This is a genomic window from Vicinamibacterales bacterium (assembly GCA_035699745.1).
GTDB lineage: Bacteria > Acidobacteriota > Vicinamibacteria > Vicinamibacterales > 2-12-FULL-66-21 > JAICSD01.
On the sequence record DASSPH010000091.1, the window covers coordinates 1 to 40,392 of the forward strand.

Consider the following 40,392-nt stretch of genomic DNA (forward strand, 5'->3'; position numbering starts at 1 on the left):
CGATCGCGTCAAGCGGTCGGAGAGCGGGATGATCGTCAACCCGATCACCCTCTCCCCCACCAACCGCATCTACGAAGCGCTCGAGCTGATGAAGAAGTACCGCATCTCGGGCGTGCCGATCACGCAGGACGGCAGCAAGGAAGGCCGGCTGGTGGGGATTCTCACCAACCGCGATCTGCGGTTCGAGAGCAACGTCGATCGGCCGATCTCGGACATCATGACGCGCGATCCGCTGTTCACCGTGCCGGTGGGCACGACGCTCGACGCGGCGCGCGACATCCTGCACCGCCACAAGGTCGAGAAGCTGCTCGTCGTCGACGACCAGTACCGGCTGAAGGGCCTGATCACCGTCAAGGACATCCAGAAGGCGATCAAGTACCCCAACGCCTGCAAGGACTCACTCGGCCGGCTCCGCGTCGGCGCCGCCATCGGCACCGGCAAGGACGCGATGACGCGCGCCGAGGCGCTCGTCGCCGCGAACGTCGACGTGCTGGTGATCGACACCGCGCACGGCCACTCGCAGGGCGTGCTCGACATGGTGCGGCGCGTCCGGCGCCAGTTCCCGAAGGTCGATCTGATCGCCGGCAACGTCGCCACCGCCGAGGCCACCGAAGCGCTGATCGATCTCGGCGTCGATGCGGTCAAGGTCGGCATCGGCGCCGGCTCGATCTGCACCACCCGCGTCGTCGCCGGCATCGGCGTGCCGATGATCACCGCGATCGCCCAGTGCGCGCGCGCCGCGGCGCCGCACGGCGTGCCGATCGTCGCCGATGGCGGCATCCGCTACTCCGGCGACATCACCAAGGCGCTGGCGGTCGGCGCCGGCGCGGTGATGATCGGCAGCCTGTTCGCGGGCACCGACGAAAGCCCCGGCGAGCTGATCCTGTTCCAGGGGCGCAGTTTCAAGGAGTACCGCGGCATGGGATCGCTCGGCGCGATGCGCCGCGGCAGCCGCGATCGCTACTTCCAGGACGAATTCGATCTCGACGCCAATCCCGACGCCGGCGAGAAGCTGGTGCCGGAGGGAATCGAGGGACGGGTGGCCCACAAGGGATCGGTCGCCGCGATGATCCATCAATTGATGGGCGGCCTGCGCGCCGGGATGGGCTACACCGGCTGCAGGAACGTCGCGACGCTGCAGCGCGAAGCCAGGATGATCCGCGTCAGCCCCGCCGGCCTGCGCGAGGGGCACGTGCACGACGTGATCATCACCAAGGAAGCGCCGAACTACCGCGTCGAGTAGGGCGCCGGGGCCAGCGAGCGCGCGACCGGGCGATCGCGCGAATCCCGATCGCCGGCCGCCGCTTCCGGCGCGCCGCCGCGAAAGAGGATCACCGGGTCTTCCCCGCTGGGGCCCCGCGTCTTGATGCGGCGCCTCGCAATCACGATCGCCGCCGCCAGTGCGACTCCGCCGGCGATTCCGGCCGCCATCATCCAGCCGATCGCGGGGAAGAACACGGAGACGACCCCCGCCATCGCGACCAGGCCCAGGCCCCCGATGCCCGCGACCGGAATCGCGCTGATGTTGATCGAGACCTGACGTTCATCCTGTCTCATAGCGCCTCCAGCCCCCTGAGCATACGCCCGTCCCTCGCGGTTAACAAATCCGCCGGGGCGTCGTCTTACTCGGGCATGAAGACGACATGCCTCGGGCTCGTCACCGCGTTCGTCACCACCGCCTCCCTCTCGGCGCAGGACCCGCAGTGGCTGCGGCAGTGGGAGACCGCACAGAAACAGAAGCCCGCGCGCATCGCCAGCGTCGCGCGCATCGCGCCGGCATCGGAGCCGGGTATCCCGTTCGTCGTCCGCGCCGTGGTCCTCGACTCCGCCGGCAAGCCGCTGCCCGGCGTCGAGGTCTTCGCCTATCAGACCGATCAGCACGGCATCTACGCGGCGCCGGGGGCCGAGGATCCGTGGCGGCTGAAAGGCTGGGCGGTCACCGACGCGCAGGGGCGATTCGAGTTCCGCACCATCCGCCCCGCGGCCTATCCGAGCCGTGACATTCCCGGCCACATTCACCTGAGCTTCGCGACGACGTGCTGCGGGCGGCAGATCAGCGAGGTGATGTTCGACGACGATCCGCTGGCGACACGAGAGTACCGGCAGCGGCAGGCGGCGGACGTGATGTTCGGAAAGGTGACGAGGCGCGCGGATGGATCGCAGGAGACGAGCTACACCTTCAGACTGAAGGCGCGCGGAGACTTCTGACGGCCGGGCGGAGCCGATGAGCGACGGGCTCGGGCGCCCGTCGTTCATCGTCATTCGAACGACCAGCTAGTTGCAGCTGGACGCGATCTGGCGGACCGACGTCACACGCAGCTGCGGCTGATCGTGCGACATGCCGGACATCGACGCGCCGGTGCCCGACGCCGTCGCGCCCGTCCCGGCCGCGGTGCTGCCGGTGCCGGTTGCCGTGCTGCCGGTGCCCGTGGCGCCAGCGCCGCTGCCCGAGCTGCGGGCCGCGTTCTCATCGAGGACGCCGCGGATCTCGACCTTCGAGTTCACGTAGCCCTGCAGTTCGGTCGGCTGCCCGCCGACGAGGCTGTAGGTCTTGCCCGCCTCGCTGGCGGCGCCGGTCGCCGCAGGCGCCGTGCCGCTGGTCCCCGTCGTCGCGCCTGTGCCCGTTGCCGCGCCCGTCGTTGCCGTGCCCGTCGTTGCCGTGCCCGTGGCGCCCGCCGTGCTGCCCGAGCCGCTGCTCAGCGAGGCGTCGGTCAGGATGAAGGCGCCGCGCGCCGCCGACGATGCGGTCGAGCCGGTCGTGCCTGCCGTGCCCGTGGTTGCCGTTCCGGCGGTGCCGGTGGCCATCGACGAGCCGCTCTTCAGGCAGCCGGTCACGACGACCGTCTTGCCTTCACGATCGCTCTGCGACGTGGTGGGGCGATCCTGCGCCCCGACGCTCACCGCCGCGGCGAGAGTACAGGCCGTCATCGTTCCGAAAAGGTGGGTTCTTTTCATCAGTGTGATCTCCTGGCGCGATCCCTTCGCAAGAATGCCGCCGAGGAAACATCGGGCGGCGATCGCGCGGCAGGGCCGCGTCTTTGCCGGTTGAGCTGCGACGCGCGGAAGATTCGCGCGTAGCGCGGCCCTACGCGCTGGAAAAATCTTCGCGGTGCATTGGCGCGGGAGGAGCAGCGGCTCGACCGCAGCGTCGCGCGCCGCCACTCATCATTACCGGAGGGGCGCTCGCTGCCCCGGATCAGCCCTTCACGTGGATCCGCCGGCGGTCTTCCCCGGCGTCCTCGATCCTGACTTCCGTCACGTCGTCGGGCCGGCCGCGCCAGCGTTCCGCCCACTCGATCGCGACCACGCCGTCGCCGGCCACCAGATCCTCGAGGCCGAGATCGTCGATCTCGGCCGGCTCGAGGCGATACAGATCGACGTGAAACAGCGTCAGCGACGGACCGGCATATTCCTGTACGAGAGTGAATGTCGGGCTCGATACCTCGTCGGCGCTGGCGCCGATGCCGCGGGCGAGCCCGCGGACGAACGCGGTCTTGCCGGCGCCGAGGTCGCCGTAGAGCAGGACGACATCGCCGGCCGCGAGCGTCTGTCCGAGCGCTTCGCCGACTGCGGCAGTCTCGGACTCGCTGCCGGTGGTGAAGACGCGCGAGGCCGGGCCTCCTGGTGGAGCGCTCACTGCGCTTCGCGCCGCACCTTGCGGCGCGCGGTCAGCTCGAGGACGGCGTCGCCGAGCCGATCCGCGATATCCGTCGGCAGCAGCGCGACGTCACCTTCGTCCGCCTCGGCGAGATCGCCGGCGGTGCCGTGAAGGTACACGGCGAGCTTGCAGGCCCCTTCCGCGTCGAGCAGCTGTGCGAACCAGGCGCCGATCATGCCGGTGAGCAGGTCGCCGGTGCCGCCGGTCGCCATCCCGGCGTTCCCCGTGAGATTCACGAACGAGCGCCCTTCGGGTCCGGCGATCACCGTCCGGTGTCCCTTCAGCACGACGTGCAGGCGCCGGGCCGCGGCGAACTCACGCGCGTGCGCCAGCCGATCGCTCTGAACCTGCTCGATGCTGACGCCGAGCAGGCGCGCCATCTCGCCGGGATGCGGCGTGACGATCATGTCCACGCCGTCGCGCCCCGTGAGCCGCTCGGGATCTCCGGCGAAGGCGTTCAAGCCGTCGGCGTCGATCACCAGCGGAACGCCGGAACGCTCGACGACCGCCTGCACGAAGGCCGCGGTGGACGGATCCTGTCCGAGCCCCGGACCGATGCAGATGATGTCCGCCTTGATGTCGAGCACGCGCTCCACCGCCGTGAAGTCGATCGCGCCGGCAGAGGTCTCCTCCAGCGGCTCGGTCATGTACTCCGGCATCATCATCGCGATCGTCGACACGCACGATCGCGGCGTCGCGATCGTCACCAGGCCGGCGCCGGAGCGCAGCGCGCCGAGCGCGGCGAGATGGGCCGCGCCGGTCCGTCCCACCGACCCGGCGATCACCAGGACGCGGCCGAAGTCCCCCTTGTGCGAGTCGGCCGCGCGAGCCGGGACCAGCTCGCGCATGCGCTCGCGGGTCAGGATCTCGAGCCACGGGCCGTCCAGTTCCTCGATCACCGCCGCCGGAATGCCGATGTCGGCAATCACCAGATCGCCGCCGTACGCGTCGGCCGGCGGCAGGATCAGCGGCAGCTTCGGCGCCGCGAGCGTCACGGTCATCGAGGCCTCGATCGCCTCGCCGTCGATCTCGTGCGAGTCCGCCGAGACCCCGGTGGGCAGATCGATCGCCACGGTCGGCACACCGAGCCCGTTGACGTCCGCGACCACGGTCTCGAGCAGGCCGGTCAGCGGCCCGTGGAACCCGGTTCCGACAATGGCGTCGACGATGAGATCGCATTCGGAGATCTCGGTGAAGTGGAGCTCCCACTCCTGCGCGGTGCTGATCTCGACCACGGTGACGCCGACGCGCCCGAGGATCTCGAGGTTGGTGCGCGCGTCGCCGCGCACCTCGCTGACGCTGCCGAGCAGATACACCACCGCCTCGATGCCGCGCTGCGCCAGCGTCCGCGCCACCACGAAGCCGTCCCCGCCGTTGCTGCCGCGGCCGCACAGCACGCCGACCTTGCTCGACGCCAGATCGTCGAACGCCGCTTCCATCGCCGCCACCGCCTGGCGTCCGGCGTTCTCCATCAGCACGATCGACGGCAGCCCCACGTCGTCGATGGTCTGCCGATCGGCGTCGCGCATCTGCTGCGTGTTCAGAACTCGCATCGGATCGTAGGCAGTATAATCCGTCGATCATGCGCGGAGCGGTTTACGTCAACGGAAGAATCACCCCCGCCGCTCAGGCGGTGGTGCCGGTCTACGATCACGGATTCGTCTACGGCGAAGGCGTGTACGAGGTGCTCCGCACCTACAACCGCATCCCCTTCCTCTACGATCGCCACATGCGCCGGCTGCGGCAGTCCGCCGAGCGGCTGATGCTCGACCTCCCGTTCGACGACGCGACGCTGCTGCAGTGGATCGAGCAGACGATGGCCGCCGCCGGCGAGCTGACGGAGGCCTACATCCGCGTGCTGGTCACGCGCGGGGTCGGAGAACTGACCTACGACCTGTCCGCGACGCCGACGCCGACCGTGGTCGTCATCGCCAAGCCGTTCGAGCCGCTGCCCGCGGAGCACTATCAGAACGGCATGCGCCTGGCGCTGGTCGACACGCTCCGCAACCATCCGCGGTCGGTGAACCCGCTGATCAAGGCGAACAACCTGCTGAACAACGCCCTGGCGATCCGCGCCGCGCAGCGCGTCGGCGGCGAAGAAGCGCTGATGTGCAACTACCGCGGCGAGATCACCGAGTGCGCGATGTCGAACTTCTTCCTCGTGCGCGGCGGCGCCGTGCTCACGCCCCCGTCGGACGCCGGAATGCTCGAAGGGGTCACCCGCGCGTTCATCTTCGAGCTCGCCCGCGAACTCGGCGTCGAGGTCCGCGAAGAGACGCTGCTGCCGATCGATCTGGAAAGCGCCGACGAGATGTTCATCACCTCGACGACGCGCGGCGTCTCGCCGGTGGTGAACGTGGACGGCCGTCCGGTCGGATCGGGGAAACCGGGCCCGATCACCAGCCGGCTGATCGAGCGCTACGAGCGCCGCGCCCGGGAGATGAGCTTCGGCGAGCAGGAGCCGGTGAAGTCTCCCGCCTGACAGGAGAATCCGTCAGGCGGACGCCTCCCAGTCCTCCATCGGCGGGCACGCACAAATCAGATTGCGATCGCCGTACGGGTTGTCGATGCGCGACACCGACGGCCACACCTTGTTGGCGCGCACCCACGGCAGCGGATACGCCGCCTGCTCGCGCGGATAGGGGTGCGTCCAGCTGTCCGCCGTGACGGCGTCGGCGGTGTGCGGCGCGTTCTTCAGCACGTTGTCCTTCGCGTCGGCCTGACCGTCGAGGACCGCCTGGATCTCCTTGCGGATGGCGATCAGCGCGTCGCAGAACCGATCCAGCTCCGCCTTCGGCTCGCTCTCCGTCGGCTCGATCATCATCGTCCCGGGGACCGGGAACGAGACGGTCGGCGCGTGGAACCCGTAGTCCATCAGCCGCTTGGCCACGTCCTGCTCGTCGACCGATCGCGCCGCGGCATGCTTGAACGGACGCAGGTCGAAGATCATCTCGTGCGCCACGCGGCCGCTGTGGTTCGCGTAGAGCACGTCGTAGTGCGCCTCGAGCCGCGCCTTGATGTAGTTGGCGTTGAGGATGGCGATGCGGGTCGCCTCCGTCATTCCCTCGGCGCCGAGCATGCGCACGTAGCCGTACGAGATCAGCAGGATGCTGGCGCTGCCCCAGGGGGCCGCGGAGACGGCGGGAATCGCCTTGGCGCCGCCGACCGGGACCACGGGGTGGCCGGGCAGGTACGGCACGAGGTGCTTCGCCACGCCGATCGGCCCCATGCCGGGGCCGCCGCCGCCGTGTGGAATCGCGAAGGTCTTGTGCAGGTTCAGGTGGCACACGTCCGCGCCGATCGACGCCGGACTGGTGAGCCCCACCTGCGCGTTCATGTTCGCGCCGTCCATGTAGACCTGTCCGCCGAACTCGTGGACGATCGCGCACATCTCGCGGATCCGCTCCTCGAAGATGCCGTAGGTGGACGGGTAGGTCACCATGAGGGCGGCGAGCGCGTCCTTGTGCTGCTGGGCTTTCGCACGCAGGTCGTCGACTTCGATGTAGCCGCGGCTGTCGCACGCGACCACGACGACGCGCAGACCAGCCATCGAGGCGCTCGCCGGATTGGTGCCGTGCGCCGACGCCGGGATCAGCACCACGTCGCGGCGCCCCTCGCCGCGGTCGCGGTGATAGGCGCGGATGGTCATCAGCCCGGCAAACTCCCCTTGCGCGCCGGAGTTGGGTTGGAGCGACATCCCCGCGAAGCCGGTGATCTCGCAGAGCGCCGCCTCCAGATCGCGGAACACCTCGGCATAGCCGCGCGCCTGGTCCGCCGGCGCGAACGGGTGCATCCGGCTGAACTCCGGCCAGGTGACCGGCAGCATCTCTGCCGCCGCGTTCAGCTTCATGGTGCACGAGCCGAGGGGAATCATCGAGGTGTCGAGGCCGACGTCCTTGCGCTCCAGGCTGCGGATGTAGCGCATCATCTCGGTCTCCGAGTGATGCGTGTTGAACACCGGATGCGTCAGGTACTCGCTCTGCCGGCGCAGGTGGATCGGCGCCTTGATGGTCGGCGGCGCGCCGTCCTTGTACACCGGCGTCCCACCCGTGAACGCCTTGACGATGTCGGCGACGTCGTCGATCGTCGTCGTCTCGTCGACGGAAATGCCGATGGCGCCGTCGGCGAAGTAGCGGAAGTTCATCCCCGCCGCCACGGCGGCGCGGCTCACCGAGGCCGCATTCGCCCCTTCGACGCGCAAGGTGTCGAAGTACGCCGCGTTGGTCTGGCGCAGTCCGGCCGCGACCAGCGCGTCCTCGACCGCGCGGGCCATTCCGTGGATGCGCTCGCCGATGGCGCGCAGCCCCTTCGGGCCGTGGAACACCGCGTACATCGCCGCGATGTTCGCGAGCAGCGCCTGCGCGGTGCAGATGTTCGAGGTCGCTTTCTCGCGCCGGATGTGCTGCTCGCGCGTCTGCAGCGCCATGCGATAGGCGCGGCGTCCGCGGGCATCCACGGAGACGCCGATGATCCGTCCCGGCGCCTGCCGGACGTACGCTTCGCGCGTCGCGAAGAAGGCGGCGTGCGGGCCGCCGTAGCCGAGCGGCACGCCGAAGCGCTGTGAGTTGCCGACCACGGCGTCCGCCCCCATCTCCCCGGGCGGGACGAGCAGCGTCAGCGCCATCAAGTCGCTGGCGACGGCGACGAGCAGCCCGGCCTGATGGGCCCGCTCGATGATCGGCCGCAGGTCGCCGATCTCGCCGTGATCGTCGGGATACTGCAGCAGGATGCCGAACGCGCCGTCCATGCTCATCGTCTCGGGGTCGCCGATCCCGAGCCGGATGTCCAGCGGCTCCGCGCGCCCGCGCAGCACGTCGATGGTCTGCGGAAACGTCCGCGACGACACCAGGAACACCGAGGGCTGACCGGCCGGCGCGCTCTTCGTATTCAGACGATGGAACATCGTCATCGCCTCGGCCGCGGCGGTGCCCTCGTCGAGCAGCGACGCCGAGGCGATCTCCATGCCGGTGAGATCGCGCACCATCGTCTGGAAGTTCAGCAGCGACTCGAGCCGCCCCTGCGCGATCTCCGCCTGGTACGGCGTGTAAGGCGTATACCAGCCGGGGTTCTCGAACACGTTGCGGAGAATGACCGCGGGGGTGACGGTGTCGTAGTAGCCCATCCCGATGTACGAGCGGACCACGTGATTCTTCGCCGCGACCAGGCGCAGGCGGCGCAGGTACTCGGCTTCGGTCTCGGCGGGCGGCAGCTCGAGCCCCTTGGAGAACCGGATGCCCGAGGGAATCGTCTGCTCGATGAGCGCGTCGAGGCTGGGTACGCCGATGGTGCGCAGCATCGCGTCCTGCGCGGCGGCACTGGGGCCGATGTGGCGGTGCTGAAACGCGTCCGGGTTGGCGGCGCGCGGCGGCGCGGGGGTCTTCGTCGTCATTTCGTGAGATCGGTGTAGGCCGCGGCGTCGAGCAGACCCTCCTGGCCTCCCGTTACCTTCAGGGCAATCATCCACGAGCCGTGCGGATCCTTGTTGACCGCTTCGGGTTTCTGGACGAGCGCGGAATGGACCTCGGTGACTTCGCCGTCGACGGGACTGTACAGCTCCGACACCGCCTTGACCGACTCGATGGTGCCGAAGACCTCGCCCTTTCGCAGCGTCCGGCCGACCTGGGGCAGCTCGAGGTAGACGACGTCGCCGAGCTGCTTCTGCGCGTAATCGGTGATGCCGACGCGGGCGCTGGCGCCGTCGATCTTCACCCACTCATGATCCTTGGTGTACTTCAGGTCTGCCGGGTAGCTCATTTGGGCCTCTTGTAAAAGGGCATCGCCACGACGGCGGCCCTGGCGCGGCGTCCGCGGATGTCGATCTCGAATTCCGTTCCCGGGGCGGTGCGGTCGGCCGGCAGATATGCCATCCCGATCGCTTTCTTCAAAAACGGCGTCTGCGTGCCGCTGGTCACCACACCGGCCTTGTCCCCGCCGATGTAGATCTCGTAGCCGTGCCGCCCGATGGCGCGCTCGAGCATCTCGAACCCGACGAGCTTGCGCGGCGCCCCTTCGGCCTTCTGCCGCCTGAGCACGTCGTGGCCGAGGAACTCCTCTTTCTTCCAGCCGACAATCCAGTTCAGGTCCGCCTCGACGACCGTCGTGGTGTCGTCCATGTCGTTGCCGTAGAGTCGCATCGACGCTTCGAGACGCAGCGTATCGCGCGCACCCAGTCCCGCCGGGACGACGCCGGCGGGCCTGCCGGCCTGGAGGATCGCGTCCCAGACGCGCTCGGCCGCGCTCGGCGCCGCGAACACTTCGAAGCCGTCCTCGCCGGTGTAACCGGTGCGGGAGATGGTCACCCGCACCCCCGCCACTTCGCCGGTGCTGAACCAGTAGTACTTGATTGCCGACAGGTCGACACCGGTCAGCGACTGGAGCACGCCGGCGGCTGCCGGCCCCTGCAGCGCGACCAGGGCATACCGCGAGCTGGCGTTCACCGCGACCGCATCACCGCCCACGTCCTTGATGTGCTCCGCAATCCAGTGAAAGTCCTTGACGATATTGGAGGCGTTGACGACCAGCATGAAGTGGTCGTCGGCAATCCGGTACGTCAGGACGTCGTCTACGAAGGTGCCCTGGGGGGTGGTCAGCGCGGAATACTGGATCTGGTTGACGGCGAGCCGGGAGGCGTCGTTCGAGGTGATGTGCTGGACGGCGCGGAGCGCGTCCTTGCCGGCAATCTCGATCTCGCCCATGTGGGAGACGTCGAAGAGGCCGGCGCGGGTCCGCACCGCCATGTGCTCGTCCGCGATGCCGCTGTACTCCACCGGCATGTCCCACCCGCCGAATTCCACCATCCGTGCGCCGAGGGCGCGATGCTTCGCGTGCAGGGGGGTCTTTTTCAGCGTGCCGGGGACAGGTTGTGTCATGAGCGATCGCGGGGGCGGATAACCAATAAACGGTACTATGCCGCGGCCATGTCCGGCAAGCGGACGCCGGCCGGCACCTACCGCCGGATCGCCACCGTCCCCGGCCGCGCCCGCGGGCGGCTCCTGCGGGCGGCGATCATGTCTGGAGGGGACGCGGAGTCGCCGGCCATCCCGTTCACCGTCCAGCCGTCGCAATCCATCTCCGGCGCCAACGGCACACCGCACGCGTTCACGCTCATCCTCCTGCAGTCAGTCTCGGCCGTCGCGCGATGCGCCCGGGCCGCCGCTGTACGTCAACGGACAGTCAGCCGCACTTCCTTTCCCGAATCCGCCGCCGCAATCTGCACGAGCGTCGGGGAGACGGAGAACGCCTGCTCACGGCAGCTCAGACTGATCTCCCACCAGCCGGGCTCGGGAAACGACAGCGTGAATACCCCGCTGCTCGCCCGCACTGCGGTCACGACCTGGAGCCCCGTACGCCCCACCGGGCCGGCGGCACGGAGGCCGCACCCCGGATCGCGGTCGAGCACGATGACGAGTTCGATCGCGAGGCCGAGATCAACGTCTCCTGCATCGAACACGCCGCGGGGCGAGCGCGGCAGCGCCACACGCTTCACCGGACGTGCTCCGCCGCCAATCCGCAGCTCTCCCCCACCCCCCGGCGCCATCGTCACGGCGAAGCGCCCCGCGGCATCCGTCGTGGCGTCGCCGCCCTTCACCTCCGTGATGTCGCTCGCGCCGCTGAACGCGGCCGGGTCCGGCACGTTGATTACCGCCACGCCTTCGAGCGGACGCCCGCCGGCGAGCACGCGGCCGCGCGCGATGCCGCTGCTGCGCAAGCGGACCACCGTGTCGATGCTGCCCGGCCGCAACGGCTCGGACGCGCGGCCGTGCTGGGCGTGCCAGGCGACGATCTCGTACTCCGCATCCCCTAAGGCCGGCAGCTCGAAGCCGCCGCCCTCATCGCTGCTCGATTCGGCGGCCAGGACGCGACGCGGCGGGGACTGATCCCCTGCCGTCGGCGGAGGATCGATCAGTCGGAAAACCGTGATCAGCGCCCCGGCCGCCGGCGCGCCGCTGGCAGCGACGACGCGGCCATGGATGGAGCGTCCCTCAGTGACTGCGACCTGCACGGGAAGCGATGCAGGACCGGCGACGAGATCCTCCAGCGGCAGAAAGATCGGCGCTGTGACCGTGCTGGTGACCTCGAGCCAGGATTTCGGCGGCGGCGCATGACCGGCGATCCAGACGGCGTCCGGCGCAACGAAGGCCGCACGCGCATCGCGGACCGTGGCCGTATCGAGGCGAATGCTGCGGAGCCGCCCCGCCGGCGGCGCGACGGGATATTTGAAGCTGACGCGCAGCTTCGCCGAACGCGTCGCCGTCCCGTAGAACTGCAGGAGCCTGCCCCATCGCGCGCGCTGCAGCGCCGGTGCGGCATCCCGCTCGCTGAGCCCCCACCAGATTTCACCGCCGGCATGGATGACGACAACGCCGCTGCTCTCGGTGCGCGCCATCACGCACGCCCAGGTACGCGCCTCGGTCACCGCACATTCTGGCCCTGGTCCCCCGTGCGCCTGAGCCCGGATCCACTCGATGCCATCCACTGCACCCGTTGGCGGCAGCGGACCGCCGAGGATCCGGTATCCGCGCAACAGCTGCAGCAGCTCGAGGATGACGAGCAGGAGGATCATGCGCGCTCCACGACCCGCACAGCCTGCGCGAGTTGCTCTGCGCGCGGCCGATCGTCGCGATCGGTAATCGCTCTGCACCGGCCGCCTTCGAGCAGCAGGAAGCGCGAGCAGACCTCCACCAGATCGTGCAGCCGATGCGACGAGACGAGCAGCGCCGCACCCATGTCACGCCGCCGCTGAAGGGCGTCGGTCAGCCACGCCGCACCCGACGGATCGAGCCCCTCCCACGGCTCGTCGAGAATCAGCAGGTCGGTGTAGGTGGCGAGCGCGATCCGCAGGCCGTAGAGCTGCCGGCTGCCGCGCGACAGGGCACCGAGCCGCCGCCGCTCCTGACTGCTCACGCCAAACAGCCCCGCCCATCGTCTTCCCCGCACCTCACGCGGCAGCGTCGATTCGCCGCCGAAATAGCAGGTGCCCGCGGGAGACTCGAGGGTTCGCACGACGCCGCCGTCGGGGATCACCAGGCCGGCGGCGATCCGCAGCAGCGTGGTCTTCCCCGCGCCGTTGGCGCCGACCAGTCCGACCGCCTCGCCGGCGCGGACCTGCAGCCACGCCTGCGCGAGCACCGGGAGCGCGCCGAACCGCTTCGTCACCGCCGCCAGCTCCAGTCGCGTCTTCATGATCGATCCAGCAGATACACGTCCAACACCGCTGCGCGCCGCCACACCGCACACATCGCCGCGATCGACAACACGAGCGACCCCGCCAGCGCGCCTGGCGCGAGAGGCGGATGCTGCCCGAGAAGCAGAAACGGACACGCGGCGAGTGAGACGATGTGAAGGATGAGCGTCGAAACCGATCCGGCGCCGGTTGGCGCCGCGAGAAGCTCGGGGCGCTGCACGACCAGCCCCATGAGCAGCGCCATCCAGAGCATTCCCGCGGCGCCGCGCGGCAGCCAGAATCCCGCGGCCCACGACAGCGCCGATACGATCAGCAGCGCGGCTGCGCGAGCGCCGCCAATCGCCGAGAGCGCATCAGGCGCGCCGGCGGCTGCCCCGATGCCGGCGAGAATCGCCCATGCGATCGCCCCCGGTGCGATGGATGCCGCCCAGTGGGCCGCCGCTATCCGCGCGCGTGTTGTTCCGCCGGCCAACAGCGGATCGAAATGTCCCCGCCGCGCCCGCGCGACGAAACCCGTCGACGCCAGGAACATCTGCGTGAAGAGCACCATCCCCAACCCGCCGTCGAGCTCTTTGCGGTCCAGCACGGTGGTGGTGACGCCGATGGCGACGACCGCGGCCAGAACGAGGAGCGCATACGGCGGATGCAAAGACAGTACGAGGAAGTAGCGGAGCGGGCCGGGACGAGACCGCTTCACCACGACGCGACCTCGCTGACATCCCCCGATCCCGCGAGAAGGATCACGCGGCTCCGGTCGATCCTGAGAATCAGCCGCGCCGGCTCGGCGAGCCGCGTCTGCCCGTCTGGCATGCCGTCGGGCGCGTAACGCGCCAGGAGCCAGCCGCCAGGCACGTCCGCCGCCCCGGCGCCAGGCTCGCCGCTGCTCAGCACCCAGATGCGGCGCTCGTCGTCTATGTAGACGTCGCGAATGGGACGTCGAGGGTTCTCGGCGGTGAGCAGGACCTCTGGCGCAATGGCGTCGAGCCCGGTCAGGGCGACACGCCGCGTGCGCCCATCCGCGTCGACCAGGGCGACGGCAGCCTCGTCCGGGAACCAGCAGGCGCGCTCCACCGTACGACTGCGGCCGCACGCGACCAGATTCAATGCCGACGCCTGCGCCCGATCGATACCGGGGAACCTCCGCGCCCGCAGGTCGCTCCACGTCGTCCAATCGCCTCCCGGCGGCGCGGCGCGCAGCACCGGCTCACCCGCCGTGGAGACCGCCTTCTGATAGATCAATCGAGCGCCGGCCGCGAAGAGACCGGCGTGCGGTTCGCTCAGCTCGATGGCGCGCGATGGCCGGCCGCGGGCGTCGATGCTGACCGCGGAGAACCGGCCCCGCAGCGTCCAGAGAGAGCCGTCTGCGAGCCGGCCGAGCCCCCAGCACATCTGCCCTGAGTCGAGCCCGATCGGCGTACTCGTCGCGCGGCGTTCGTCGACGTCGACGCGCACGAGCATGTTGTCGACGAGCAGCACGATCACCCCGTCGCCTTCTTCGCGGCCCCTGATCGGCTGTTGCCCGATGACGGGACCGAAAAGCCGTGTGAGCGGCGCCGGGGACGAGGCCGGGTGGGGCGCTGCGGCGCATGCCGGAGCCACGAGCGCCAGAAACGACAACGCAATGACGAGATGCGCTTCCATGGATCGTCTCCACACGGCCGGACCACCATGGTCCGGCCGTGCATCCGAGAGTTGTCTGCGCTATGTGCCGATCAGCTTCACGCGCACGCACTCGACGTAATCGAGTTCGCAGTCGAGGCCCGCCGCCCAGCGGTACCAGAAGCTGTCGATCTTCGCGGCGGCGGTGTAGCAGTCCGCGAGCGTGGTGGTGCACCCGGCCAGGGCGGGCTGCGGTGTGGCAACCGAGCCGGCCAGCACCAGTGCGGCAAACAGAACCTTCTTCACCATGGCACTCCTTCCGATCGAGACTCTGGCGCGCACCTCTGCGGAGCACCCGCCCTGCCTGCGCCGGTCTTTTTTGCCGGAGGCGACCCGGCCCCGAGTTCCGGTGTGAACCGCAGATATGCCTGCAGCGTGTGATACGAGATGCCCAGCTCGCGGCAGGCCTGACGCTTGTTCTGCTGACAGCGCTCCAGCACCAGCCGCGCGTACCGGCTCCCCCACGCACGCATCGAGTCGTAGCGCTGAAACGAGGGAATCAGCGCAGGCACGTAGCCGTCGAGCAGCGCGGGCGGCAGATCGTCGAGCTGCAACTGATCCGAATCGGCCAGCGCCACGGCACGCTCGATCACGCGCTCCAGCTCGCGAACGTTGCCCGGCCAGCGGTACGCGAGCAGCGCGTCTGACGCGGCTTGAGACAGACGCAGACGGCGGAAGTCGCGGTGCCGCTCGAGGAAGTAGTCCGCCAGCTCCAGGATGTCTCCCGGACGCTGGCGCAACGGCGGCACGTCGATCTCGACACCGTTCAACCGGTAGAACAGATCCATCCGGAAGCGGCCGCGGGCGACCAGGTCGGACAGCCCGCTGTTGGTCGCCGCGATGATCCGCGTATCGACCTGGCGGGGCTCCGCCCCGCCCACGCGCTCGACCGACATTTCCTGGATCGCGCGCAGCAGCTTGGCCTGCGCCGACTGCGAGAGGTCGGCCACTTCGTCCAGGAACAAGGTGCCGCCGTGCGCGGCCTCGAACTTCCCCCGGCGCCCGCGGACGCCGGTCGCCGTCCGATCCTCGATCCCGAACAGCTCCGCCTCGAGCAGGGTCTCGACGATCGCGGCGCAGTTGACCGGAATGAAGGGACCGCCGCGCCGCGGCGAGAGATCGTGGATCTGGCGCGCGACCAGCTCCTTGCCGACGCCGCTCTCGCCCTGAATCAGGATGGTGAATCCGGTCGGCGCCACACGCTCGATGCGAGCGCGCACGGCACGGATGCCGGCGGACGACCCGACGATCGGCGCCGCGCCGTCGGCTCGCGATGCGGAGGTGACGACACCAAGGGTGCCGGCGCGCTGTACGCGATCGATGATCAGCACCAGCGCGGCGAGCTCGCGCGCCGATTCGATCAGTTCGCGCTCCCACTCGTCGAAGGCGCGCCCAGGCTCGAATTCGGCGTCGATCGCGCCGAGCGTGAAATCCCCCGCCGTGACGTCGATCGACAGCGTCGAGTCCGGAGGCCGTGCCATCGCGCAGCCGTCGCGCAGCTCGACCTCCCTGGCCTGCAGCAGATCGCGCAGCTCCCACTCGAATCGCTGGCGCAGGTGGCGCGCTTCGCTGCAGCCCGGCAGCGCGGCGGCCACCGCCGACAGAATCGTCCAGATTCCGCGCCGCCGCTCGGAAGACCGACACCACCCGCGCACCATGACACCTCCGTTCTGCGTGGAGGCGGCCGGCCGCTCCAAACTCGATGCCATCGATCGATTGCGAAATGTCGGAATCATTTCCTCACCTTGTCTGCTGCCGCTGCTGCCGCGCCGCGCCGGCCGGGTAGGCAGGTCCCGTGGATCGGCGGGGCGCGCGGGCAACGACTACCCTTCCCGAGTCAGAGATTCCCGCACCCAGTCGCACCGCTCCGTGAAGCACAGTGCCGCCCGATAAAGAACGCCTTCGACGGCATCGATCGCCGACACGCTGCAGCGTGAGACCATTGCCGCCACCGTTCGGCGCCCGTCGTCCCGCTCCAGGTGCACGTCGACTCGCGATCCGGGGCGAAGCTGACAGGCGGCTTCCACCAGGGCGCCGCCGGCGCTGACGTCGACGATCGCGAGGGTGTGTCCGGGCCGAACGCGGGCGCGCAGCCCGTCGGGCGCGACTCTCGCCTCACGGCGGCGTTCGTGCGGCGTCGTATGGCCGGCTCCACTCATATGGCCACCCAGCGGCTGCGGACGGCATCGAAGCGCAGGACCCGGACGCGGCCGGTGACGCCGAGCACGCGCACGGCGTACTGCGAGCGGCTGGGGCCGCGCAGATACAACGTGCCTGACGTGGCGGTGCCGTCGACGTTCACGATCAGCAGCCGCGCCGTGCCGATGCGCACACCGTCGAGCGTTCCTGCGGGCCCTCCGTCCGCATCCGGCACACCTTCATGAAGGCCGAACGACACGCCGGGGAAATGCCCGTCGATGCGCTCGGGCTCGCCGAGCACCCGATCGACGCCGCTGGCGAGTTCGGATGTCCGCACGCCGTTGCGATTCCCGTCGGCGACGACGGTGATGGTGTAGTCGGCCGCGGACGCCGCGAACCGCAGACCGTGGGCGCACCCGCGGCGGATGGCGTCGACGCGCGCCGCGGCGATCCGCTGCGCCAGATACCGTGCGGCGCTGCGCGTGTGAAAGTCGTCGAGGGCACGCAGGCTGCGCGGGACGGCGATGGCCGTCAGAGTGCCCGCGATCGCCGCCACGAACAGCAGCTCGAGGAGCGTGAAGCCGGGGTGACCGTGAAGCCGGCGTGCCATCGACGTGGGCGATTCAGTGGCGGCCGTCGCCGGATGTGTCGGGCTTCGTCGCGACCGTGAGCAGCGGCTTCAGCTTGAGGAACGCCTTCTCGCCGAACCCCTTCACGTTCATGAGGTCCTCGATCTGTTTGCAACAGAAACTTGGCGCAATCCGGATAGAGCCCTGTACCGGGTGCGCCCACCGAGTGCGCCCACCGTCAGGCGCACCAACCGCATGCGATGTGTTGCGCACCGGATGTACAGCGCGGGATTATTAGGGTGCTGAGCGTCTTTCTTGTCGGTATTCGGACGGGGTGTGGTTACTGCGAACCCGGCCACGGACGTGGCCGTGACCCTCGGGGCAAAATCAGCAGTCCGCAGGGTCGCTCATCACGTTGCCGCAAGCGTCACAGCGACGTCGCAGCGCGAGCAGGGGGGCTTCCACGGAGGCGACGGCGCTACGAGTCGCGGCGCCGTGGTGGACGAGGCCTCGTGGGGAACGAGCATCTGGCGCGATACGAGAACAACGGCGCTCTCCTGGCAGTAACTGCGAAACTCCGGGGTCGCAAAGGATCCCGTGACGTCGACACCGTGGAGTTCACATTCCATCCCTAGCGGAACGATCCATAGGCATGGGTGCGCGTGCGCAGTGCGGACTCACCATCAGCGGCACGCATCGCGCGAGCAGGTCCTCGAACGCGGCTTCGTCCAGTTCCTTTACCCGTGACGGCGTGAGACCGGTGTACACCCTTACCCGCGCGTAGAACTTGTTTTCACTCTGGTAGCCCACCGCCTGCGCCGCCGTTGCGACGCTGTCGCCGCGGTGTCGAAGCCGACGAAGCCCTTCGCGCACCCGCACGCGCGCGAGATAGTCCGATGGCGTCAGACCGAACGTTCGCGTGAACTGCTGTCCGAGTATCGTTCGACTGGCCCCGGCCGCCTGTCCCAGGGTGTCGATCGTCAGCGGTTCGGCGAATTGCGCTTCGAGGATCCGCGCAGCGCGCAGCACCGGCGGCAGCGTGTGGTGCCGATCGAACCATGCCGTGTAAACGCTCTGCCACTCATCCAGCAGCTCATCGATCGATCGCGTATTCACCCACGCGGCTTCCGATTGCGGTGGGGGCGAGGCGACGCAGATCGGACGCGGGAAGTTCGCATGAAACCGTTCGTGCACCGCGCGTGCGCTGCGCTCCGTGAAAATGGCGAGCGACTGCCGAAGATGGTCCGCCTCCACGCCGTTCGCCGGCGGAGGGAGATTTCTTTTCAGACGTTGCACCGCCGGATCGACGCGCGTCGGATCGCCGCACGACAACTCCCCGACCACGGCTTGATAGATGTTCCTGACCGAAGAAGCCCAGGCGAGACGGAGCCCATGCCGGCTATCCACTGAACCTTCCATGACGACGTCCTGTGTGTTCGTGTTCCGGCGCGAAAAACGGGCGTATGGGAATTGCGCGACTCGCGACGCGCAACGAGAATGCCGCACGTCCAGTTTACAGCGTACGCCGCTTTCGGCAGACGACGAAACGTTCCGATTGTGCGGCTGAGGTGAGCGTGCCAGTCCTGCGGACGACCGACCGCGTGATGGCACGGGGTCGCACATACCCGCGACGCTCCCCTGCCGGCGCCGAACCGCACGGTTCCGCGTTCTTCCGAGAAGGTCCGACATCATGACGCGACGCTCTTCTCCGTCAGTGACAACGATGATGCAGGCGCGGATCGCTCTCACGCTCGTGCTCGTTCTTGGATGCGCCGCCCACGCTTTCGCCCAGACGACCTATCACCTGCACAGTGAAGCGTCGTCCACCGCGGGGCACGCGCAATTGAAAACAGCCGACCCCCATGCCCCGACGGTGGCGATTCAGTCGATCGAGCTGAAGAACCTCTCGCCGACTGCCGTTGTGATCAAGCAGTTCGACACGCAGGCGGGCGTTCCGGGAACCGCCGGATCGCTGGCGTCCGGTTCGATCGTGACGTTCACCATCTGGATGAAGAAGACCGCCAACCCCGGCGCGATGTACCCGCAGGCCCGTCTGCGCCTGAACAACGACAGCGGCCCGCTGATCTGCACCGCCACCGGCACGAGTCCGCTCACCACCACGCTGACGAAGTTCATCTTCTCCTGCGAGGCGAGTGCCGTGCAGCTCACCGCGACGGATCGCTTCTGGGTCTCGGCCGGCATCGACATGACCGGGGGTCCGGGGAACAAGTCCGTCAAGGCGGAAGTGCACCTCGAGGGCACTCTCAACGGCAACTACGATTCGTACGTCGCGATTCCCGCGATTACGCCGCCACAGCCCGTGCTGACCGACCTGTCTCCGGTCGTAGGCGTGGCGGCGACGTCAGTGACGCTGACCGGCGAGTTCTTCGGCGCGACCGGAACGGTGACGTTCAACGGCGTCCCCGGCACGCCATCCAACTGGAACGCGACGAGCATCACCGTGCCCGTTCCTTCCACGGCGACGACAGGGCTCGTGAGAGTCGCGACCACCGGCGGCACGAGCAACGGCCTGACGTTCACGGTCGTGACGTCCGGTGCGCTGTCGGGCACCGTCACGCGCGCGACGACGGGCGTGCCGATTGCCGGCGCGACCGTGGACGTGCTGCAGTCGGGTGTCGTGGTGGCGTCACGCACCACGGCCGCCAACGGCACGTATAGTGTGGCGGCCCTGAGCTCCGGCAGCTACGACGTGCGGGTTGCGGCGGCCGGCCTGCTGACACAGGTCTACACGAACGTGGCTGTGGGTGCCGGCGCGACGGTGCGGAATGCCGCGCTGGACGCGGCCGGAACGGTGACCGGCCGGATCACGGAGCCGGACGGGCTGACGGGAATCGCGGGCGCGTCGGTGACCGCGACGGGCAGCGGCGGAGCGGCCATGAGCACGACGGCGGACGGCACCGGCGCCTACACGATCGGCGGGCTGGCGCCCGGCACGTACTCGGTCGAAGCGTCGGCCCCCGCATTTGCCTCGCAGGCTCAGAGCGGCGTCGCGGTTGCGGACGCCGGGAATGCGACGGTGAACCTGAGTCTCCCGACTGCGGCGCCGCCGACTGTCAGGTACGTTTACGACGAGGTCGGCCGCCTCGTCGCGGTCGTGGACACCACCGGCGAGACGGCGCGATACGCCTACGACGCCGTAGGCAACGTCACGTCGATCAGCCGGCACGCCTCGAGCACTCTGGCGGTGCTGGAGATCTCGCCGAATCGAGGTCCGGTGTCGACGGTCGTGACGATTACCGGGAGCGGGTTCAGTCCGACGCTCTCGCAGAACGCGGTGACATTCGCGGGGACCCCGGCCACGGTGACCTCCGCGACGGCGACATCGATCGTGACCACGGTGCCTTCCGGCGCCGTCACCGGGCCGATCGCGGTCACCGTTGGATCCGGGTCCGATACGAGCGCGACGAACTTCGAAGTGACGGCGAGTTCCGGGGCGCCGACCATCACCTCGTTCACACCGGCGATCGGAACCACCAGCACGCTGGTCACGGTGAACGGAACGAACTTCGCGGCGTCGACGGCCAGCAACCTGGTGGATTTCAACATCAGGCGCGGCGGGTTGAACAGCGCGACGCCGGCGCAGGTGATCGCCTCGGTTCCGCAGCTGGGCACGTCGGGACGCATCCGCGTCACGACCGCCTTCGGCGCCGCCATCAGCGCCGCGGACTTCTACGTCGCTCCACCGGCGCATTCGCCCGCCAACGTCGACCTCACTGCCCGCGTGTCATTCGGGCAGCCGACGGTGGTCACGAACACGAACACGACGAAGCTGCAACTGCTGATCTATGACGCACAGGCCGGACAGCCTGTCAGCCTGCAGTTCACGAACATCACGGACGGCACCCGCAGTTTCGCGTGGCGCAGAGCGGACGGCACGTATTTCATCAACGGGCAGTCCGGGGGCACGTTCGTGGACGCGACGATCATGCCGGCGGCGGGCACCTACACGGTGGAACTGCTGCCCGGTACCACAGGCAATCGGACGGTCATCGTTCACGACGCGACCGAGTTCACCGGCACGATCGCTCCCGGCGGCGACGCCGTCCTGGTCCCGATCGGGGCACCGGGCCAGAACGCGCGCTTGACGTTTACCGGGGTCGCCGAACGGCAGGTCAGCGCGACGCTGTCCTCCGTCACGATTCCTCAGAGCGATGTGTCGGTGCTCAATCCCGACGGCACGACACTTGGCCCGGCGCTGGTTCTGAGCCCGTCCGAGGATTTCATGGATGCCAGGACGCTCCCGGTCAACGGCAGCTACACGGTGCTGCTCAACCCGCGTCAGACCCACATCGGGAACGCCAGCGTCACCCTGCACGACGCCACGGACACCACCGGCCCGATCGCGCCGGATGGGAATGCCGTGGTGGTCGCGACATCTATTCCCGGGCAGAACGGACGGCGGACGTTCACCGCCGCCGCGGGCGAACGGGTGATCCTGAAGATCTCCGGCAGCACGTACGCGACCGGGTTCACGTGCGGCGTCGGCGTGTCGATCCGCGATCCGCAGGATGTGGTGCTCGCCGCGGACAATTGCGTCGCGCAGGGCGAGCAGTGGATCGATGCGGTCCTGGCGCCGGTCGCAGGCACCTACAGCGTGTACGTGAACCCGATGTCCACCAACATCGGACAACTCACCGTCACCCTCTTCGCCGTCGCGGCGGATCTGACGGGAACGATCCTCGACGAGACGGCGATCGCCGACAGCCTGAGCAAGGGCCAGAACGCCCGGTACACGTATAGCGGCACCGCGGGGACGAGGATCAGCCTGAACGTGCCGGCGACGTCGATCTCGTCCTGCTCGACTCTCGCGATCCTGAATCCGGATTCCAGCGTGCTCTCGTCCGGCCTCATTTGTCCGACCGGGTTCCGCGAGCCGGTGACCTTGCCCACCACGGGGACCTACACCGTCGTCCTGGATCCGAGCGGCCCGGCGGAAGGCACCTTCACGCTGGTGCTCTACGTCGTGTCTGCGGATCTGTCCGGCACGATTACACCCGGCACGCCGCTCCCGCTGACCATCGAGGATCCCGGGCAGAATGCCCGTTATACGTTCAGCGGCACGACCGGTCAGCGTGTCGCGCTGGAGATCGCCAATAGCGCGCTCGGCTGCTCCGCCGTGGCGATTCGGAACCCCGACGAGACCGTCGTCTGGAACACGACGGTGTGTCCCACCGGTTTCAGCGACGTGAAGATCCTGGGCGTCAACGGCACGTTCAGCGTGACGTTGAATCCGAACGGTGCGGCGGAGGGCTCGGCAACGCTGAAGTTGACCAACGTTCCCGCTGACGACGTGCAGTCCACCACGATTGGCGCGCCTGGCGGCGCCACGGTCAACACCACGGGCCCCGGCCAGAATGCCGCGGTGACGTTCAGCGCGACGGCCGGGCAGGTGGTCGACATCATCGGCTCGAACAGCAACCTCGGCTGCACGACGTTCAAGCTGCTGCGTCCGGACGGATCGCAGCAGGCCTCTACCTTCTCGTGCGGCGGCTTCACGTTCAACGATCAGACGCTCGCCACGGCCGGCACCTACAGGGTCAGCATCGATCCGAGCGGCACCACTGTCGGCCACGTCACGATCGTGGTGCAGTTCTGATGTCGGTCAGTCAGCGGAGAACGAGCATGAACACGCGAGTCGATCTGCATCGGCGCCTCCTCATCTGGCTCTGTGCGACCTGTGCACTGCTCCTGAATCCCGGCGCCGGCCTCCGCAGCGCATCCAGCCAGCAGCCGCCGCCGGCGGTCATTGTGGCGGCGGGGCAAACTGCGACGCTCCTGCCCGATGGACGGTGGCTCGTCGTGGGTGGATGGCAGCGGGACGGCTCGCCGATTCCCCCGGCTTTGGTGGACGCCGAGCACAACCTGCGCACCGCCGTGCCCGGCAGTCTTCTGCAGCCGCGTGCCGGGCACACGGGTACGGTGCTCGCCGACGGCTCTGTCGTCATCGTCGGCGGGATCAGCCGGAACGGCCAGGTCATCTCGTTGATCGAACGCTTCGATCCAGCCACCGGCTGGTTCGCTCCGATGGCGGTGTCCCCTGATCCGGCCCTGCACCGGGCGTGGCACAGCGCGACTCTGTTGACCGACGGTCGCGTGCTGATCACGGGTGGCACGTCGCCGGCCGGCGACGCGCTGAGCGACGCACTGATTTGGGATCCCTCGGGTACGCCGGATGCGGCGGCCGGCAGCGCGCCGCAGGCCATCGCGCTGCTCGCCCCGCGCGGCCGGCATCACGCGGAGTTGCTGCCCGACGGCCGCGTACGGCTATCCGGAGGCACTGCCGCATCGGGCGGAGATCGCCGGAGCGACGAGATCATCGATCCGGACACGCGCATCTCGCTGCCTGCAGGTCCACTCGACACCCGGGCCGGTCTCCACCTGTCCGCATCGGATCCGCACGCCGGCGCGAGCGGCGTTGCCGCGGATGTGCGCGTCAGCCTGCGCTTCTCGACCGCCGTGCAGGTGCGATCCGTGAACGACGGAACCGTCCGTCTCCAGGACGAGACCGGCGGGATCGTGGCGATCGAACGCGTTGCTGCGGAGGCGGGGATGCTCCTGTTCCTCCGGCCGTTCGCGCCGCTCGACCGCGGCCGCACCTACACGCTGACGCTGGATGGCCTGACGGCACCCGGCGCGCGCCGGCTGGCGCCGACCGTACTCACGTTCACGATCGCGGGCGAGCGCGCCGACAGCGGCGGCACCGTGGACGACGAGCTGTGGACGCCGGACCCGGGCGCGATCCATGGCTGGAGAACAGGCCGGGAACCCTCGCCGTGGCAGCGCCTGCCACCGCTGAGAGCCGCCGCGGGTGTGACCGCCGTCTCGGGGCAGCTGCTTCGCCTCAATGGACAACCGCTCCCCGGTGCCACGGTGAGAGTGGGCGAGGCGAGAGGGATATCGGACCGAACGGGGCGGTTCCTGGTCGAGTCCGTCGCAGCCGGACGGCAGGAGCTCGTCATCGACGCCCGCACCGCGAGCACGCAGGGACGATCGTATGGCGTCTTCCGTGTCGGCATCGAGGTGAAAGAGGGAGACACGCACGTCCTTCCCTACACGAGCTGGATGCCGCGCATCGACAAGCAGAACGCCGTCACGATCGCATCGCCGACGACGGCGGATGTCGTCCTGCGGACGCCGAGCATTCCAGGGCTCGAGGTGACGCTGCCGGCCGGTACCGTGATCAAAGACATCGATCACAAGGCCGCGCGCGAAGTCAGCATCACGCCGATTCCGGTCGACCGGCCGCCGTTCCCGCTGCCCCTCGGCGTGGACGTGCCGATCTACTTCACCATCCAGCCCGGCGGCGCGTATCTCGAGTCCGTCAGCTCCGGCTGGCCCGCGGGCGCGCGCATCGTCTATCCGAACTACCGCTCCCGGCGGCCCGGCACTGACGTCGACTTCTGGCACTACGATCCGGAACATCGCGGATGGTTCGTGTATGGCCTCGGGACCGTCACTCCCGACGCGAAGCGTATCGAGCCAGGACCCGGCGTCTCAATCTACGAGTTCACCGGGGCCATGGTCGGCGATCCGAACTTCGGGCCCGCCGAAGGTCCGCCGCCCTGCAACGAGTGCGAGGATGGCGATCCCGTGGATCTCGCCACCGGCCTGTTCGTCTACAGCAAGACCGACCTGGCGCTGCCCGACGTGCTCCCGGTCCAGTTGACCCGGACCTACCGGCCGCGCGACTTTCGGTCGCGGCCGTTCGGCATGGGATCCACACACCCCTACGAGATGTTCATCGTGGGCGACACCAATCCGTGGACCTACGTACAGATCGTCCTGCCGGATGGCGCCAGGATTCATTTCCCGCGCATCTCGGCAGGCACCGGCTTTTCGAACGCCATCTACGAGCACACCGCGACACCGAGCCGCTTCTATAAGTCGCGCGTCTCATGGAACGGATCGAAGGTGCAATGGGATCTCCGTTTCACCGACGGCACGGTTTACGAGTTCCCCGAAGCGGAGTTCGCGGCGACCCCGGCCGAGGCGGCGATCGTCGGCATCCGAGACCGATTCGGCAATCAGCTGACGTTCACGCGTGACAGCAGCTCGCGCCTGACTCGGATCACGTCGCCGAACGGCCGCTGGATCGAGTTCACCTACGACCCGTCGAGCCGCATCAGCCAGGCCCGTGACAACGTGAACAGAACAGTCGGCTACGAGTACGACGCCAGCGGGCGGTTGTGGAAGGTGACGGACGCGGAATCGGGCGTCACTGAATATACCTATGACAGCTCGCACCGGATGAAGACGATCAAAGATCCGCGGGGAATCGTCTATCTTACGAACGAGTACGACCTGAATAGCCGCGTGATCCGGCAGACGCAGGCCGATGGCTCCGCGTACCAGTTCGCGTACACCACCAATGCGTCGGGGGTCGTCACCCAGACCGACGTGACCGATCCGCGCGGGATCCTGCGTCGCGTGACCTTCAACTCGAGCGGTTACTGGCTGGCCGACACGCGTGCGGTCGGGCGCCCCGAGCAGCAGGCGACCGTAGTGGAGCGGCAGGCCGGTACCAACCTGATCGAGAAGGAGACGGACGGGCTGCTGCGGCGCACGGACTACACCTACGACGACAAGGGCAATCTCACGAGCATCAAGCGGCTCGCACATACGGCCACGCCGATCGAGACGACAGCGACATACGAACCGGATTTCAACCAGCTCGCCACGTTCACGGATCCGCTCGATCACACGACCACCTACGATTACACGGTCAACGGAACGCTCGAGCGCGTCACCGATCATCTCGGCCACTCGGTGACATTCGGTAGCAACGCCGCCGGCCAGATCACGTCCGCCACCGACCCGGCCGGGACGATCACGTTCCTGTACGACAAGGGCGATCTTAGCGGCTTCATCGATGGTGCGGGACACACCACCCGGATTCTGACGGACAGCGCCGGGCGTACGCTGACCCGTACGGATCCACTGGGCAACGTGACGCGCTACGACTACACCCTGCTGAACCAGGTGCGACAGATTGTCGACCCTCAGAACGGCGGCACAACGCTCACCTACGATGGCAATGGAAACCTTCGTATGGTCACGGATGCGCGAAGCAAGGTGACCGAATACACCTACGACGCGATGGACCGCGTCGAAACGCGCAAGGATCCGCTTCTCAAGATGGAGCGTTTCGTCTACGACCGCTCGGGCAATCTGTTTCAGCACATCGATCGGCGGGGTCTCGCCAGCACCTACCGCTACGATGGGCTGAACCGTATGACCAGCGCCGCATACGCCGACGGCGCGACGACAGCGTACACCTATGACGGCGGCAATCGTCTACGGCAAGTCGTGGATTCCGTCAGCGGGACGACGACCCTTGATTACGACGATTTGGACAGGCTGACATCGGAAACGACGTCTCGCGGTGTGGTCACGTACGGATACGACGACGCCGGCCGCCGCACGTCCATGACGGTTGCCGGCCAGACGGCAATCAGTTACGGGTACGACGATTCGAACCGATTGACAAGCATCACGCAGGGAACCAGCGTCGTCGGCTTCGAGTACGACGACGCGAACCGACGGACCGCTGTCACGCTGCCTAACGGCGTACGCGTCGAATACGGGTATGCGGGTACTTCCCAGATTGCCGGCCTGACTTACAAACTCGGCACGACCGTCCTCGGGACAGTGACGTACGGGTACGATGCGGCGGGCCGCAGGATTGAAATGGGCGGCACGTGGGCGCGGACGACGTTACCGCCGCCGCTCACGTCCGCTGTCTACGATGACGCGAACCGGCTGACTCAGTGGAACGGAACGACCCTGACCTACGATGATGCCGGAAACGTCCTGAGTGAAGGGAGCCGGACCTACAGCTGGGATGCCCGCAATCGGCTGTCCGCGCTGGGAGGGCTGCAACCGGCAAGTTTCCAGTACGACGCATTCGGACGCCGGATCGGAAAGTCGACCGGCGCGGGGACCACCGAGTACGTGTATGACGGTCCCCAAGCGGTGCAGGAGCTCTCCGAGGCCACCCCGAGCGCGAACCTGCTGTACGGACCCGGCATCGACGAGCTGTTGCGGCGCACGAGCGGAGCGACCGCGCGATGGCTCGTCGCCGACGGCTTGGGATCTGCGCTGGCGCTGACGGATCCTGAAGGGGCGGTTCAGACGCGCTATACCTATGACGCCTTCGGCGCGACGAGCGGAAGCGGCGAGGCCAGCGGTAACGCATCGCAGTTCACGGGCCGCGAGAACGACGGCACTGGGTTGTACTACTACCGTGCACGGTACTACAGTCCTCGGCTGCAGCGGTTCCTGAGTGAGGATGCGCTTGGACTGGCGTCGGGAGATCCAAACCTGTACGCCTATGTCAGCAACGCGCCGACAAACTGGACCGATCCATTAGGCCTCGGCCCGAGGTACCCCAATTCCGGTACCCTGCCAGGCCATCCAAACGTGCCATACAGGGTGGACATGAATCAACAGCCACACCCGAATATGCACGTCAAGTGGCCGGACGGCTCGGAAACCGTGGTGAATCACAAGGGTGGCTGGGATCCGACGCACGGCGGGCGGCCTTGTGCAAAACCGCCGAAGAAATACCGTAACGCGCTTCGGAAGGTCGTCAAACAGTTCGTGAAGAAGGCGGGACGCGCCGTTCCCGTGTTGGGCGCAGTGCTGCTGCTGTCCGACGTGGCCGAAGCGGCCGAAGTGATCCGGAATCCGAATTCTGGCGTCGGAGACTTGGTGAATATTGTGGTTCCATACAAGGATGTCGGCGACCTATTGCGCGAACTCTGGGCGCCTGACCTATCTGGTAGAAAGGATCCCTGACGGCAAGGGCGGCACTGAGCCACAATGTAGCGTTATGGGCGAAGACACAGCATCTGAGCTGTACCAGTCGGGCCGGGACGCGATGGACCGAGGTGACTTCACGACCGCCGTCGGGCACCTGCAGCGCGCGCTGGCATTGCGGCCGCATTACAAAACACTGGAGCTTTTGGGCACGGCGCTTCGGGAACTCCAGCGCCCCGAGGAGGCGCTCGTCTACCTTGCCGCGGCGGCGGGACTCGGCAATCGGCAGTTTCGGGCGAGATATCTGCTGGCGGAGGTTCTCGTGGGCCTCGGACTGACCGACGATGCCATCGTCAAACTGGAAGAGGCGATAGAACTCAACCCCAGCTATCGGACAGCGCGTGAGTTGCTCGAGCGAATACGCGCCACGCGTCCGGAACCGACGTGAGCGGCGACACGTGAATGCGATTCGCTGCCGAGTCCTTACACGGCCGTCTCGCCGCGGTGTGCGTTGATCTCGCCGTCATCTGTCGAGATGCCCTTTCGGCATGAGTGGTATCCCGAGGATGACCAAGTGTGTTTCAGCTGTTCCCTTGTGATCCGACCCGCCGACCCAGCTGCCTGGCGCGAATTCAAGCGCCGATTGCCGACAGGACGCGATCTGTACGAAGTGCAGCTGCCTGCGGATCTGCCGTATCAGGGGACGATTGCAATTCCCGTTGAATACGTGCCGTCTGATGGCGTGTTACAGGCGTTGCGAGGATGGATGGCGGCGAAGAACCAAACCGAGCTGCTCTACTTCCTGACCGAAGGAATCACGGGGAGCGAAGCGACTTCGTGGTTTTGCTGTCGAGTCTGACGTACGACGATCTGGCGGCGATAAACGCGGGACGAGAGAACGTGTTCGCCGGCGTCAATGGCGACTGGGCTGTCTTCATCGATCATGAAGGTACGCTGCACGTGGCGGGACCTTCAGACTTGTGGCTAGTGCTGACTGAAGCGAAAGGGGGCGGTGGCTAGACGATGATTTCGCCGTCAGTATCCAGGTTTAGAGCTTCGTTCGGCAATGCACGCGGTTAAATTGGAGAATTTCGCCCGCGATCATCCGGGTCGAGCGTTTCCGTGGTTCCGGACGCTTGACGCGGGTGAGGCTCGGCTGGCCGCGAAACTTGGCACCGACGCCGACGGAGAGGGAGTCGTTCGCGTTATTTTCGATCGTTCCCGGTTACTCGCGAACGTCGACGCGGACGATGACACGTTCGAGCCGAAGTCTGTGTTCGACTCGCTGTCGATTCAGCCGACTTCAAAGGTCGTGGTCAACTGGTATCACTTCGATCAGATCGACGAGATGCACTTTCGGGACCTGAACGCCTTCTTCGCGGACATCTGGTATCCGGCGGCGGATGACATCGATATCCTGGACGAGACGCCCTCATGGGTCGTTTCAATTAGGACACGAAGGTGACGTGCGGGCGCTGGTGCTGGTCAGAAATAGACTGATGCGGGGGCATGCCTCGTGCGGTTGACCGTCGCGATCCTCGGCGCGCTGCCTCTGGCAACGGCCATGGTCATTGGTGCGAACGGCCACGTGCGTCAGGAGTCCTCTCCTTCACCGGGCGACCGGCTCTTCCACCGCGTGTGGACGCCGGTCGACGGCGCCGGTCCGCTCGCCAATGCCCAGAGCTGCGCCGCGTGTCACTCGAGTCCGCGCGCCGGCGGTGGGGGCCCCCAGAGCCTGGTCATCGTCTCGCCCGACGCGAGGGATCCGAGCGGCGGGCAACTCTTTCGCCAGTTTCTGTTTCGCCCCGGGAAGGCCGTCGTGCGGCAGCCTCTGCCCAACCGGGTTTTCCGTCGCCGGCCGCCGTCGCTGCTGGGCCTGGGCCTGCTCGAACGCGTCGACGCCGGATCGATTTCGGCGCTCGCGGATCCGGATGACCGCGACGGCGACGGCGTCTCCGGCCGCATCGCCGCAGATGGTGGACGGTTTGGCTGGAAGGCGCGGTTCGCGCGTATTGAGACGGCGGTAGCGGCGGCGCTCGTGAACGAACTGGGTCTCACCAATCCCATGTTCAGGGAACGCGACACGCCGGCGCCCGAGGTCGCCGACAACGATGTGCGGGCGCTCTCGGCGTTCGTTCGGACGCTCGCGCCGCCGTCTCCTTCCCGCGCCGGCTCAGAGGGACGAGCCGAATTCGCCGCGTTCGGGTGCGCCACGTGCCACGTTCCGCGCCTCGCGGGGATTGCGGATGCCACCCACGCTCCTGCCGAGCCGTTCACGGATCTCCTCCTGCACGACATGGGACGCGAGGGCGCGGACCTGCATGAGGGCTCTGCTGCCGCCGCCGAATTCCGCACTCCCCCGCTCTGGGGCATCACGGCGATGGACGGTGCATACATGCACGACGGCGGCGCGCCAACCCTTGACGCCGCGATCCGCGCTCATGGCGGCGAAGGCTCCTCCGCCCGCCGGCGCTACGAGCAGGCGTCCGTCCCGCGCCGCGCGGCGCTCCTCCGCTTCCTGGCCTCGCTCTGACGGACTGAGGAGAGACTCCTCCTCCACGCTGAATGCCGGCAACCTGAATGCGGCTCAATCCCGAAACATCGCTGCGGCGGCTCACGACACCACCGATCCGCGAGGGGGTCTGGTGGGTCGCAGCGGGTGCCGGCGCATCGTTTTCCGTGGCGCTTGGTGGAGGTTTCCACGCGCCTGGTCAAGACCGCCAGTCGACGCTTTTCGGCGTATCACCCCGAAATGTCCTTGCTCGTCTCGTGTATGTGGCGCCTGGAAACGCCGCGTGCCCCGCTGGTCAGCAGCGATGCCGATGACCGACGGTCGAACCGCGTCCTGCTGCGGGCGCTCATCGGCAAACGCATCCGGGCAATCGAACCTACGGGGCGACACGTCAGACCACTGGTCCAACGGTGCGCTACCACGTCCAGAAGCTGCCGATCTTCATCACTCGCGACCCGCTACGAGTGCACTTCGTCTGTCTCGGCACCGACCTCACTGCACGCGACATCTCAATCTTCGTCAGAGAACATGCCGCTCTGACGACACAGCTCACGGCTCACACCCTTGTCGTTGTCAGGCCGAGTCACATCTCCACGGATGCGCAGTGTCGTGCGGTCCATGCACAGGCCATCGGAAGCGTCGCGACTCCCGGGCGTGGTTCTTCGAGGCGCGGCGTCGCATCGACAGCGACGAGATCCATGCGCTCTCGGTCGAGGACATCCAGCGATACCGGGAGTGCCGACGGCGCGCCGGATCAACCCTAGAGGGTGCGTACCTCAGCTGGGTCGACCACGGATATCCGAGCTTCACGAACGTCCGCGATCTCGTTGGATCCAACTCGCGGACCACGCATTCGGATCTCGTGGTTGTGCAGCTGCCGCACCGCTACGAACAATTCGGCGCCATGCTTGGGACCGCATGACCGTCGGGCGCGCCTGCTTCGTCACGGCTCTCCCACCAGCGTTGGCTGTCTGGCGCAGACAGGCGTCTTAGTCTAGGGGCCAGCGTTCCACCGTGACGCCGGCCCCACTGTCGGCCCGCACGCTGGCCCCGTCTCTCAGATTCATCGCGGCTTGCGTCTGCAGACGCAACGCCGAGATGTCCCGTCGCCGCCCCCACTTGTGCCCGTACGCCGCTGCCCTCCGCGGTGGCGTCTTCTGCCACCGCTGGACCGCTCAGGGGTCCCGACTGATGGGGGGAGCGACCCCCCTTTCGGCTGTGCCTGAGGCAAAGCCCCTGCGCGGATCACCGCGTCGGGGGGTCGCTCCCCCATCAGTCGTCCCGTCAAGGAGAGAGCCATGCCGCTGATCAAGCCCCGCGCGCATCGCGTACGCACCCTTCGCCACATCTGCCGTCTCCAGGAACCCGACCGCGATGTGCTCATCGCGTACGCCGCATTCATCGGCGAGTCGGCGGACTACGTGCTCAACCAGTTGATCGACACGACGCTCGCCAAGGACCGCGACTTCGTCGCCGGGCGAGCAAACCGCGAGTCCGCTCCGGGTACCGCACCTGGCGCCACTTCCGCCGACGCAGAAGCCTCGTCCACGACAAACAATCCGACACGGTCATGAACGGCCTACGGGTCCTGCTCGAGCATCGCCTCATGATCAGTCTCGCGCTCAGCCTTGTCACCGGTGTGGTCGGACCGTCGTTCCTCCAGCTCACCGTGGACAGTCCCCTCCTGGCCCTCGTTGCGCATCAGCGCCCCACATTGTTCCCGCCCCATCGCACGGCTACGTTGCCGTCTGGTGCAGCACCTCGTTCCTGTTCTTCACCGTGGTCTCCACGATGATCTACATCCTGGCTGGTCGCGCCCACACGGCGCGGGCTCTGCAGCGGCTTCCGCCGTACCCTCCGGCTGCCTCGCGGCTGAATCTCTGTCTCTTCCTTGGCGAGCTGCACTACCTGACCAACGGCGAGCGCGCACCAATGCCGACGTGGTTGACCATTGCTGAGCGCGGTCTCTACACCGGAATCGCGATCGTAGGTGCGATTGGGTCCGGCAAGACGTCCGCCTGCATGTATCCCTACGTGCAGCAGCTCCTCGCCCGCGCCGGTGACGTCCTCAAGGCGCATCGGTGGTCTCATTCTGGAGGTCAAGGGAGACTTCTGTGAGCAGGTGCGAGGCATTCTTGTCGTCTGTGGACGCAGCAGACTACGTCGAGATCAGTCTGACTTCGCCCTTCCGCTACAACCCTCTTCACAACGGGATGGACGACTGTCGCCTGCTCACGAGGGTGCGAGTTGATCGGCAGCCGCGACCATGGCAAACACCCGCGGGATGTATGCTGCAATACCGTTATGGGTGCGGAGTCGGCGCCACTCCATCCGATCCCGAGCCGCAACAAGCGTTACCACCACTCCGATGCAAAGCGACGGTTTTTGGGTGGACGAAGGACTGACAAATGACTGGTCCAACGTTCCACCGTTCTCTCGCCGAGCGTTACGACGTCCGCCACGCTTGGATCCAACGAGACGACAAGCGCGGCAACGTTCACGCTGAGGCAGTGCCGCTGCAATAGACACTCTCCGCCGGCGACAGCGGCAACCGCTCCGAGAGGTAATTGTGCGGAAGTGCTCGGGCGCGTCAAGGCTTCGTTCGCTGGCTGCTTCGGTGCGCTCACCGCTTCGCGGCCTTGACCCGCCCTGTGCGCTTCCTCTGTCTCGCCACTATCGGAGCGGTTGCCTTCTATCCGGTCACGCACCTGACAACGGCCGTTTCCGTTCCTGGCACGCGAGACAGGTCCGCCGCACCATTTTCCCGTACCGACACATTGGCCTGACCTTCGCACGCTGGCCGCGCGTAATCGATGCCTCTGAAGGTTTTCAGGTGCTGCACCTACTCAGCCGCCTTCGGACAGCGTACCGAACCCGAATGGAGTGCGCTGCAATTCGTCAGGGCGATCAAGGGCAAGCCGCTGAAGGAATACGTCGACGTGCCGCTCCCAAGGGTCGACATATCCGGCGCGATCAGTCGCCCGCAGCCCGGGCGCCGGACTGATTTGGAGAGATGATCGCTGCGGGCGTGAGCTGGGTGTCCCGACGCAACTGTCGCCCTCGTGCCGATCCCCGATTCAGGTTGCTCCGTCGCCTCGAAGGCAGCACCAAAGACGCTGATTCTCGCGGCCGCCCTCCGAGACACGCTCATGCCCGGCCTGGCCGGCGTATTCGATCTCCTTCGATGGTGCGAGGCAATCCGCCGGCACATCTCATCGGAGGCACGCGGGATCCGCAGGAACTCTACAGTCTGTTCCGGCTCCGAGCTCGTGATCTGCCGCGATTGCCGCTCGTGTTGATCGACGACGTGCTCCCGTCAGGCGGTCACCTCAGAGCGGCGGCAGCGTTCCTAGCGCACTGTGGCGCCCAGGTGCATATGGCGATCTGCGCAGGTCGCGCCGAGCTGACGCCAAGCCCGCTCGAGCGTCCCTTCAGCGTTCGCACGGACGTCTTGCCGGACTTCGTCGCGGATCCCGACTGGCTCCTGCCATTCACTTCCGGTTGAGCCATCTTCGACCGGGCGCTGCGCCCAGACCTGCGCCGCGATCGCGTAAGGTTCACCTGCGCCCGGTAATCCGCTGGCCATTCGCTCCACCGCGGCACGGGCGGTTTCGTCATTGGCGCGCACGTACCGCATGAACGTTTGTGGCGAGTGGCCGAGAATCTTCGCTCCAGTTTTGGCGTCACCGCCGATGAGTGGGGCCAGAGCGGTCGCAAACGAGTGGCGAAAACAGTGCGGGGTGAAATAGATCGACGCACCTGTATAGGGGTCCTTCACACGCCGTGCTGCAACCGTGACTTGGTAATAGAACTCCTGATACCAGGGGACCAGATTTTCGTCGGGCACACGCGAGCGATCCGCCAGGCGATCGAACAAGTCGTACTCGACGAACGTCCGTAGCGCGGCGATGCCGAAGTCGTTCAGGGGAATTCGCCGACGACTCAGGACGCGTTCCATTCTCCCTGCGTGGCGGCGGTGCTTTTCTGTCGGCATGAGCACCGCGCGTTCTTGCAACCGGACGTCTCCGGGTTCCAGCATGGCCAGCTCGCCAACCCTGGCCCCCGTGTGCGCCAACACGGACGCGCGAATGAACGCCTTCATCATCCGGGTCCGGTCGGCGCGCCGCCGGTATGGCACCACGTCACGTCTCATCGCCGCCACAAGCCGTGCGACCTCGGACAGCGAGGGAGCGCGGGCCGTACCAAAGTCGTATGGGGACACCATACCGTCCAGGCCGGCGCGCTGTGACCCAATGTGAAGGGCTTGCCGGAATGATCCCACGCTGAAATACCCGAACTTGGTCACCTTTCCGCCGCCGTGGTAGCGGTCGGGATGAGCCAGATATTGCCGGCATGCGTCGACAGCGTCAGCGCTCAGAACAACGACCCGTCGCTCTCGCTGCTCGGTCGCGACTCTGATTTCCCCATGGCCATCGACGGTGACATATCGTTCGAACACACGCTTTGCGGGAATGTGAAGCACGCCTGCCCGCAGATCAAATGCCCGCGCATCGCGAATCGACCATAGTTCCTGAATGGTGAGCCCGGCAAACCCCAGCACTGCCGCTCGGACGGACGCAAACGACGGATGTTTACGCGTGCCTACGAGTGTCGGGGTGCGCATCGCCTCGAGAAGTTGCAGCACCACCTGCAGGGGCTGCGCCTTCTCGACCTCTGGTGATTTCGGTGGCAGACGGTCCTTGAGTGCGAGGACCGGATTCGCCCAATCTGGGTAGAGCACGCCGAAGAGGTTCGACAAATGCAGCGCCCGCGTTCGCAGGTAAGAAGAGGCCCATCGCCGTTGCGGTAGAGCGTTCGGCTTCTTTCGAACGATCGTTTCCTGCTTCCATTCCTCGAGGGCGAGTTCCACGAGCTCGGTCGTGATCTTCGTCGTCTTGAATGAAGATCCAAGCTTGCGCGTCAGCCAGCTGCCCCACAATCTGAGGCTGTGCTCGCGTCCGCGATAATCCGACACGCTGGCCCGGCGCGCCAAGTAGACGCGCACGTCCTCTTCGAAGACTCCTGACGCGGTCCGCGCAGCGTCTCGTCGGAGGTCATGCACGCGCGTCGCTCGTTCCCGCTGCAAGTAGTCGAGTGTTTCCTGAAGTGTGTCGCGTACTTCCTGCGGATACAGCCGGTCAAATTCTCCCGCCCCTCGTCGTCGTGCGCGGACGCGCCAGACCCAATTGCGGCACGCCGCAAGTTCTTCCTGGCTGCGCAAGGCCCTACGCGTATGAGGATGGACGCGAGAGATGCCGGCCGGCAACCGGACCGCACTAGGACGCATGCGTGCTCAACCTCGTGTGCGCAATAGGTAGCGCAGCACGTCGATGCCTGCGAACTGCACGCGGCGAGTCGTCGGCGACAGTGGTGGAATCGGGAAGCGGTTGCGCTGTCGAAGGCGGTAAATCGTCGCTCGGGACATGCTGATCCATCGCGGGAGGTCCTCGATATCGATGATGGCCGGCAGCTCGCGCGCAAGGCGCAACGCGTATTCCCGCTCGCCTTCGCTCAATGTTGGGTTGGACATGGCCTTACCTCGGCTCACGCGTCCGCTCGACGCCCGGGACTGCACGATAGCGCGCGCGATGTGTGGCGTCTGTCGCCGGACGACAGTGTCTGAAGTGAAATGCCGTTGAGTGGTCCACCTGGCCACACCAACGCCGACCGTGCGCCGCAGGCTCGTCCTTGCCTCCGCCTGCGAGTTCCGGGAGTGCGCCCACCACTGCGCCCACCACCGTCGAAACAGAGCGATATTTACTGGCCTTTTGGGCGACTTCTGGCGACTCCGCACCGAGGTTTGGAAACCAAAAACTGCAATAGACACGGGCATGAACGCTGGAACTCTATAATTTCCTCGATCTTCTTGAAGTTGCCATTCTTCTGCCGGTACTCGAGGATCCGCTGCGCGGCCTTCGCGCCGACGCCGGGCAGCGTCTCGAGCTGCGCCTGCGTCGCAGTGTTCAAGTTGACCGGAGATGCCGGTGTGGCTTTCGCGCCGGCCGCCGCCTTTGCCGGCGGCGCCGCTTTCTGTTCGGCGGCGGTCCCGGTCGCGGCGAACGCGGCGACCGCCAGAATCACGAGCAATGCACGCATGTGTCCTCCAATGCGAGGTGGAATGAGCGGCCCCGGCGGGTGGAGACGCACAAGACACAGAGGTCAGGCACCTTGTGATCGGATCGCCGGAGCCGCTCCGGACATCGCAAGCCGGGGGCCGCCGGTGACGTGTGGCGGATGTCCGCGGAAATGCCTGACCGGCGCCGACTTGCTCGTCGATCCGAAGGAGACCGGCCAGGCAGGGCGCGCGATCGCCGGGAAGTCCTGTCTACTGCCGTAGACGCGCGCGTGCGGGGCGCCGCGTTCCGGGCGCAATTCGGCGGCAGCCGCAGTTGCCGCCGCGACGACGGCAGTGGACGGGACGGGTGTGCGGGTTAGCGCCGGCGGGCCCGCGGCGATGGTGCGGCCGTGCGCTCCCTGTCGTCAGCACCGACGCGGTGGACCGGCCAGCCGGGCGCGAACGAACACACCGCCGCCTGTGAGAATGATGAGAATCGCGGCTGTCAGTCCTGCCGCAGCGCAGCCGCCAGATCGAGACCCGCCGCGCGCCTCGCCGGCAGATACGATGCCGCAGCGGCGACGATCGTCAGCAGCGCCAGGACGCTTGCGAACGTGATCGGATCGCGCGCGCGGACACCGAACAGCAGGCCTTCGATCAGGCGGGCCAGCATGAGGGCGCTGATCGCGCCGCCGGCGGCCCCCAGCAGCACCATGCGCAGCCCGCGTCCCACGATCATCCGGACGACGTCTTCGGGGCGCGCGCCGAGAGTCATGCGGACGCCGATCTCGCGGGTGCGCTGAGAGACCGAATAGCTCACGACGCCGTAAATGCCGACCACGCAGAGGAGGAGCGCGGCGCCGCCGAACACCAGGAGCAGCACCAGGTTGAAGAGGCGCGCGCCCATGGATCGATCGAGGGCTGCCTCGAGGGTGGTGACGTGCGACAGCGGCAACTCGGGATCGAACGCGCGAATGGCGGCGCGGATGCCGGACACCACCGCCTCCGCGGCCACTCCGCTTCGCACCGCGATGTCCATTGCCCTGCCGATCTCCAGCTGCCACGTGGGCTCGGCCTGGTCGAAGGGAATGTAAATCTCGGCGCGCGAGTCCTCCTCGAGACTCGAATGGTGAATGTGGCGGACGACACCGACGATCTCCCGCGGCACTTCTCCATCGCCGAGCAGCCGCACGCGCTGGCCGAGAACGGCTGCGAGTTCACGCCCGGGCAGATACCTGCGGGCGAACTCGTCGTCTACGATTGCGACCGGCGCCGCGCCGGCGCGATCGGCGGCGGTGAACGTGCGCCCGGCCAGCACACCGATCCCGAGCGTCTGGTGGTAGCCGGGACCGACCCACTGCGTGAGCGCCAGCGGCGCTCGATCGCGGCGCTCGGCCGGGCGGCCTGGCGGCACGAAGGCCTGATCGCTGCGGCGCCCCAAGGGCACGCCGCTCGTGAGAGACACGCTGTCGATTCCCGGGATCGCCGCGATCCGCTTGGTCAGCGCATCGAGCACCGGCAGCACCTGCTCGCGCGTTCGATAGCGCGCATCCGGCAGCCGCAGGCGCATCGTCACGACGTTCGCAGGGTCGTAGCCCGGATCCTGCTCGACCAGGCGCTGGAAGCTGCGGACCAGCAGTCCGGTCGCAATCAGCAGCGCCACGCAGAGCGCGACCTGTCCGACGACCAGCGCTTCGCGAAGCCGTTTCCCGCCGCCGCTCACCGCGCGGCCAGAGGCTCGCATCACCTGCTGCAGCTCGACGCCGCTCGTCTGCAGGGCCGGCGCGATCCCGAACGCCAGCCCGGTGATCGTGGTCGTCGCCGCGCCGAACAGCACCACGCGCCAGTCGAGCACGACCTCTTCCATGCGCGACAGCGCAATGGGTGCCGACTGCGCCAGCCATCCCGCGGCGATCCAGGCGAGGAACAAGCCAAGTGCGCCGCCGATCGACGACAGCAGCAGGCTCTCGGTGAGAAGTTGCCGCACGATGCGTCCGCGCCGGGCTCCGAGAGCGAGGCGCACGGCGATCTCCTGGCGCCGGCTCGACGCGCGCGCCAGCAGCAGGTTGGCGACGTTCACGCAGGCAATCGTCAGCAGCAGCCAGGACGCGCCGAGCAGCACGGAGAGCGCCAGCCGCATGTCGCCGACGTAGTCCTCGAGCAGCGGCGTCACCGTGGCGCCCACGCCGCCGTTCGTCGCCGGGTGTTCCTGCGCGAGTGACGCGGCAAGCGCCGACAGGTCGGCGCGCGCCCGCTCGAGCGTGACCCCCGCCTTCATGCGCGCCAGGACCAGCACCGGACTGCTGTCGCGCCGCTGCATGTACGACTGCGTCTTCAGCTGGCCGAGCGGCACGAAGATATCGTTGTTCGCGTTCGTCCGGCCGTAATAGTCGAATGTCTCCGGCAGAACGCCGACGATGGTGTGGCTCTCGCCGTTGTAGCTGGTGGCGCGGCCGACCGCGCGCCTGTCGCCGCCGTAGCGGCGCAGCCAGACGGCGTGGCTGATGACCATCACGCGCGCACCGCCCGGCTGGTCTTCGTCCGCGGTGAACGTTCGCCCGAGCGCGAGCGCCGCGCCCAGCGTGGCAAAGAACTCCCGCGTCACCGCACGGCCGAACACCCGCTCCGCGTCGACGCCGTCGCCCGACAGCACGCCCCCGACGATGAGCGCCGCCGCCATGTCCTCGAATGCCGACGTCCGCGCGCGCCAGTCGAGGAAATCGGGGAACGCCACCGCGCGGTTCGGACGCGAGGCCGTCTGCTCCTTCAGAATCACCAGCCGGTCCGAATCGGGGAACGGCAGCGGCTTCAACAACACCGCGTCGACGACGCTGAAGAGCGCGGTGTTGGCGCCGATGCCCACGCCGAGCGTCGTCATGACGACGAGGGTGAGGCCGAAGTCGCGGCGGAGCATCCGCCCGGCGTAGCGCAGGTCCTGCGGCAGTTCGCGCAGGACGGCGAGGCCGCGGGCGTCGCGGCAGGCTTCCCTCGCCTGTTCGAGGCCGCCGAACTCGCGGAGCGCGGCCGCGCGTGCCTCCGCCGGCGTCATCCCGGCGCGGAGGAACTGTTCCGTCTGCAGGTCGAGATGGAGCTGCAGTTCGTCGCGCAGGTCGCGCTCGGCTCGCGTGGAGGTCAGCGCCGCACGGACGCGGCGAAGCAGGCGGCGAAGCACGTCAGGCGTCCCGCAGCAGCGCCTCGACGGCGCCGGTGAATCGGGCCCATGTCTGCCGCTCGGCCTGGAGCTGCTTCCGGCCCGCGGCGGTGAGGCTGTAGAACTTCGCCCGCCGGTTGTTGTCGGACGCGCCCCAGCCCGCGGCGACCAGGCCGCGTTCTTCGAGGCGGTGCAGCGCCGGGTACAGGGCCCCGGGCGTGACGCTGAGCACATCCCCGGACACCAGCCGGATGCGCTGCATGATGTCCCACCCGTTCAGCGCCCCCGACTGCAGCAGGCGGAGGACGAGGAGCTCCAGGGTGCCTTGCAGAAGATCCGCTTTCTGTTTGCGGGCCACGGTCTCTCCTATCGACGCGCGATAGGTCGAGTATCGCCGGACTCCTATCGCATGTCAATAGGAGCCCCCGGCGCGCGCCCTGCGCGTCAAGAGGCTACTTGACCCCACCGGCGGCGCTTCCCTCCCGCAGCGTGTGCACCTCACCGGCCGCGCGAGCCGGCCAGCGCTCTTCGAGGCCGTTCGGCCACCGCACGTCGACGCGGTCCACCTGCGCTGCCGTCCCCAGCCCGAAATGGACGCGCAGATCGTTCTGCGACAGGTAACTGCCGCCGCCGCGCACCTCCTGCCACTGCTCGACTCCGCCGGCGACGATGTGCACGCGGGCGCC

34 protein-coding genes are annotated in these 40,392 nt (G+C 67.6%); 11 read left to right on the plus strand and 23 right to left on the minus strand.

What is annotated here, in order from left to right:
* On the plus strand, positions 1-1,243 hold a 1,243-nt coding region (gene guaB, locus VFK57_21470; protein HET7698300.1), incomplete at its 5' end, for an IMP dehydrogenase.
* Here the strand turns inward: guaB and VFK57_21475 are convergent.
* Complete coding sequence (locus tag VFK57_21475) at positions 1,228-1,557, minus strand: hypothetical protein (protein ID HET7698301.1); 330 nt, start codon at positions 1,555-1,557, stop codon at positions 1,228-1,230. The two genes, guaB and VFK57_21475, sit on opposite strands and share 16 nt — an antisense overlap.
* Before the next feature lie 75 nt (positions 1,558-1,632).
* Between VFK57_21475 and VFK57_21480 the strand changes: the two genes are divergently transcribed.
* A complete protein-coding gene (locus tag VFK57_21480; protein HET7698302.1) occupies positions 1,633-2,208 on the plus strand; it encodes a hypothetical protein in 576 nt (191 codons plus the stop codon).
* Positions 2,209-2,274: 66 nt separating this feature from the next.
* Here the strand turns inward: VFK57_21480 and VFK57_21485 are convergent, their stop codons facing one another.
* The 3 genes from VFK57_21485 to VFK57_21495 form a co-directional block, all read right to left on the minus strand.
* Positions 2,275-2,955 carry a hypothetical protein gene (locus VFK57_21485; GenBank protein HET7698303.1) on the minus strand — a complete coding sequence of 227 codons (681 nt, stop codon included), beginning with the start codon at positions 2,953-2,955 and terminating at the stop codon, positions 2,275-2,277.
* A gap of 241 nt (positions 2,956-3,196) precedes the next feature.
* Positions 3,197-3,637 (minus strand): tRNA (adenosine(37)-N6)-threonylcarbamoyltransferase complex ATPase subunit type 1 TsaE, encoded by a 441-nt coding sequence (tsaE, locus tag VFK57_21490; protein ID HET7698304.1) that lies wholly within the window; start codon positions 3,635-3,637, stop codon positions 3,197-3,199.
* A complete protein-coding gene (locus tag VFK57_21495; GenBank protein ID HET7698305.1) occupies positions 3,634-5,211 on the minus strand; it encodes an NAD(P)H-hydrate dehydratase in 1,578 nt (525 codons plus the stop codon). Before VFK57_21495 ends, tsaE begins: the two co-directional genes overlap by 4 nt.
* Positions 5,212-5,240: 29 nt before the next feature.
* Here VFK57_21495 and VFK57_21500 point away from each other — a divergent pair, with 29 nt between their 5' ends.
* On the plus strand, positions 5,241-6,140 hold the full coding sequence (locus VFK57_21500; protein ID HET7698306.1) for an aminotransferase class IV: 900 nt from the start codon (positions 5,241-5,243) through the stop codon (positions 6,138-6,140).
* A 12-nt stretch (positions 6,141-6,152) separates the two neighbouring features.
* Here VFK57_21500 and gcvP read toward each other — a convergent pair whose 3' ends face one another.
* From gcvP to VFK57_21565, 13 genes are all read right to left on the minus strand, one after another.
* Positions 6,153-9,047 (minus strand): aminomethyl-transferring glycine dehydrogenase, encoded by a 2,895-nt coding sequence (gene gcvP / locus VFK57_21505; GenBank protein ID HET7698307.1) that lies wholly within the window; start codon positions 9,045-9,047, stop codon positions 6,153-6,155.
* Complete coding sequence (gcvH, locus tag VFK57_21510; GenBank protein ID HET7698308.1) at positions 9,044-9,412, minus strand: glycine cleavage system protein GcvH; 369 nt, start codon at positions 9,410-9,412, stop codon at positions 9,044-9,046. Before gcvH ends, gcvP begins: the two co-directional genes overlap by 4 nt.
* Complete coding sequence (gene gcvT, locus VFK57_21515; protein ID HET7698309.1) at positions 9,409-10,527, minus strand: glycine cleavage system aminomethyltransferase GcvT; 1,119 nt, start codon at positions 10,525-10,527, stop codon at positions 9,409-9,411. The genes gcvH and gcvT overlap by 4 nt, the downstream gene beginning before the upstream one ends.
* A 77-nt stretch (positions 10,528-10,604) precedes the next feature.
* A complete protein-coding gene (locus VFK57_21520) occupies positions 10,605-10,760 on the minus strand; it encodes a hypothetical protein (protein ID HET7698310.1) in 156 nt (51 codons plus the stop codon).
* 60 nt (positions 10,761-10,820) lie between these two features.
* Positions 10,821-12,221, minus strand: coding sequence for a hypothetical protein (locus VFK57_21525; GenBank protein HET7698311.1), 1,401 nt, complete (start codon positions 12,219-12,221; stop codon positions 10,821-10,823).
* Complete coding sequence (locus VFK57_21530; GenBank protein ID HET7698312.1) at positions 12,218-12,841, minus strand: ATP-binding cassette domain-containing protein; 624 nt, start codon at positions 12,839-12,841, stop codon at positions 12,218-12,220. The genes VFK57_21525 and VFK57_21530 overlap by 4 nt, the downstream gene beginning before the upstream one ends.
* On the minus strand, positions 12,838-13,542 hold the full coding sequence (locus VFK57_21535; GenBank protein ID HET7698313.1) for a hypothetical protein: 705 nt from the start codon (positions 13,540-13,542) through the stop codon (positions 12,838-12,840). Before VFK57_21535 ends, VFK57_21530 begins: the two co-directional genes overlap by 4 nt.
* Positions 13,536-14,483 carry a hypothetical protein gene (locus VFK57_21540; protein HET7698314.1) on the minus strand — a complete coding sequence of 316 codons (948 nt, stop codon included), beginning with the start codon at positions 14,481-14,483 and terminating at the stop codon, positions 13,536-13,538. The genes VFK57_21535 and VFK57_21540 overlap by 7 nt, the downstream gene beginning before the upstream one ends.
* 60 nt (positions 14,484-14,543) lie before the next feature.
* The gene (locus VFK57_21545; protein HET7698315.1) at positions 14,544-14,747 is read right to left on the minus strand and encodes a hypothetical protein; all 204 of its coding nucleotides are present in this window, start codon (positions 14,745-14,747) and stop codon (positions 14,544-14,546) included.
* Positions 14,744-16,210: a sigma 54-interacting transcriptional regulator gene (locus VFK57_21550; protein HET7698316.1), complete on the minus strand. Its 1,467-nt coding sequence runs from the start codon at positions 16,208-16,210 to the stop codon at positions 14,744-14,746. Before VFK57_21550 ends, VFK57_21545 begins: the two co-directional genes overlap by 4 nt.
* A gap of 114 nt (positions 16,211-16,324) precedes the next feature.
* Positions 16,325-16,660, minus strand: coding sequence for a PilZ domain-containing protein (locus VFK57_21555; protein HET7698317.1), 336 nt, complete (start codon positions 16,658-16,660; stop codon positions 16,325-16,327).
* Positions 16,657-17,250 carry a prepilin-type N-terminal cleavage/methylation domain-containing protein gene (locus VFK57_21560; GenBank protein ID HET7698318.1) on the minus strand — a complete coding sequence of 198 codons (594 nt, stop codon included), beginning with the start codon at positions 17,248-17,250 and terminating at the stop codon, positions 16,657-16,659. Before VFK57_21560 ends, VFK57_21555 begins: the two co-directional genes overlap by 4 nt.
* A gap of 577 nt (positions 17,251-17,827) precedes the next feature.
* Positions 17,828-18,616, minus strand: a complete 789-nt coding sequence (locus VFK57_21565; protein ID HET7698319.1) for an AraC family transcriptional regulator — start codon at positions 18,614-18,616, stop codon at positions 17,828-17,830.
* Between the two features lie 283 nt (positions 18,617-18,899).
* Between VFK57_21565 and VFK57_21570 the strand changes: the two genes are divergently transcribed.
* The 8 genes from VFK57_21570 to VFK57_21605 all read left to right on the plus strand — a co-directional run bounded on the left by VFK57_21570 (position 18,900) and on the right by VFK57_21605 (position 32,618).
* Positions 18,900-22,826, plus strand: a complete 3,927-nt coding sequence (locus VFK57_21570; protein HET7698320.1) for a carboxypeptidase regulatory-like domain-containing protein — start codon at positions 18,900-18,902, stop codon at positions 22,824-22,826.
* A gap of 248 nt (positions 22,827-23,074) precedes the next feature.
* Entirely contained in the window at positions 23,075-28,027 is a 4,953-nt protein-coding gene (locus tag VFK57_21575) for an RHS repeat-associated core domain-containing protein (GenBank protein ID HET7698321.1), read from the plus strand.
* Between the two features lie 34 nt (positions 28,028-28,061).
* Entirely contained in the window at positions 28,062-28,436 is a 375-nt protein-coding gene (locus VFK57_21580) for a tetratricopeptide repeat protein (GenBank protein HET7698322.1), read from the plus strand.
* Between the two features lie 147 nt (positions 28,437-28,583).
* Positions 28,584-28,847, plus strand: coding sequence for a hypothetical protein (locus tag VFK57_21585; GenBank protein ID HET7698323.1), 264 nt, complete (start codon positions 28,584-28,586; stop codon positions 28,845-28,847).
* Between the two features lie 207 nt (positions 28,848-29,054).
* Positions 29,055-29,453: a hypothetical protein gene (locus VFK57_21590; GenBank protein ID HET7698324.1), complete on the plus strand. Its 399-nt coding sequence runs from the start codon at positions 29,055-29,057 to the stop codon at positions 29,451-29,453.
* A gap of 57 nt (positions 29,454-29,510) precedes the next feature.
* Positions 29,511-30,521 (plus strand): di-heme oxidoredictase family protein, encoded by a 1,011-nt coding sequence (locus VFK57_21595; protein HET7698325.1) that lies wholly within the window; start codon positions 29,511-29,513, stop codon positions 30,519-30,521.
* 1,277 nt (positions 30,522-31,798) lie between these two features.
* Positions 31,799-32,074, plus strand: coding sequence for a hypothetical protein (locus VFK57_21600; protein ID HET7698326.1), 276 nt, complete (start codon positions 31,799-31,801; stop codon positions 32,072-32,074).
* 217 nt (positions 32,075-32,291) lie between these two features.
* Positions 32,292-32,618: a hypothetical protein gene (locus tag VFK57_21605; protein HET7698327.1), complete on the plus strand. Its 327-nt coding sequence runs from the start codon at positions 32,292-32,294 to the stop codon at positions 32,616-32,618.
* Between the two features lie 1,231 nt (positions 32,619-33,849).
* Here VFK57_21605 and VFK57_21610 read toward each other — a convergent pair.
* From VFK57_21610 to VFK57_21635, 6 genes are all read right to left on the minus strand, one after another.
* The gene (locus tag VFK57_21610; protein ID HET7698328.1) at positions 33,850-35,721 is read right to left on the minus strand and encodes a site-specific integrase; all 1,872 of its coding nucleotides are present in this window, start codon (positions 35,719-35,721) and stop codon (positions 33,850-33,852) included.
* A gap of 72 nt (positions 35,722-35,793) precedes the next feature.
* Positions 35,794-36,030, minus strand: a complete 237-nt coding sequence (locus VFK57_21615; protein HET7698329.1) for a hypothetical protein — start codon at positions 36,028-36,030, stop codon at positions 35,794-35,796.
* A 227-nt stretch (positions 36,031-36,257) separates the two neighbouring features.
* A complete protein-coding gene (locus VFK57_21620; GenBank protein HET7698330.1) occupies positions 36,258-36,596 on the minus strand; it encodes a helix-hairpin-helix domain-containing protein in 339 nt (112 codons plus the stop codon).
* A 464-nt stretch (positions 36,597-37,060) separates the two neighbouring features.
* Positions 37,061-39,727, minus strand: coding sequence for an ABC transporter permease (locus VFK57_21625; GenBank protein ID HET7698331.1), 2,667 nt, complete (start codon positions 39,725-39,727; stop codon positions 37,061-37,063).
* Position 39,728: 1 nt separating this feature from the next.
* On the minus strand, positions 39,729-40,064 hold the full coding sequence (locus VFK57_21630; GenBank protein HET7698332.1) for a PadR family transcriptional regulator: 336 nt from the start codon (positions 40,062-40,064) through the stop codon (positions 39,729-39,731).
* Between the two features lie 94 nt (positions 40,065-40,158).
* A partial coding sequence (locus VFK57_21635; protein ID HET7698333.1) for an ASPIC/UnbV domain-containing protein occupies positions 40,159-40,392 on the minus strand: 234 nt, incomplete at its 5' end.

Coding starts and splice junctions, on each gene's coding strand:
- VFK57_21475 (HET7698301.1), bottom strand. CDS start 1,557: ATGAGACAGGATGAACGTCAGGTCTCGATCAACATCAGCGCGATTCCG.
- VFK57_21480 (HET7698302.1), top strand. CDS start 1,633: ATGAAGACGACATGCCTCGGGCTCGTCACCGCGTTCGTCACCACCGCC.
- VFK57_21485 (HET7698303.1), bottom strand. CDS start 2,955: ATGAAAAGAACCCACCTTTTCGGAACGATGACGGCCTGTACTCTCGCC.
- VFK57_21495 (HET7698305.1), bottom strand. CDS start 5,211: ATGCGAGTTCTGAACACGCAGCAGATGCGCGACGCCGATCGGCAGACC.
- VFK57_21500 (HET7698306.1), top strand. CDS start 5,241: ATGCGCGGAGCGGTTTACGTCAACGGAAGAATCACCCCCGCCGCTCAG.
- gcvP (HET7698307.1), bottom strand. CDS start 9,047: ATGACGACGAAGACCCCCGCGCCGCCGCGCGCCGCCAACCCGGACGCG.
- gcvH (HET7698308.1), bottom strand. CDS start 9,412: ATGAGCTACCCGGCAGACCTGAAGTACACCAAGGATCATGAGTGGGTG.
- gcvT (HET7698309.1), bottom strand. CDS start 10,527: ATGACACAACCTGTCCCCGGCACGCTGAAAAAGACCCCCCTGCACGCG.
- VFK57_21525 (HET7698311.1), bottom strand. CDS start 12,221: ATGATCCTCCTGCTCGTCATCCTCGAGCTGCTGCAGCTGTTGCGCGGA.
- VFK57_21530 (HET7698312.1), bottom strand. CDS start 12,841: ATGAAGACGCGACTGGAGCTGGCGGCGGTGACGAAGCGGTTCGGCGCG.
- VFK57_21540 (HET7698314.1), bottom strand. CDS start 14,483: ATGGAAGCGCATCTCGTCATTGCGTTGTCGTTTCTGGCGCTCGTGGCT.
- VFK57_21550 (HET7698316.1), bottom strand. CDS start 16,210: ATGGCATCGAGTTTGGAGCGGCCGGCCGCCTCCACGCAGAACGGAGGT.
- VFK57_21555 (HET7698317.1), bottom strand. CDS start 16,660: ATGAGTGGAGCCGGCCATACGACGCCGCACGAACGCCGCCGTGAGGCG.
- VFK57_21560 (HET7698318.1), bottom strand. CDS start 17,250: ATGGCACGCCGGCTTCACGGTCACCCCGGCTTCACGCTCCTCGAGCTG.
- VFK57_21570 (HET7698320.1), top strand. CDS start 18,900: ATGACGCGACGCTCTTCTCCGTCAGTGACAACGATGATGCAGGCGCGG.
- VFK57_21580 (HET7698322.1), top strand. CDS start 28,062: ATGGGCGAAGACACAGCATCTGAGCTGTACCAGTCGGGCCGGGACGCG.
- VFK57_21590 (HET7698324.1), top strand. CDS start 29,055: ATGCACGCGGTTAAATTGGAGAATTTCGCCCGCGATCATCCGGGTCGA.
- VFK57_21600 (HET7698326.1), top strand. CDS start 31,799: ATGCCGCTGATCAAGCCCCGCGCGCATCGCGTACGCACCCTTCGCCAC.
- VFK57_21605 (HET7698327.1), top strand. CDS start 32,292: ATGATCTACATCCTGGCTGGTCGCGCCCACACGGCGCGGGCTCTGCAG.
- VFK57_21615 (HET7698329.1), bottom strand. CDS start 36,030: ATGTCCAACCCAACATTGAGCGAAGGCGAGCGGGAATACGCGTTGCGC.
- VFK57_21620 (HET7698330.1), bottom strand. CDS start 36,596: ATGCGTGCATTGCTCGTGATTCTGGCGGTCGCCGCGTTCGCCGCGACC.